This is a genomic window from Amycolatopsis sp. NPDC058278 (assembly GCF_042881395.1).
Classification (GTDB): domain Bacteria; phylum Actinomycetota; class Actinomycetes; order Mycobacteriales; family Pseudonocardiaceae; genus Amycolatopsis.
This window is the reverse complement of record NZ_JBHVXZ010000090.1, coordinates 1-41,344: the sequence shown is the minus strand read 5'-3', so window position 1 is coordinate 41,344 and position 41,344 is coordinate 1. Positions and strand designations below refer to the sequence as shown.

Below are 41,344 nucleotides of genomic sequence, written 5' to 3'. Positions count from 1 at the left end.
CCCGTGCCGGTGTGGATAGGTCCACTTCGCGGCTACCAGTCGACGGTGCCAGCGCAGGAGCGTGCCAGGGGTAACCAGCGGTGTGTCCGCAGCGTCTTGGGCAGCAGCCGGACCAGCCCGGCGAACACAGCCCGGTCGGCCCAGTCCAGACGAGGTTTTGGGTGGCGTAGCACCAGCAACTCGACGTCGTTGGACGCCGACGAGCGGCCAAGCAACACCAGCAGACTCACCAGCCGCAGGAAGATCAGATAGAGCAGACGCAACGCCATGGCTGCCGATCATGCCCTGCACGCCGAGCCTGCCATTGCCCCAGGTCAGAATACATGAGCCGATTTCTGGAACCCCACAACTCCGCGTGTACACGAAGGAGTGCGCCGAACGCGACGAACCAAACCTCAACGCCGTCAAGGTGAGCATCACCGACTTCTACGCGAAAGCCGTGACCATGGCGGACTGCCACCTCCTGCCCTGCCGAGACGGCCAGATCCGCCCCACACCGCCACTGTCAATGCCGCCCCACCTGTCCGGCTACCAGGACGCCATGGCCTGGCTGAGCCGAGAAAACGCGACCTTGCTGGCAGTCATCGACTTCGCCACCCGCAACAAGCTTGCCGACCATGTGCGCTGCCTCGCGCGGGCACTCGACATCTTCCTCGGCCGCAGCGGACAGCTCCACGAACGAGCCGCCGTGCACCGAAGGGCGCTGGAGGTGGCGACCGACGACCACGGACGCCTGGCCATTTTGCCGGCCCTTGCTCGGGCCCTTGCGCGTCTGGGCCGCATTGAAGAGTCCACGATCGTCCTCGACGAGGCCACCGAACTCCTGCCACAAGCGGGCGGTGGCTGCAGTTGTCCTGTCGCCGTCCACCACGGGTACGTCCTCGTGTACGAGCTGCAGCAGCGCTACAGCGACGCATTGCGGCACGCCCTCCGCGCCTGGGAACTCACCCGCGACCAGCCGAACCTGCAACGCCAGGCAGACGCACTCAACGCTGTTCCACGTCAACGCGCGTTACTCGGCTTCCCAGCCGAAGCACTGCCTCTCGTCGAACGAGCGCTCAGGCTGTACCGCGAACTGGGCCGCACAGAGGGCGAAGCCACGGCGCTGAGCACCCTCGGACACACCCACAAACAACTACGCAAATACGATAATTCAATCGCGGCTCATAAACAATCACTGGCCATCGACCGGAAACTCGGATCACGCTATTGGAAGCACACACGCTCGCCCAGATCGGCGACGTGTACGCCCTTCGCAGCGCCCGCGACAAGGCTCTGATAGCCTGGCGGCAGGCGCCTGCGATATTCGACGATCTGCACCACCCCGAGGGCGAATCTGTCCGGGAAAAGCTCGTTCTACTGACCTGACCGGTCGATCCTGAAGTAACCGGCACGGCCGCGCATAGCATGGTAGCCGGCCAGTCACAGGTCAAGCGGACGTCCTGTAATGCCGATGCGCGTGCGTTGACGAGCGGGAAATGCGACTGTCGTACGTGGGGGATTCCAGGTGCGGCGATAGTCAGACCGTGATGCCGGCAAGGGCGCTTCCGACAGTAGGTTCGCTAAAGGTGAAGGGAAGCGATCAGGCGGGTAGTCATGTTGAGGTGTAGTCGGACAGTTTGCAGTAGCTGGTCGATATGATCGACGCCGGCTGTGTCGTCAGCGGCGGCGTATGCGGCGCGTGCCCGTTTCCAGCACCGGATCGCCTTCCCGAGCTGCCCCAAGTCCAGCCGCGCTACGGCCAGGTTTTTCCATGTCCGCCCAGTGAAGACGCCGGCGTACTGGGTGAAGAAGAAGGCCGACCAGGTGGCCGTCGCCACCGAGCTCACCGCGGTGGCCGGCTGGGCCGTCGGACTTATGGAGTCCGTCGGCGGCTCCCGTGCGGCGCTCGTCGTCGGGCTCGACAACCTCTTCCCGCCGCTGCCGAGCGAGCTGGTGCTCCCGCTCGCCGGGTTCGCCGCCGGGCGCGGGCCGCAACCGGCAACGTGGCGCCCGACTCGATTGCCGGAATGTCCGGTTCGACTCGGCCGGGTAGCCCGTCACTGCCGGTCGGGAAGCCCGGCGCCGCCCTGGCGGCCTGGACCTCGCCTCGGCGGTGCGCCCGGACCACGCTGGAATCGACTGAGATGAGTCACTCCGGGTCGCCGACAGCGTCGTCGCCGCCGAGACGCGACTTCAGATCGGCCACGAGATCGTCGTCGCCCAACCGTACCGCCAAGTCCAGAGCCTTCAGCTTTTCGGAGCGCGCGGCAGCGAAGTCCTTCCGCTGTCCGTGGGTTTCGGCCAGCATCATCCGGGCGCGAAGTTCACCTTTGGCATGTCCGGCATCTGCACTGTGCGCGACCGCCTGCCGAAGATATTTCAAGGCCTTGTCCGGATTTCCTGCGAGAAGGTATGTTGTCCCCAGCTTGCACTCGGTAGACGCAAACCCCCGACCTTTCTGCTTTTCCGAAATGACGAGAGCGCCTTCCAGGGTTTCAATGGCGCCGGCAAACTTTCCCTCGGATTGCAGCTGTTCCCCCAATGCTGCCAAGATTACCGACTGCGTCTCTGTGTCCCCTGCCGCCGCGGCTTTAAACATGGCCTCCCCCCATACCGTCGCCGCTCTGCGCTTGTCCCCCGCCGCAGCGGCGGCGTAGCCCTCCCCGATCAGCACGTTCAACGCTGTCGTCGGATCCGAGACTGCCCGGGCGGATCGAGCGGCCTGCCTGCTGTACCGGGCAGCCTCCTCCGGCTTCCCCAGGTTGCTCAGCAGACCGGCGACTGCCGCTTCGACTGTCTGCAGGTTCTTGCGCTCGCCTGCCCGCTCACCCGCCGCCAGGCTTGTCTTCAACAATTCCAGGGACTCCTCGAGCCGCCCCTGGTGCTCGCAATAGGTCCCGAAGACAACACCCAAGAGGGTGACCACGCGATCGTGACTCTTGTCTTGCGCCCATTGGAGGGTCTCAGCCACTCCTGGTTGCTCGGCCTCGCACCAAGACAGGGCCTCCTGCACATTAGCGAACGAGCGACCTTCGTCCGGTAACCCGGTGATCAACGCCATGGCGGACCTGCCGGTGCGCTCGTGGAGGACCAGCAGCCTCTCCCGGGCGGCGTCACGAGCCTCTCCGTCGAGCTCATGAGAACGTTCTCTCGCGTAGAGATGCACCAGGTCGTGGAATTGGTACCATCCGGGTCGGTTCGCCGGTTCCAGAAGCGCGGCGCAACTCAGCCCGCGAAGAGTCCTTCTCGCCGCTCGCCGATCCACATCGGCCAGAACAGCAGCTTTTTCGACGTTCGCCAGCGGCCCGAAACCCAACGCGAGTACGCGAAACATGTGTCGCTGCTCTTCGGCCAACCTTCGATAGGACAGGTCGAACGCGCGCCGCACGGCTTCCACCTCGCCGCTGGCGCCGTCATCACAGGACAGTTCATCAAGGCGTGTTTCGGTGTCACTCAAGTCTTCAGCAATGTCAGCCATCGTTGTCCCTTCGCAGATCGCGAGCAACGCCGCGACGATGCGCAGAGCCAGAGGAAGGTGCCCGCAGAAGCCGATGACTCGCCGGGTCGCGACGGGATCGGACCGGACGACCTCGGCACCGGCCTGCGACACCAGCAGCTCCTCCGCTTCATCGCCGGTCATGACGCCAAGCTCCACGTGCACCGCGTTCAGGAGCCCCAGACGATGTCGACTGGTGACCAAGACCCGATGGGCGGGATCAGCCGGAAGAAGACCGCGGACGACTCCGGCTGATGACGCATTGTCCAGAACGACCAGGGTGGCGCCGTATTCTTCGGCCTGCCGCGCCAGCAAAGTCCGGTATACAGATGTCAGCTCTTCGAGATCGGTCGGAAGCCGGTCCCGTTGGTGTCCCAGCGCATGGATGAACCTGGTGAGAACCGCTTCGGGCTTCTGCGGAACGTCCCGATAGCCTCCCAGGTCAGCGAACAGGACTCCCCCAGGGAACCAGCCATGACCTGCCGCGATGTGCGACACGTGCACAGCCACCGCTGTCTTACCACCGCCGGCCAGTCCCGAGACGACCGCCGGTGTTTCCGTTGCCTGCGGGTCGAGGACGGCCATAATGCGGTCCACCACGGACTCACGACCGACGAAGGCCGGCACCCGAGGTGGCATTTGGAAGGGTCGCGGCGGTTTCCCCTCCTCAAGGTACACATCGCCGTTGTGGACCCCCACCTGGACAACGCGATCTGCGCTTCCACTGAAGACGTTTCGAACCTCGGTCAAGACAAAATCCCATCCAGCGCACGCCCGGCACACGCCGGCTCGGAAATCCCACCCCCGACGAGAATAGCCGCACCGCTCCGTTTGGCCGCCCGACTCGCCGGAACTGGCGGCGAAGGCGGCGCATCCGGCACTCGTCACCGAACAGGAGTTCGTCACCGCGCAGCAGATCCGAGCCGCGCGACCAACCACCGACGGCCGAGCTCGCCGATTCGCGCTCGCGGGCCTGATCCGCTGTGGCGTTTGCGACCGCCGGTTGGACTCACACTGGAACCACGGACGCCCGACCTACAGGTGCCGCCACGGCTACACCAGCACCCAACGCGCGGGGCAGCCGCGGCCGAAGACGCTGTACATCCGAGAGGACTACCTCGTCGACAAGATCAGCATCCGACTCGGGCATGAAGGCAACGACGGCCACGCCCACACCGGAGCTTGATCGGCCACGTCGCAGAAGTGTGGCAGCGGCGCTGCGTGACTCAGGAAAGATCATCGTCTATGACGGCGCCGAAGGGCGACTGCAGGAGATCGATTCGAGCTGAGCTACGATCGCCCCAGCTTCAACATCGCGTTCCGCGATCCGTGGGGTAATTGAGTGTCCGAGACCGAGTTGATCTATAACCCCACCCTGAAGTTCGCCGCCGACCTGCAGTTGCCGTGACCGTCGATCAAGTGAACCGGCCGACGGGATATGACTGGTATGGAACAGCCGTCCGGTCCACCGGTGCAGGCACGTGCGACATCGTTCACCTGGCGGGCGCCGGGCACATCACGTGAATGCGCGATCCTCGGAGCGGCCCGCGCCACGGTCGGCCGCCCGTGCTTCAGTTCCGCTGCTGCGGCGGCACGTATTCGAACGTCGGGCCGCGGTCGTCTTCCCGTCGCCGGCGGGCATCTTCATCAGCGCCAGCGCCTGCTTGCGCAGCGCGAACATCGTGCCGACCGCGTCCATCATCCCGCCAAGACCGTGCTCACCGACGTCGGTCCCATCCAGATCGACGTGCGAGCCGGCTCGCTCCAGATCCACCGCCATCGATCCCCGACGAGTGCCGCCGCGCGCTTGGCCCAGCTCGCGATGGCACAGCAACGCATGATCGCGTTGCAAGACGAACTCTCCCAGGCGAAACAGCACAGCAGGCTGGGGAAACGGGAGATGACCTCAGACTGACCCCCGAGCACTTGAGGACCTGGACCGGACTGACCGGGACGTCAACGACTGGCCGCCGAGCTTTCCTCGGCGCGCCACGAGATCCGGACTCTGAAGGGCAAGCTTGCCGCCGCGACCGCTCCCGCGCATCCCGCAAGTGATCCCGCATTGGATCTCGTCGAACGTGAGCTGCGCAAACTCGACCTCGACGGGACAAAATTCGGCATGATCCTACGCCAAGCGCTCGACGAGCCCACTGATCCCCTACTTGGACATCAGCGTCGCGGCGCTGGCAGTCATCCGTCCAAAGAAGACTGCGAGAAGACCGGCCTTCCCTCGAACCATGTCTGAACGATCTCCGTCTCAGCGAGCTCGACAGGCTTGACGGCGAACGGGTCCCGGTCGAGCACCACGAAGTCGGCCGACTTGCCTGCCAACAGGGTGCCGATCTCGTCCGCGAGGCCAAGGGCAGCGGCGCCGCTCGCCGTGTAGGCGTCCAGGGCTTCGCGCACCGTGATGGCCTGCTCGGGCCACAGCGTTCCGGGATGCGTGCCGTACGGGTTCGCCCGCGTCGCGAGCCCGGCGATCGCGGGCCACGGGTTCGGATCGGGGGCTACCGGCCAGTCCGAGCCGCACGCGAGGCGTGCCCCCGCATCGAGGAGCGAGCGGTTGGGATGAACCCGGGTGGACCAGGAGGCGGGCAGGATCGAGCGCATGACGTCGACGATGTCGCAGGGGAACCACAACGGCGGGGATATCTCCGCGACCACGTCGAGCGGGGCGAACCGGGGAATGTCTTCGTCGGCGACGTACTGACCGTGGGCGACGTGGACGATCGCCGACACACCGGAGGCCCGCACCGCCTCGACGGCGTCGAGCACCTGGCGAACCGCCGCCGAGCCGGTGCAGTGCACCTTGACGCCGAGCCCTTCGCTATCTGCACGGTGGAGCCAGTTCTCCAGTGTCTCGTGGTCCATCACCGTCGCGCCGCGGAAGCACTGGCCGTGGTCCGCACTCGGTGCGTACGGGTCGAGGAACGCCGCGGTGTAGGTCGGCGGGATACCGTCGAGGAACACCTTGGCGAAATCGGGCCGGTGGTGCCGGGTGCGAGTCTGCTCGCGCACGGCGAACAGCTCGGCTCCGAGCTTCTCCGCACCGATGACGAAGTCGTTGACCAGCATGGCCGAGACGGCCCACCCGTTCAGGCGGTGGTCTTCGTCCAGCCTGGCCAGTCCGCGCAGCACGCCCTCGGTGGCACCGGCGTCGAGGAACGCGGTGATGCCCCGCGAGTTCATGAGCTCGACGCCGCGTGCCGAGCACGCCGCCCAGAACTCCGGGTCGGCATCCGTCGCTTGCGCGAAGGCCTTCTGGACGAGCGCTCCCGCGGCCTCGACCAGCACGCCTGTCGGTTCGCCATCGGCCCGGCGGAGCACGGAGCCGCCTTCCGGATCCGGCGTGCCGATCCCGATTCCGCTCGCCGCCATCGCCGCGGTGTTCGCCCACTTGTTGTGGTGCGAGTCGTCGGTCAGCAGCACCTTCTTGCCGGCCGACACGGCGTCGAGCGCCTCGAGCGCCGCCGGGTCGTTGAGCGCATCGAGCAGCCCGACGCCCCAGGTGCCGCCGGTGACCCACTCCTGGTCCGGGTGCACGGCCACCCAGGCACGAACGGCTTCGACGATCTCCGCGACCGTGGCCGTGCTGGGGAACCGAACTTCGAAGAGTTCGGCCCGGCCCGCGAGCGCGTGGTGGTTGTGGGCGTCGACGAGCCCGGGGACGACCGGTGCCCCGTCGAGGTCGACGACCTGCGTCTCGGAGCCGATCAGCTTGCCGATGGTCTCGTCATCGCCGACCGCGACCAGCCGTCCACCGGAGACGGCGAAAGCTTCGGCCGGTGCGGCACCAGGAACCATCGTGTGCACGATCGCGTTCCGCACGACGAGTTCGGCAGGGACAGTCACGACAGGCCTCCGCTCAGTTCGACCTTGGCCCGCATCCTTGCGGGTGCCGTCTCCGGGAGCATGAGCAGGCAGACGAGCGAGACCGCGAGCACCGCGGCGAGGTAGTAGCCGACGTTCGACGCGTTGCCCGTACCGGCGACGATCCGGTTGGCGATCACGGGAGCGGTGCCGCCACCGAGGACCGCGCCCGTCTGGAACGCGATACCCATGCCCGTCTGTCGCTGCTCACGGGGGAACAACTCGGTGAGATAGGTGTACATGGGGCCGAACAGCAGGCCCGTCGCGAAGAATCCGAGGATGATCGCAGCGTCCATCGAAGCCACCGTGCCGTGCTCGGCGAGGGGGAAGATGACCAGCGCGGCGGCGATCGAGACGATCGTGCCCGCGATCATCACCGGACGCCGGCCGACCCGGTCGGACAAGTGCGCGCTCAGCACGTTCGCCACGCCGTGCAGCAGCAACCCGGCGATGCTACCGAAGATGATCGGCTGGCGTGGCAGCGCGAGACCGTCCGGTGCCGGGGCGGTGGCATACGAAAGCATGTAGATCGACAGGGTGAACGCGATGGCGTTGATTCCGATGCTGAGCCCGGCCGCGAGGAGCAACCGCCGCCAGTGGTCACGGAAGACCTGCACCACGGGTACTTGCCGCCGGACGACGGACTTCTCCTCCCGCATCATCTCCTGGAACACCGGGCTTTCCGCCACTCCCTTCCGCATCCACAGGCCGAGCAGCAGCACTACTCCGCCGAACAGGAACGGCACGCGCCAAGCCCAATCCCGGACGCTGTCCGGAGGCGCCAGCAGCACCAATGCGAAAGCCACGTTAGCCAGGATCGTGCCGGCCGGAGCCCCGAGTGCGGTGAAAACACCGTATCGTGCGCGTTTCTCCGGGGGTGCGTGCTCGATCGCCAGCACGGCGGCTCCCCCGCTCTCACCGCCACCGGTGAGTCCGTGGACGAGACGCAGCACCACGAGCGCTATCGGCGCCGCGACGCCGATCTGCGCGTACGTGGGCAGCAGCCCCATCACGACCGTGGCCGCCCCCATACCCATGAAGGTGAGGAGCAACGCGCGCCGCCGCCCGTAACGGTCACCGATCCACCCGAACAGCAGCGCACCGATCGGGCCCATGAGGAAGCCGATCCCGAAGGTGGCCAACCCCATGAAGGCCGCGAACCAGGCGTCGTCCGCCCGGAAGAAGGTGTCCGTGAACACCAGCGCGGTCGCTGTGCCGTAAATCGCGAAGTCGTAGAACTCGAGCGAAGTGCCTACGCCGCTGGCGAAGGCGATCCGCGCCAAACTGGATTTGCGCTCTGGAGCGACATTGCTCATAGTCAGGCAATGTAGGTAGCCGTCCGGACCGTCTCCAGTGGAGACTTCCCCGACGCGCCTGAAGGAATCCCGTACGGCCGGCCGTCAGCCGCGGTGGGCTTTCCCGGCCGCGGCGTAGGTTTCGAGCAGCTTGCGCAGGACCTTCACAGCGTGCTCGGTCCGCGTGGTGTCGGCGAAAGCGGTCTGCTGGAAGACCAGGCCGTCCAGAGCGGCGCAGACCAGGTCGGTCAGGTCCGGGTCGTCGAGGCCGTGGCGGGCGAGCTCCTGGTGGGTGGCGACGCGGTAGGACTCGTTGACGCGGCGGACGGTGTCCCGCAGTTCCGGTCGGCGGCGGGCCTCCAGCATCAGCTCGTACTGGAACGCCTGCGCGTCGGGATCGGCCACGACCAGGGACACGAGCCCGCGGGCGAAGCCGTCGAAGCCGGGCAGGTCCGACGTCAGCTCCGTGCCCTCGATGCTGCGCTCGACGCAGTACACCAGCGCCTCTTCGATGAGCGTCGCGCGGTCGCCGAAGTGGTACCGGACGGAGCCGTGCGTGACCCCCGCCTCGGCCGCCACCGCACGGTAGGTCAGTCCCCGCAGTCCCTGGGTCGCGACGATCCGGATCGTCGCCTCCAAGAGGGCCTGCCGGCCGCTCCCGTACGCCACTCCGCTCATCGTGCCCTTCCCGACGCTCGTCCAGGACAAGCGTAACGGCGGGCCGCCGGGAGGTGCCGGTCAGTACAGTTCGATCTTCAGCCGTTCACCGACCGCGCGGGAGACGCACAGCGCCATCCGGTCGCCGGCCGCCTTCTCCGCCGCGGAGAGGCACTGGTCGCGGTGGTCGGGGACGCCGTCCAGGACCCCGGAGACGCAGGAGCCGCAGATCCCCTCTTCGCAGGACTTGAACACGTCGATGCCGTTCTCGGTCAGCACCGCGAGGATGGACTTGCCGGCGGGGACATCGAAGACCTCACCGGTGTCGAGCTCGACGGTCAGGGGCCGATCCTGGCCGGTGTCGGCTTCGGTGGCCACGAAGTGCTCGATGTGGACCTGTCCCTCCCCCACGACGGGGGCGAACACGGCCGAGACCTGCGCCATGAACCCGTCCGGCCCGCACGTGTAGACGTGACTCGCCGAGGTGAGCCGGGACGCGGCCGCTTCGAGCAGCGTGGGCTGCTCGACCCGGGGCACCCCGAAGTGCGGCCGCACCCGGTTCCGGAACGCGACGCGGTGTTCCAGCAGATCGGCGAACGCCGCTTCGTCACGCTTTCGGGCGAAGTAGTGCAGCTCGAACTCCTGGTCACGCCGATGCAGCTCGTGAGCCATGCTCAAGAGCGGCGTAATCCCGATCCCGCCGGCGACGAGGACGTGGCGATCCGCCTCCTCGGCCAGGCGCAGCAGGTTCCGCGGTGCGCCGATCTCCAGCGTGTCGCCCGGTTCGACGGTGTGCAGGGCCGCCGAGCCCCCTCGCGAGGCAGACTCGAGCTTGACCGCGATGAGCAGCGACGTGAGGTCCTCGGGCGGGCTGCACACCGAGTACTGCCGGAGCACGCCGGTCGGCCCCTTGACGTCGATGTGCGCCCCGGCCTCGTACCGGTCGAACGGCTTGCCGTCGTCGCGGACCAGGCGCAGGCCGCGGACACCTGCGGCTTCCTCGGTGACCTCCGCGACGCGGACCTTGAGGACCGTCATCGCAGGTACAGCCCGCCGTTGGCGTCCCAGCAGGCGCCGGTGACCGACGCGGCTTCCGGAGACACGAGCAGGGCGACCATCCGGGCGATGAACGCCGGGTCGCCGAGCCGGCCCACCGGGACGTTCTTCACGTAGCCCTCGAGGTTGTCCTCGCCGATGAGCGAACGCACCACCGGGCTGTCCTGCGGGCCGGGCGAGACGGCGTTCACCGTCACTCCCCGCGACGCCAGTTCCCGAGCGAACACCTTGGTCGCGGTCAGGATCGCCCCTTTTGACGACGCGTAGTGCCCGCCGGTCGCGGTCCCGCCGTTCTGCCCGGCCAGGGACGCCATGTTGACGATGCGCCCGTAGCCGCGCTCGGCGAGGTGGGCGCCGAAGACCTGGCAGGCGGTGAACGTCCCGCCGAAGTTGGTCTTCATGACGGCTTCGAGTTCGTCGGGCGTGATGTCGAAAACCGGCCTGGCCTGGGTGCGGGCGGCGTTGTTGACGAGGATGTGCACGGCGCCGAAATCGGCCAGCACCGCCGCCAGCAGGCGCTCCAGGGCGGCGCGGTCGCCCACGTCGGCCGCATACCCCCTCCCGCGGTGGCCGAGTTCCTTGGCCAGGGCGTCGGCCGCGGAGCCGTCGAGGTCGGCGATGGCGATCCGGTAGCCGTCGGCGTGCAGGCGGCGCACGATCGCCTCGCCGAGCCCGTTCGCCCCGCCCGTGACCACCGCGACCTGCCCGGCGCTCACAGCAGGAACCCCGCGGCCGGGACGACCTCGTCGCAGTCGACGAGCCGGATCACCTTCTGCACGATCCGGTCCCCCTCGCCCGACAACCGGATCCGGTGGACGAGGTCGCCCGCCCAGATGTCGTGGTGGCCGCGCTTGTACGCGACGAGGACCTGCGCGGAGCGGACGACGACGTCGGTGTCCGAAACGGACTCGGCGACGAACCGGGAAACGGTCCGGACGGTCCGGGCCGCGTCGACCGCCGCGATGGCGTAGCCCTCGGTCATGCGCGTGACGCGCATCCGGCGCATCCGGGCGTCGTCGTAGACCATGTTCAGGGTGCCCGCGAAGTCTTCGGTGTCCGGGTCGACGGGGATGACGTAAAACCCGTCTTCGGTGTAGAGCCCGTTCCAGGCCTCGTATTCCTTGCGGTCGAGCAGCTCGGCTTCGCGCCAGATCAGCTCGATCGCCCGCTGCACCCGGGGGTCGGCGGAAACCGGGGTCACGGCGGTTGCCTCAGTCATCGTGCATCATCCGCTTCCACTGCTGGTAGGCCGCGCGCATGCCGGTCTCGTCGGTGACGTGCGAGGTCGGCCAGCCTTCGGGACTCGTCTTTTCCCGCGCCAGGCCGCGGTTGACCAGGATCGGCATCTCGGGAACGGCCCGGGCGCCGCGCTGAACGCGGTCCCAGCCCTCGGCGTCGTCGGGGGTACCGAAGCCGAAGGGGCCCTGGAAGTGCTCGTGGATGCGCAGCCGCTCCCGATTCACCGGGTCGACGATCCCGGCGGGCCCGTCCGGGCCGAGTGCGATGTGTTCGATCTCCGTCTCGTCGACCGAGATCGGGCGCAGCACCCGGAGGAACGAGATCGACATCGACACGTTCGGGAACAGGTTGAGGTTGGAGCCGGTCCCGTGCATGGCCCGGACCAGCTTGCGGATCGCGGCCTCGTCCAGGCCTTGCTGCTTCAGCTCCGCGACGAGCCCGTCGAACCGCGGTTGCAGCGGCTCGGTGCCGTCGTCGGCGTCCAGGTCGGCGTGGTCGGGCACCATGACGCTCACGCTGTGGCCGTTGCCCAGGTGGTGGGTGATGGCCGCGGGGTCGGTCATGAACGACATCATGTCCGCGGTTTCGGCGTCGACGGACGCCATCCAGGAGCGGTGCACGATCGGGAAGTGGTAGCCGTCGGTGGTGTTCTCCAGCTGGATCTTCCAGTTGCCGCGGAACCTGAACCGGTGCCGGCCGAGCACCTTGACCGGGTAACCGCCGCCCTGCTTGAAGAACCGCTCGATCCACAGCCGGGCGTCCCCCAAGAACTCCTCGAGGGGTTCGATGTCCTCGGCGAACGTCGCGAAGATCATGCCGTGGAAGCTTTCGGTGCGCAGCTTCCGCAGGGAAAGCTCCCTCTTGTCCAGCACCCCTTCGTAGCCGTCGGGGTAGGGGACGCCGCGCAGCGTGCCGTCGAGGCCGTAGGACCAGGCGTGGTACGGACAGGTGAACCCGTTCGCCTGCCCGTACGGCTTCTCGCAGAGGCTCGCGCCGCGGTGTCGGCAGCGGTTGACCATCGTGTGGACGTTCCCCCTGCGGTCTCGGGTCACCACCACCGGCTGCCGGCCGACGAACGTCGACTTGAACGTCCCGGGCCGGGGCAGCTCACTGTCGTGGGCGACCCACACCCAGGTCCGTTCGAAGATCTTCGTCAGCTCCTGCTCGAAGATCTCCGGATCGGTGTACAGGCGGCCGGCGACGCGGTCTTCGCGGACGAGGTCCGCGGGCGCGCTCGCCACGATGTTGTCGGTCATGATCCTCCGTCCGGAGTCAGTCGGGCAGCTCGACGTCTTCGCGCACGGTGAGCGCGCGGCCCATGCGGGCTTCGACCTTGGCGAACCGCCACAGCTTGGCTTCACCGTCACCCACCGGGGTGGTGCGGAAGAGGTTGCAGGCGGCCTTGACGGTCTCCTGGCTGTCGACGTCGGCCAGGAGGTAGCAGGTCCACGGCCAGCCGTCCGACGGTCCGACCAGGTGGGCGTCGTCGTCGAAGTCGGCAATGAAGTCCACACCTGGCAACGCCTTGAGACTGTCCATCATGGACACAGTCGCCTTCCACATGTGCCCGATCGTGATGCCGCCGAACGGCAGGTCGAAGAAGTTCTGGTTGATGCCGATGCAGAAGAGCACGCGCATCCGGTCTCCTTGGGTCGGGTGGTGGTCAGCGGAAGCCGGGGGTCGTGGGCGGCAGTCCCATCAGGACGGCACCGGCCGCGTCGAAGACCGACGGGCCCAGGAACGCGTGCTGCTTGGGCACGAGCGCGTCGCCGGCCAGGTCCTGCAGCGGGTGTCCGATGTGGATCGGCGCGGTCCCCGAGATCTCGACCAGCCTGCCGACGACGTCGGAGCACACCTTGGCGAGGTGGGCCGAGGCGAGCCGCAGTTCGGCGTTGTGCGCGTCGGTGGCGGGACGTCCGGCCAGGACCTCCTGCCACACCTCGTCGCTCAGGTCGTAGAACCACGCTCGCGCCGACCGGAACTCCGCTTCGGCCCGGGCGACCTCGATGCGGTAGTACGGCCGCTCGGCGAGCTTCGGCGCGCCGGTCACCCCGGCGTACCCCCCGCCGACATCCTTCGCGTAGTCGAGCGCGGCGCGGGCAACACCGGCACTGACCACCGAGAGCACCTGCGAGGCGTAGGCGAGCGCCGGATAGTGGTAGAGCGGTTCGTCCACTGTGGGCTCGCCGCCTCGGATGAACGTCCATTCGCGAGGGACCTCGACGCCACGCACGACGACGTCGAACGAACCGGTGCCGCGCATGCCGACGACGTCCCAGTCCTGGACGATCTCGCACTGGTCGGGGCGCAGCAGCGCCGTGCGGGGCTTGCCGGCGGTGTCGGCGTCGCCGGCGAGCCCGACGCCGAGCACGTCGGCGCCCATGCACCCGCTCGCGAACTTCCAGCGTCCGTCGACCAGGTAACCGCGTTCGGTGGGCGCGGCGGTCTGCATGGGGAACAGCCCACCGGCGAAAGCGACGTCCGGCCCGTCGCGGTACAGCTCGGCCTGCGTTTCCAGGGGCAGCGCGGCCAGGTAGATCAGCGAAGAGCCGAAGCTGGCGACCCAGCCGGTCGAACCGTCGACCGCCGAGATCCGCTCGATGCGGTCCAGGAACTCGGCGGGCGGCAGCGGCTCTCCGCCGAACTTCGCCGGGGTCGCGGCGCGGTAGAGGCCGAGTTGCTTGAGCCGGGCGATGAAGTCCTTCGGCACGTACCGCTGCTCGCGGAACTCGAGCCTCCGCTCGGCGAGTTCGGCGAGCATGCCCGCGAACTCGTTCGTGTGCGCCATCGCGCCTCCTCGTCGTCGCAGCTTGCTCTTCGAAAGTAGGAGCCGGGCGGGGCGGGCGAAATTGGTAGTGCCCACGCCCGGCGTAGGGGATTTCTTCAGCGCGCGGCGGCGCCGGCGGGCTTACGCTGGGCCGATGCAGGTGGATCCCCGTGCCCCCGAGCTGGTCGCCGGCGACTTCGTCGCGATGATGCACGCCAGCCGCATGTGCGTGCTCGTGCACGACGCGGGCACCAAGCGGATCCTGTGGGCCAACCCGGCCGCGAGCGAGCTGCTGGGCTGGAGCGTCAGCGAGCTGCGGCCGCTCAAGGCCAACGACATGAGCAGCTCGGCACAGCAGTACGACCGCGTCATCGGCCGGGCGTTGCTGCAGGAAGCCGTCGAGAAGGGCACCTGCCGGTACGAGTGGCACTACCGCAGCCGGTCGGGCCGGGTGATCCCCACGGACGTCCACGCGGTCCGCGTCGAGCTGGCCCAGGGCCCGGCGGTGATGGTGCAGTTCCGCGACATCGAACGCGAACAGGAGATCGAGCAGCGGTTGCGGCTGACCACGTCCTACGTCGACGCGCTCGCGCACCACACCTCCACGGTCGCGCTGATGCTCGATCGGACCGGTCTCGTGCGGTTCGCCACCGACACCGCACTCGCCCTCCTGGGCGCGGACCCGGCCGGCGAACTCGGCCCGCTGGAACGCCACGGGACGCTGCGGCTCGGTGGCCGTCCGTCCACTTGGGACGAGGTCCGCGACCGCGCCGTCCCGGTCACCGCGGTGCAGCTGGCGGTCCGGGGCGACGCCGATCCGGTGTGGCTGGAGGGCAGCCTCGAACGGCTCAGAGACGTCGACGACGCGTGGCTGATGCTCCTGCACGACGTGTCCGGGCGCGTGCACGAGGAGGTACGGCGGGAGCGTGAGCTGCAGCGGGAGAACTACCTCGCGCGCTACACGGCGATGGGCGACATGGCGATGGCGATCGCGCACGAGCTCGGCCAGCCCCTCGCCGCGGCCGGGAACTTCCTCGGCGGCGCCACCCGGCACGCCGAGGCCCTGACCGCCGCGGGCGAGCTGTCCCCGACCGCGGCCGAGCCGCTCACCTTCGGGATCGGGAGCGCCGTGCGGCAGATCGACCGCGCCAGCACGATCGTGAGCGCGGTGCGCGCCTTCGTCGGGCACCTCGAGCACGTCCGGCAGGTCGCGGACCTGGGCGGGATCCTCGCCGAGTGCCTGTACTTCGTCCGCCTGCGTGCCGACGCGGCCGGGGTGGAGATCGTCGTGCGGGAGCATCCGGAGCCCGTGCCGGTGCGGTGCGAGCGCGTGCTCACCGGGCAGGTGCTGCTGAACCTGTGCTTCAACGCCATCGACGAGCTGGCCGCGCGCCCGCCGGAAGACCGGCGGATGGTGCTGACGACCACCATCGAGGGCGACGAGGGCGTGCTCACCGTGGACGACCAGGGGCGCGGCCTGCCGCACGACCCGTTCGCCCAGTCGTTCACGGCCAAGGAGCGCGGCAGCGGGATCGGGCTGGCCCTGTCCTACCGGATCATCACGCGCCAGCACGGCCGCATCTGGGCGCAACGGCGGCCGGAAGGCGGTTCGCGGTTCGGCTTCGCGCTGCCGCTCGCTAGGGGAAACCCTTAGCCGGAGCGGGAGAACTCTCAATACCGGCCCGGTTCGACGTGCGGTTACGGTCGAACCCTGTCCAGCAACGGGAGGAAGCGTGACCGAACTGACCCGGACGCAGCGGGACTTCCGCGCCGCGATGGCCAACCTGTCCGCCGCGGTCAACGTGATCACCACCGACGGCCCGTACGGCAAGGCCGGGATGACCGTCAGCGCCGCGTGCTCGGTGACGGACTCGCCGCCGACGATGCTCGTCTGCGTCAACCGGTCGAGCCGCTCGCACGCCGTGCTCGTCGGGAACGGCCGGATCGCGGTCAACGTCCTCGGCGCGGGCCACGAGGAGCTTGCCCGGCACTTCGCCGGCGCGACTCGGGTGCCCACCGAGGAGCGGTTCGCCGACGGCCCGTGGGACACCGACACCCACGGCGTCCCGCTGCTGGCCGGCGCCCCCGCGTCGGTGGTCGGCCGGATCGTCGCCGATCAGGAGCTCGGGTCCCACTCGGTGCTGTTCGTCGAGGTCGAGGCGGTGGCCAGCAGCTCCGAGCACGGCGCGCTCGTGTACTTCCAGCGCCGGTTCCACAGCCTGAGCACGCCGGCCGCCTGAGCGGGGAGGGAACGCCGTGCACCGCATGACGCTGACCTGCTACAACGACACCCACGGCTACGGCTGGCGGCACGTGGACCTGTTCGTCCACGACGACGGAGGCCGGGAGCTGAACTGGGTCCACTGGCAGGTGCCCGGCGACGGGCCGGACGCTGCGGACGCGGTCACCGCCCGGGTCGAGCCGCTGCTCAAACGGACGTCGGAGTGGCGGCACGGCGTGAGCGAGAGCGGGATGGACTACTGGGTCGCCGACGCCGCGTGGGAGGAATCTTGACCGGCCTGCGTGCGCCTTGGTCCCTGCGGGAACCGACCCCGTTGGCCCGGTCGCGGGCGCGGATCGCCGAGACCGAACCACGGTTGCAGGCCTGGGTCGAGCTGAACTTTCCTGCGGACGGCCCGGTTCCCTTGGGCGTCAAGGACATCATCGACGTCGCCGGGTTCCCGACCCGCTGCGGCTCGCCGTTGCGCGCGGACGCGCAGCCCGCCGAGTCCGACGCAGCGATCGTGACAGCCTGGCGCGCGGCCGGGGCCGTCCCGGTCGGCAAGACCGTCACCACCGAGTTCGCCTACTTCTCCCCCGGTCCCACGGACAACCCCAGCGCACCCGGCCACACGCCCGGCGGCTCGTCGAGCGGCTCGGCCGCCGCGGTTGCCGCGGGCCAGGTGCCCTTGGCGCTCGGCTCCCAGACCGCGGGCTCGGTCACGCGGCCCGCGTCATTCTGCGGGGTGGCGTCCCTGGTCATGAGCCACGGCCGGTTCCCCATGGACGGTGTCACCGGGCTCAGCCCGAGTCTCGACAGCCACGGGGTCTTCGCCGCCGGTGTCACCGACCTGGCGCTGGCCTTTTCCGCCCTCACCGGCGAGCCCGAAGCTGGGCTACCGACCCGTCCACGGCTTTTGCTGTGGCGCCCATCCGTCGAGCCGGAGATGCGCGCGGCCGTCGACCTCGCGGCCGACCGGTTGGCCGCGGCCGGCGCGGTGCTCGACGAATTCCCGGCTTCGGTGGCCGCGTTGACGGCCGCACACCCAGTGGTGATGGCGTACGAGGCGGCGCGGGAGCGGGCGGCGGAGCTTGCGCAGGTTTCGCGGCTGAGCGTTCCCCTCGCCACCCTGCTGCGGGCCGGGTTCGAAACGACCGAGGCGGACTACGCGGCGGCGCAGCAGGTCATCCGGGACGCTCGGGCCCGGATCGTCCCGCTGCTGGAGTCGTACGACGCGATCCTCGGTCCGGCAGCTCTTGGCCCGGCACCGGCCGGCCTCCACGCGACCGGCGACCCGGTGCTCAGCCGCCCGTGGCAGGCACTCGGCCTGCCCGCGATCGCGGTGCCCGGCCTGTCCGCATCGGACGGGCGGCCGCTGGGTGTGCAGCTCGTGGGCGGCAGTGGCGCGGAAACCGCACTGCTCGCCGTCGGCTGCCGAGTGGAGACCGCACTGAGGGCCTAGACCTCGACGCGGTGCGCCAAGATGTCGCGCACCAGCGAGCCCAGGCTTTCGGCCTCCGTCTTGGCCTTGATCCGCGCCCGGTGCACGTCGATGGTCTTCACGCTGGTGCCCAGCCGGTGGGCGACCGCCTGGCTCGGCACCCCGTCGATGACGAACCGCAGCACCTCGCGCTCCCGCTGCGTGAGCCCGCCGAGCCGCCGCACGACCTCCTGCCGTGCGGCGTGCGAAGCGAACCGGCGACCGGCCTCCGTCTGCTGCTGTTGCACGACTTCGAGGATCTTCTGCGGCTCGTACGGCTTCTCCAGGAAGTTCACCGCACCGCGGGTGAGGGCCCGCACCGACATCGGGATGTCGCCGTGTGCGGAGCAGAAGACGACCGGCGCGGGGTACCCGCGGCCGGTCAGCTCCTCCTGCAGCCCGAACCCGCTCAGGCCCGGCATCCGCACGTCCACGACGACGACCGCGGGCTCGGCCGGGTCGAACTCCGCGAGGAAGGCGTGGGCGTCCGGGTAGGTCAGCGCCTGGATACCCACGCTCCCCAGCAGGAACGCCAGCGACTGCCGCAGGTCCTCGTCATCGTCGACGATGTGGACGACCACCTCGCCGGTCATGGCCTGAGCAGCACCGACGCCGCCGGGTAGTCGCTGGCGAAGTGGTCCGGCAGCGGGGCGACGAAGACGTTCTCCGTCCGGGTGCGGGTGATCTTCCAGCGGCCGTCCGGTTCCTTGCGGAAGGCGTTGTTCAGCCGGCTGGAGCGCAGCAGCGACTTGCCGTCGGAGAACAGCCACGGCTGCATGTGGATCCACTGCCCGGTCGCGGTGCCGCCGTCGACGTGGATCTGCTCGGACGTCAGGTAGTGCGCGTTGAGCAGCAGCGCCGGATCCTGCTTCTCGCCCCAGAACCGCTGGAAGTGCTCCCGGATCGCCTGCTTTCCCTCCACCCGGCCGAACTGGTTGTCGTAGTACTCCCCGACGCCCTCCCAGACCGCGTCCTCGGTGTAGAGCTCGAGGATCAGCTCGATCCGCTTCGCGTCGTCGGGCACGCCGTACTCGGGGTTCGGCGTGTCGCACAGGAACATGTACCGCGCCTGGACCCGGCGGATCTCGGCTTCAGCCTCCAGCACCTCGACGCGACGGGTCAGTTCTTCGAGTGTCATTGCGCTCCTCACAGCACGATCGTGACGGTCTTGGCCTCGGTGTCGGCGAGGATCCCTTCGTAGCCGAGCTCGCGGCCGATGCCGCTGGCCTTGAGCCCGCCCCACGGCAGCTGCGGCGCGAGCGGCGACCAGCCGTTCACGCCCACCGCACCGGCCTGCAGCGCCGCGGAAACGCCGTGCGCCCGGCCGACGTCGCGGGTCCACACGGTGGCCGCCAGCCCGTAGTCGTTGTCATTGGCCAGCGCGATCGCCTCGGCGTCGTCGTCGAACGGGATCACCGTGGCGACCGGGCCGAAGATCTCCTCCCGCGCGATGGTGAAGTCGTTGGTGCCGGCGAAGACGGTCGGCCGCACGAAGAAGCCCGGCCCGTCCGGCTTTCCGCCGCCGACGACGAGCTTGGCACCCTCCTCCTGTCCTTTGTGGATGTAGCCGAGGACGCGTTCGCGCTGGTTCGCGTTGATGAGCGGCCCCATGGTGGTGGCGGGGTCGAACGGGTCGCCCAGCACCTGCGCGACGGCGGCCTCTTCGAGCCCGCCGAGCACGTCGTCCAGCACCGTGCGCTGGACGAAGATCCGGCTGCCCGCGGCGCAGACCTGTCCCTGATTGGTGAAGATGCCGGTGGCCACGCCCTGGACCGCCGCGGCGACGTCCGCGTCGGCGAAGACGATCTGCGGGGACTTCCCGCCCAGTTCGAGGGTCGTGCGCTTGAAGCTGCCGGCGGAGTTGCGCAGGATCCGCCGTCCGGTCTCGGGGGAGCCGGTGAAGCTGACCTTGTGCACGCCGGGGTGGACGGACAGGGCTTCCCCGGTCACGCTCCCGATGCCCGGGAGCACCTGCACGACGCCGGGCGGGAACCCGGCTTCGGCGACCAGCTTCGCCAGGTGCAGGATCGCCAGCGAGGCGTCCTCGGCGGGCTTGACGATGACCGTGTTCCCGGCGGCCAGCGCCGGGGCCAGCTTCCAGCCGAGGATCATCAGCGGCGAGTTCCACGGGATGATCGCGGCGATCACGCCGACGGGCTCGCGGCGGGTGTAGGAGTGCGTCGCCCGGCCGAAGTAGCCGTCGGTGCTCAGCTGGTCGCCGTTGATCTTGTCCGCCCAGCCCGCGTAGTACCGCAGTGACGCGATCAGGTTGGGCATGAACAGGCCCTGCGCGATCCCGGCCGGTGCGCCCATTTCGAGGGACTCCAGCCACGCCAGCCGGTCGGCGTCCCGCTCGGCGAGGTCGGCGAGCCGGTGGAGCAGGGCGCCCTTCCGCGACGGCGGGGTCGCCGCCCAGTCGCCGCGCAGGGCGCGCGTGGCCGCCGCGACTGCCCGGTCGACGTCGGCCCGCCCGGCCGAAGCGACCTCGGCGAGGGGCTCTCCCGTGGCGGGGTTGAGCGTGGTGAAGGTCCCCGCTCCCCCGCGCACCCAGGCCCCGTCGAGGTACAGGTCGGTGGTGAAGGCGGTCATGACTGCTCCAGTTCTCGGGAACGGTGCCGCAGCGCGTACCAGACGCCCGCCGCGACCAGGGATTCGACAACGGTGAGCACGGCGAGCGAGCCGTGGCCGCCGTGGGCCGGCGCCATGAGCGCGAGGTGGACGAGGACCATCGCCGCGGCGGTGACGCCCATCAGGAACAACGCCCGGGTGCTGTCGTGCCGCCAAACGTGCACCGCACACGGCACGCACGCCGCCGCCATCACCGCGAACACCGCGGCGAGCCCGGGGCCGGAATCGATCAGCCCGGCACCGGCGTGCGCGACGGCGCCCAGCAGCGCCAGCGTCGCGAGCCAAGCCCGAAGGGAGCGGTCATCCATCGCACTCGCACCCGGTGTGCCGCTTGCTCAGGTCGGGCACGTCGAGGGTCGGGTTGCGGTCGAAGAAGCCGTCCGGCTTGAGCTTGAAGCCGGCGTGGTCGACCGGCATGATCGGCCAGTCTTCCGGCCGCACGTAGTGCGTCAGCCCGAGCGTGTGCCACAGCACGATGTCCTCGCCGTCGACCGGACGGTTGCCCGCCACGTAGGCCGGCAGGCCGTCGCCGCCCGGGTTCTGGTTGACCGTGTAGCCCGACGGCCACAGCTCGTCGCGGTCGTACCGCGTCACCCACAGGTGCTTGCGGGCGAACGTGGCACGGTGGGCGATCGACGAACCCTCGTCCGCGAGGAGGGTCGGCTGCCCTTGCGGGTGCAGGACGTACGACGTGGGCCGGCCCAGCCGGTTGGTGCGGTCGGTGCTCGACACGGCCCAGACCCGGCCGAGGTGGTTCGCCGCGACCCGCTGAGCGTCGGCTTCGGTGTGCAACCGCGTGCGCTTGCGGCCGATCGCGTTGCCCCAGGGGTTGCCCTCGCCCATCGGGACCGGCGCCACCTCGAGTTCGTCGACGTGGTTGCGCACGCCGTCCACGGTGAGGTCGAGCCGGACGGAGAACAGGTGCTGGTGCACCGGCGCGCCGAGCCCGGGTGCGAGCTCGGCGAAGTACGGGTCTTCGCCGTCGTAGCCGGACGGGAAGGGGATCCCGGTGGCCTTGACCTCCAGCTCGATCGTCCCGTCGAGGGTGAAGTACCAGTAGAAGCCGTAGTCGTAGTTGCCGATGGTGCCGAAGAACGACACGACCAGGCGGCGCTGGCGCCGGGTCTGCGAAGTGCCGGTGAAGTAGTCGTTGTGCTTCCACAGCACGCCGAAGTCCTCTTCGTGGATGCAGACCGCGTTGCGGATGGTCTTCGGTTCGCAGTGGTCGTCGACCACCACCGCGTCGGCGTAGGTGATCTCGCCGAGGCAGTCGCAGCCCAGCTCCAGGGAGTTCGCCAGCCGGCCGAACTGGTACTCGCCGAGGTCGAAGTAGTTCTGCCAGCCGTGCGTCGGTCCGGGATCGCCGTAGTTGACCACCATCTCGGCCACCGACGCCCGGTAGACGATCGGCCGGTCGCCGTAGGAGATCTGGTGCAGGGTCAGGCCTTCGCGGCCGTTGAAACCGAGCCGGATCCGCCAGTTCTGCCAGCTGAGCACCCCGTCTTCGAAGGTGAAGGACACGCCTTCGGGCTGGGTGATCTCGATCGGCTTCAGGTCGGTGCGCTCCGGGCCGCGGACGGCGTCGTCCAGGTAATCGCCGGACTCCTGGGGCACGTGCTCGACGTGGGTCTCGACCACGCGCAGCACCTTCCGGTTGCCGACGTCGACGTGGGCGATGACGCCGCCCACCGGATGCGCCCACGGCGGCTCGCCCGGGTGCTCCTGGTGGAACGACAGAACGCGGTACACGCGGGCGCCCACCTCGTCCTCATAGCCGAAGACGCCGGCCGACAGCGGCACGGCCCGGACCTTCCCGGCGTCGGTGATGCCGCGCTTGGCGAGCGCGTCCAGCCACCGCTGGTCGGCCCGCACGATCTCCTCGACCAGGTCGTAGTCCTCGTCCAGGCAGGGTCCGAAGCCGGCCGCGGCCGGGTCGAGCTCGGTCCGCGAAACGACCTCCCCCGAGCCGAGCTCCACGACGGCGCTGCTCAGCGACAGCGGATCGAGTTGGGTCAGCAGTACGGAGACCTCACGCGGCAGCGCGCTCGTGCCGTCCCAGGCGAGGACGTCCTCCTTGTGCGGTTCCCTGAGCATGACGTAGGAGAACCGGGTGTGTTCGCCGGTGAGGCCGGCCTCGTCGAGGATCTTCCTCGTGGCCCGGATCTCGTCGGACGTCAGCGCGGACAGGGGGTGCTGCATGGTTTCTCCCTCGGGGGTGTTCACGCGATTTCGGCGACTTCGACGGCGGCGACGGCCGGTTTCGCCCGCCGGGCGCCGGTCCATCCGAGCACGAAGACGACGGGCACGGAGGCGAGCAGGAGCCAGACAGTGAGCGCGCTGCCGCCCGTGAGGACCCCGAAGTTGCCCACCACGAAGACCAGCACGCCGAGCATGAGCACCGTGGCCAGCGCCGGCGCGACGAGCCCGGTCCAGACGTTCGCACCGGCCGGGTTCCGGCCGAAGTACGCCACCACCGCGATCGAAGTCAGGGTGTAGAGGACGACGAGAGCGCCGACTGCGAGCCCGCTGAACCAGCTGAACAGGGTGGCGATCGGGTTGACGCCCAGTGCCGCGAACGGCGCGACGGCCACGGCGGCGAGCAGCGACTGCGTCAGCGAGGCGGCTGCGGGAGCCTGGTGCCGGTTCGTCCGTTCGAGACGGGCGGGGAAGATCCCGCCGCCGGCCATGGCGTGGAAGTACCGCGTGACCATGTTGTGGAACGCGAGGATGCCGGCGAACAGCGACGTGCACAGGAGGGCGTCCGCGGCCGTCCCCGCCCAGGTGCCGAGCACGTCGTTGAGCGGGGTGAGGGCGAAGACCGCGGGATCGCTGCTTAGCGCGGTCAAGGCGGCGTCCTGGGCGTGCGCGGCGCCGTAGTAGGTGATGAGCATCCACGTCACGAGGGCGAGGAACGCCGCGATGAGCACGACGGCGACGTAGGTGGCCCGCGGCACGGTCCGCCGGGCGTCCTTGACCTCGGCCGAGTAGATCGCGGTGGACTCGAAGCCGAACATCGACGCGATCCCGAACATGATCGCGATGCCGGGCGCACCGGCCAGCACGGCGGCCGGGCTGAAGCTGGCCGGGACGTCGAGTGCCGACAGACCGCGCGTCGCCAGGACCGCGACGGCGAAGACGACCAGGAGGAGCACCTCGCACGCGACCAGCACGGCGAGCACCCGGGCGCCGAGCTCGATCTTGCGGGAGCCGAGGAACCAGACCAGCACGATGGCCAGGCCGACCCACAGCCACCACGGTGTGCTCACCCCGAGCTGCCGCGAGACCAGTCCGGAGAGGCTCACGCCGAAGAGCCCGTACATCGCGCACTGGACCGTGTTGTAGGACAGCAGCGCGAGCAGCGAGCCACCGGACCCGGCCCGCCGGCCGAGGCCGGCGCGGATGATCGCGAAGAACCCGCCGCGGGTGTCGACGTGGCGCGCGATGGTCGTGAAGCCGATGGCGAACACGACGATGATCAGGCCGACCACCAGGTAGGCGCCGGGCACGCCGGCGCCGTCGCCGAGCGCGATGGCGAGGCCGGCGGCGCCGACGACGCCGGTCAACGGCGCTTGGGCCGAGAGGACGAAGAACAACAGGCTGGGAATGCCGAGGGCGTCCTTCTTCAAACTGGTCCGGGGTGTGTCCGGCATGGGGGTCTCCGGTGGTGGTCGGGAGTGGGTCAAGGGCCGAGGAGGCGGCGTGCGGTGGTGAGCCCGGTTTCGATGGCTCCGTCGATGAACCCGGCCCAGCCGGTGGCGTGGTCGGAGCCGGCGAGGTGGACCCGGCCGTGGGGCCGCCGGAGCGCCCGCAGCTGCCGGAGCTGGCCCGGGCGCAGCATCGGCCACGTCTCCCCGGAGAAGCGGTCGGCGACCCAGTCGTGGCCGACGACGTCCACGACGTCAAGGTCCGGGCGCCAGATCCCGAGGGCCTTGGCCACGCCGTCGACGTCGTCAGGACGCAGCCGGGCGGCTTCGGGCCCGAAGGCGACCAGGACGGAGTCACCGTCGACGGCGTACTCCTTGTGCGCGTAGGTGAGCGGGAGGTCCTTGCCGCCGAAGGCGAGGAACGGTTCGACGTCGCCGCGCACCCTGATCCAGGTCTTCAGGCCCTGGGACGCCTGGCTCGTGATCCCGGCGAAGGCGTCGGGCTCGAACCGGATGTTCCCGAGGACGTTGAGCGGGAGGGTCACCACGACGTCGGCGGCCTCGAAGGTTTCGCCCGGTTCGGTCGTGACGGTCACGCCTGCCGGGTGCTGGGTCACCGCGGCCACGACCTCGCCGAACCGGATTTCCGCCGCGCTGTCGGCGGCCATCGCTTCGGCCAGGCTTCGAGTGCCGTGCTTGAACTTGACCGTCGAGCAGGCCTCGAAGAGCAGCTGCCAGCTCCCCGACGCCGCGGCGCACCAGCGCAGCGCCTGGGTCAGCCCCGCGGTGTCCGGCGGGGCGTTGAAGTTGAGGGCCCACATGCCTTCGAGCAGTTCCCGCTCCTCGTCGGCCAGGTTCAGGGTGGCGATGCGGTCGAGCACGGATTCGCCGTCGAGGGCGTCGAAGTCCGCACGCAGGAACGGCTCGTAAGGACGGTCGAACCACTCCCGGCTGTCGGCGAGCATGGCAGTCATGCCCGGGTCGAACAGCGCGAGCAGTTCGTCCGGGGTGCCTTCGTGCGAGCGTCCTGCGGCGTGCCAATACGCGCGTTCCGGGAGCGGGCTCCGCGTGACTTCGAGGCCGTAACGGGTGATTTCGGCCCAGACGTGCGGTTGGGTCCAATGCACCCACGTGCCGCCCAGTTCCAGGGGTAGCCCGAACCGGGTGTCGGTCCACGTTCGGCCGCCGATCCGGTCCCGCGCTTCCAGGACCAGCACGGACCGGCCTTGCCGGCTCAGTTCCCTGGCTGCGGTCAGCCCGGCGAAGCCGGCGCCGATGACGATCACGTCGTTGCGATGGTTCATGGTTTGCCTTCGTGGTGGCGAAGCGGGATGCGCCTCGAGGAGGCGTCCGGCTGAGGCGCACTGCGCCGGCGAGGGTTTCGCGGCGCCTGCCTGGCGAGCGGTGTTCACGAGACTGAAGGCTCCCGGCAAACTTGTCAAGTGGATAGTTTGCCGCGTAGCTTCCCGGTCACCACGAGGAGCCGGGAGCAACCCATGCGTTTCGTCCACGACACACTGCCGCAACGAATCCGGTTCGCCTCCGGCGAAGCGGCGGCCCAGCTGGCCGCGGAAACCACCGAACGCGGGTATGCGCGGATCATGGTGATCGCGGCCGAGTCCGAAAAGGACCTCGCGCGACGCGTCGCCGGAGCCCTGCCGGTCGCGGTGTGGCACCACGAGGTCGCCCAGCACGTCCCGGCGCCGGTCGCCAACCGGGCTCGCGAAACGGCGGCCGGCCACGACGTCGACGCCCTCGTCTCCGTGGGCGGCGGCTCGACCACCGGGCTCGCGAAGGCCGTCGCCCTCACCACCGGCCTGCCGATCATCGCGGTCCCCACCACCTACGCCGGTTCCGAGGCGACCGACGTCTGGGGCCTGACCGACGCGAACCGCAAGACCACCGGGACGGACGCCCGCGTGCTGCCCCGGACGGTGGTCTACGACGCGTCACTGACGCTCACCCTGCCAGTGGGCCTGTCCATGACTTCGGGGCTGAACGCGCTGGCGCACTGCGTCGACGCGCTGTGGGCTCCCCGGGCGAATCCGGTCAACGCGGCACTGGCCGGCGAAGGAATCCGCGCGCTCGGCGCGGGACTCCGGCGCGTGGCCGGCGATCCCGCCGGACTGCCCGGCCGCGAACAAGCCCTTTACGGGGCCTACCTGTCCGCGGTGGCCTTCGCCTCGGCGGGCTCCGGGCTGCACCACAAGATCTGCCACGTCCTCGGCGGCATGTTCGGCCTACCCCACGCGGAGACGCACGCGGTGGTCCTCCCCCACGTCCTCGCGCTGAACGCGCCCGCCGCCCCCGACGCGGAGCACCGCATCTCCGCCGCATTGAACGCGCCATCGGCGATCGCCGGGCTCGCGAAGCTGCGCGCGGAACTCGCGGCCCCGATCGCCCTGCGGGACTACGGCATGCCCGAAGCCGGCATCGGCCGCGCCGCCGAGGCGGTGCTTTCCGTTGTCCCGCCGGGGAATCCCGCCCCACTCGATGCCGGCACCCTCACCACGCTGCTGCGGGCCGCCTGGGCCGGGACTGAAGAAATCCCGTACGCGCACGGGTGACAGTACCGATTTCCTCGCACCGGCTCCCCTTCTACCGTCGCTACCGCCAGTGTGACGAGGTCAAGGAGGACCAGTGCCGGCCACCCGCACCGCCCAGCACGCCCGCGAAGAGGAACTGCTCGACCGCGTGGTGCGCTCGTTTGGCACCTGCCCCGATCCCCGGTTGCGGGAACTGCTGACCGGGCTCGTCCGGCACCTGCACGCGTTCATCCGCGAGGTCCGGCTCACCGAAGAAGAATGGGCCGCGGCCATCGAATTCCTCACCGGCTGCGGCCGAATCACCGACGACGAACGCCAGGAATTCATCCTGCTTTCCGACGTGCTCGGCGCGTCCATGCAGACGATCACCGTCGCCAACCCGGCCCGCGGGGAAGCCACCGAAGCCACCGTGTTCGGCCCGTTCTTCGTGGACGGCGCACCGCGGATTCCCCTCGGCGGCGACATCGCCGGCCCGGCCGCCGGCGAGCCGTGCTGGGTCGAAGGCACCGTCACCGGCACCGACGGAACGCCGCTGGCCGGCGCCCGGATCGAAGTGTGGGAGGCCGACGCCGACGGACGGTACGACGTGCAGTACGACGACGGGAGGACCGCCGGCCGCGCGCACCTGTACACCGACGAGCACGGCCGCTACCGCTTCTGGGCCGTCACGCCGACTCCCTACCCGATCCCGCACGACGGCCCGGTCGGCCGGTTGCTCGAAGCGGCGGGCCGGTCCCCGATGCGCGCGTCCCACTTGCATTTCATGGTCAGTCACCCTGGCCACCGCACCCTGGTCACGCACATCTTCGTCCGCGGCGACGAACTCCTCGATCACGACAGTGTTTTCGGCGTCCGGCCGTCCCTGATCCGCGACTTCGAGAAGCAGGAGCCCAGGACTCCCACGCCCGACGGGAGGCAGGTCGAGAGCACCTGGTCGCGCGTGCGGTTCGACATCGTGCTCGCTCCCGGGGAAACCGGAAGATCGCCGCGGTGACGGCCGATCCGCGACGTCCGCTGACTCAGTACACCAGTTCCCGGAACATCGCCGACCTCGTCCTGACGGCGACCTACACACGGGACATGTTCCGGTCCTCGGTCCACGACCCGGGCCGGCTCGCACTGGTCCTGGGCTGCGCGCTCCTGGCCGAACTCGTGGCGACAGACCGGATCCGGATCGTCGGCGACGGGCTCGTCCACCACCGCGGTGCCGTCCCCGGCCCCGATCTCGCGATGGATGCGATCCTGGCGGACCTGCAGCGCGAGCCGATCCCTCACCCGACCGGCAAATGGCTTGACTACCTGGCCCTCGAGCACCGCGCGACCACGCTCGTCTGGCGGCGCCTGGTCGAAGCCGGCGCCGCCCGGTGCGAGCCGGCCCGCTGGCCGCGGCGGACGCCGGCGTTCGCCCTGACCGGGCTGCAGCCGACCACCTGGGCCCGCCACTTCCTCGGCTCGGCGGCCACCGGCCCGGCGCTGCCGCCGGCCGCAGTCATCCTGTGGCGGGCACTCGCCGCGCTCCTGCCGGACCGGGACCTCGACCTGCCGGCCCCCGCCGTCGAGCGACTCGCCGCCGCGCCGCTTCCGGCCACCATGACGACGCTGTTCGCCGCGCTCGACGAGTCCCTCACGCGGCTTTCCCTCCACTTCTGACTGTGCCCGGAGCAGCCATGCCCACAACTTCGCGCGTCCCGGTGTCCCGGCTGAGCTCCGCGCTGGCCGCCTCGAAGCTCTCCGACGGCGCCGTCACCGCTCGGGTCATCGCCGCGGTCACCCCGCTCGCCGTGGTCGCCGGGGTCATCCCCGGCGGCATCGCCGCCACCGGGAAGAACAGCTTCCCCGTCGTCACCGTGCTGATCGGCGTCGTGTTCGCGGTGTTCTCGGTGAGCCACCTCTCGGCGGCGCGGCGCCTCTCCCCGGCGGACGCCGGTGGGTTCGCCGGCATCATCGGCCGCGGCCTGGGCGGGCCCGCCGGCGTCGGGGCCGGCTGGGTCGCGACCCTCTCCTACGCGATCCTGCCCATCGGGCTCTACGGCATGATCGGCGGCACCGTCACCCCGCTGCTGAGCAGGCTCTTCGCCGTCCACGTCCCGTGGCAGCTCGTCGCCGTCCCGGTCGTGCTGCTCGTCGGCGGGCTCGGGCTGGCCCACATCGCGACCAGCACGCGCGTGTTGGTCGTCCTCGTCGTCGGCGAGCTCCTGATGATCGCCGTCGTGACCGCCGGCAACTGGCTCCGGCCGGTGCCGGGCGGACCCCAGCCGGCCGCGCTCGATCCGCAGCTGTTCTCCGATGGCTTCCCGGTCGCCGTCGCCCAGCTCACCCTGGGCGTTCTCGGCTACATCGGGACCGAGCTGACCATCCTGTACACCCGCGAGGCACGCCACGGCCACCGCAGCATCGCCCGCGCCACCATCGCCGTCATCACGACGCTGACCCTGTTGTACTTCTTCTGCTCCGCCGGCCTCACCGTCGCCCTCGGCCCCGGCGGACTCCTCGCGACGGCCCAAGCGGATCCGGGCGCCGTGCTCGCCACCACGACGCGGGCCAACATCGGTAACACCGCGGCGATCGTCCTCAGTGTCCTCACCGCAACCAGCCTCGTCGCCGGCGCCATCGCCTTCCACGGCGCCACCGCGCGCTACGCCTACTTCCTCGGCCGCCACCACGCCGCTCCCGCGGCGTTCGGCCGGCCCAGCCGCAGCTACGGCACTCCGATCCTCGCCTCGGTGTCCCAGACGGCGCTGGCGCTGGCCGCCATCGTCGTCGTCTCGGTGTCCGGAGCCGACCCGGCCCGGACGTTGTTCTACATCGGCGGAAGCGCGGCCTCCGTCGGCATCCTCATCCTGCTCGCCCTCACCGCACTCGCCACCACGGTGCTGTTCGCGCGGGCCCGCGACCGTTGGTGGCTCACCACCTCGGCAGCCGTCTCCGCCCTGGTCCTCTTCGGACTGGCGGGCGCCGCCGCCGCGGGCCTGGACTCCCTCCTCGGCGTCCCGGCCGACTCGGAGGTGCCTGCAGCGTTGCGCATCGCCTACGCAGTGGTGTTCGCGGGCGGCGCGGCTCGCGCGTGGTGGCTGCGACGCCGAAAGACCGCGAGCTACGCGGCCGTCACCATTCCTGCGGAGTGCCGCGAGCTCGCCGTGCGGCCGGTGCCACCGGCGACCAGTACGCCCCCGGCTTCGTAGGTCAGCGTGATGGCCATCGATCACTCCTTCCGCGCTCCTTGCGCTGGACCGTACAGCAAACTATCGTCTGGACACATGTCCAGTCTGGTTGCCCGCTGGCGGGACGAGCCCGCGAAATTGCTCATCGACGGCGCGCTCCGTTCCGGTCGGGATGGGGAGTTCGCCACCGTGAACCCGGCGACCGAGGAGGTGCTCGGGAGCGCGGCGAACGCCGACGGCACCGATCTCGACGAAGCGATCGGGGCCGCGCGGCGAGCGTTCGACGAGACGGGCTGGGCCCGGGACACGGCCCGGCGGACGCGGTGCCTGCGTCAGCTCGGCGAAGCCCTGCGTGCGCACAGGGACGAGCTGCGCGAGCTGACCGTGGCCGAGGCGGGCGTCCCGGTCGCCCTCACCCACGGCCCGCAGCTCGACATCCCGATCGAGCACCTCACGTGGTTCGCCGACCTGGCCGACGGGTACGCCTGGCGCCGCGACCTGGGCGTCGCCGCGCCCATGGGGATCCAAAGCCGGCGGACGCTCTTCGCCGAGCCCGCCGGTGTCGTCGCCGCGATCACGCCGTGGAACTTCCCGCACCAGATCACGTTCGCCAAGCTCGGCCCGGCGCTCGCCGCGGGCAACACCGTGGTGCTCAAGCCCGCGCCCGACACTCCCTGGTGCGCCGCCGCCGTCGGCGCGCTCATCGCCGAAGAGACCGACATCCCGCCCGGCGTGGTCAATGTCGTCACCTCCGCTGACCACGGCATCGGCGCCCGGCTCGTCGAAGACGCCCGGATCGACCTCGTCTCGTTCACCGGCTCGACCGCGACCGGGCGGTCGGTGATGGCCGCGGCCGCCGGGACGTTGAAGAAGGTTTTCCTGGAACTGGGCGGGAAGTCCGCCTGTGTCGTGCTCGACGACGCCGATCTCGCGGCCGCGTGCGGGATGGCCGCGTTCATGGTGTGCACACACGCCGGCCAGGGCTGCGCGCTCACCAGCCGCCTGCTGGTGCCGCGCGCCCGGTACGACGAAGCGGTGGAGGCCGCCGCCGCGGCGATGAGCCGGATCCGCTGCGGCGATCCGGCCGACCGCCGGACGATCTGCGGGCCGCTGATCTCGGCCCGCCAGCGCGACCGAGTGGAGGCCTATCTCGCGACCGCGGCGGACGAGGGCGGCAAGATCGTCTGCGGTGGCGGCCGCCCGCAAACGAAGGGTTTCTACGTCGAACCGACCCTCATCGCGGGCCTGACGAACGAGGCACGGGTGGCGCGGGAAGAGATCTTCGGCCCGGTGCTGGTCGTCCTGCCGCACGATGGCGACAACGACGCGGTCCGGATCGCCAACGACTCGCCCTACGGCCTCTCCGGCGCCGTCCACGGGGCCGACCCGGACCGGGCAAGGGCCGTGGCCGCCCGCATCCGGACCGGCACGCTCAGCGTCAACGGCGCGGTCTGGTACTCCGCCGACGTGCCCTTCGGCGGCTACAAGCAGTCCGGGATCGGCCGCGAAATGGGCGTGGCCGGTTTCGAGGAATACCTGGAAACCAAGGTCGTCGCCGAGCCCGCGTAGAGGAGAACCCATGGGACGTTTCGACGGAAAGACCGCCATCGTCACCGGTGCCGCGCAGGGCATCGGCGAGGCCTACGCCCGCGCGCTCGCCGGTGAAGGCGCGAACGTGGTCGTGGCGGACCTGAACGCCGGCCTCGGCGAGCAGGTGGCCGCGCAGATCGGCGGCACGGCGGTGTGCGTCAAGGTCGACGTCTCGGAACCGGATTCGGTGCAGGCGATGGCCGATTCCACAGTGGACCGGTTCGGGGGCATCGACTTCCTGGTCAACAACGCCGCCATCTACGGCGGGATGAAGCTCAACCTCCTCCTGGCCGTCGACTGGGACTACTACCGGAAGTTCATGGCGGTGAACTTCGACGGCGCGCTGCTGTGCACCCGCGCCGTCGTGCCGCACATGCGCAAGCGCGGCGGCGGCGCGATCGTCAACCAGTCCTCCACCGCGGCCTGGACCTACTCGTCGTTCTACGGCGTGGCCAAGGCCGGGGTCAACAGCCTCACCCAGCAGCTCGCGACCGAACTCGGCGGCTCCGGGATCCGCGTCAACGCCATCGCACCCGGCCCGACCGACACCGAGGCCACGCGCACCGTCACCCCCGCCGCGATCGTCGCGCAGATGGTGGAGCGACTGCCGATCAAGCGCATGGGCACCCCGGACGACCTCGTCGGCATGTGCCTGTTCCTGCTGTCCGGGGAAGCCGGGTGGATCACGGGCCAGATCTTCAACGTCGACGGCGGGCAGGTCATGCGATGAACGACAAGCGCAAGCGCGGCCTCGAGATGATGCGCGAGGTCTACGGCTGGGAAATGCCGGACATGCCCGGCGAGTTCTTCGCAGTGACCGTGGACCACCTCTTCGCCGAGATCTGGACGCGGCCGGGGCTCTCCCTCCGGGACCGGCGGCTGCTCCTGCTGGGGGTGATCGCCGCGCTCGGTCTCGAGGACATCGCCGCGATCCAGGTGAAGGCGGCTCTGCAGAACGAGGAACTCGACGCGGCGCAGCTGCGCGAAGCGGCGGTGTTCCTCACCCACTACGTCGGCTGGCCTCTGGGCACCAGGCTGTCCACGACGGTCGACAAGGTCGTCGCGAAGCACGAAAAGGCGGCCGGCTCAGCGGAGGGTCAGCCGGACGGGCAGCATGGCGAAGCCCCGGACGTTCGTTGAGTGCACGCGCTCGGCAGCGGCCTCGTCGACTTCGCAGCCCGAGATCCGGGTGACGATCTCCGTGAGCGCGACCCGCGCCTCCAGCCGCGCGAGCGAGGCTCCGAGACAGAAGTGGGCGCCCGCGCCGAAACTGGCGACCCGGTTCTCCGGTTCGCGGCCGATGCGGAAGGAATCCCCGTCGGGGAAAGCGTCCTCGTCCCGGTTGGCCGAGCCGATCAGCAGCAGCACGCGGGCGCCGGCGGGGACCGTTCCCCCGTGGTAGTCCAGGTCGGTGGCCGCGGTGCGGACGATGATCTGGCTCGACGTGTCGTACCGGAGGGTCTCTTCGATCCACGACGGGACCAAGGACGGGTCGTCGAGCACCCGGCGGAGCTCGCCGGGGTTGCGCCACGCCCAGTACAGCGCGTTCCCGAGCAGCTTGGTGGTGGTCTCGTTACCCGCGACGACCATCAGGAACAGGAAGCCGATGACGTCCTCGGCCGTGAGCCGCTCCCCGTCGATCTCCGCGTCCAGCAACGCCGAAACCAGGTCATCCTCGGGCCGCTCCCGCCGCAAGGCGACCATCTCCGCGTAGTACTTCGCCAGTTCCAGGGACGCCTCGACGGCCGAAGGGGGTACGTCCAGCACGCCTTCCGCGCGGTGCATCACGGTGTCGGCCAGTGCGCGCAGCCGGTCCCGGTCAGCCGCGGGCACCCCGAGCAGCTCGGAGATCACGTCCATCGGCAACTTGCCCGCGTACTCGCCGACGAAGTCGAACTCCCCCTTGTCCAGTACCGCGTCGAGGTGCTGCCGCGTCAGCTCCTCGACCCGCCCTTCCAGCTGCTGCACCCGGCGTGGTGTGAAACCCCGCGACACCAGGGAACGCATTCGCAGGTGCCGCGGCTCGTCCATGGCCAGGAAGGACATCACGCGGTGCGCGTGCGGCCCGTACGCCAGGGGATCCAGTGACACCCCGTTCGCACTGGACAGCCTCACGCTGTCCCGAAATCCCGCGACGACGTCGGAATACCGGGACAGCGCCCAGAAATCCAGCTTCTCGTTGCGGTAGAGCGGCGCATGCTCGCGCAGCCAAGCGTAGGTGGGGTACGGGTCCTCGTGGAAGCCGTAGTCGTACGGGTCGAAGTCACTGGACACGTGTCCAGACACTACTCTTTCGGTGCAGCCGGAGCAACCACGGTCGTTGACCGCCCGCACCGGGTGAACTAGAGTCCGGACAGCTGTCCATCAGAGGTGAGGGAGCTGCCGCGATGAAGCCCGTGGGATTCGTCGGCCTCGGCCGGATGGGCGCGCCGATGGCACGGCGGCTGCTGGACTGGCCAGGGGGCTTGATCGTCCACGACGTACGGCCGGAAGCACTCGAGCCGTTCCGTGAGGCCGGCGCCCGGACGGCGGACAGTCCCCGCGAGGTGGCCGCGTCCGCCGGGGTGATTTCGCTGATGGTCCGCGACGACGCCCAGGTCGAGGAGGTCCTTTCGGGACCGGCAGGCATCCTGGAGACCGCCACGCCCGGCACCGTCGTCGCCATCCATTCCACGATTGCCGCCGCCACCGCCACCCGGCTCGCCGAAACGTACCGGCCGCGCGGCATCGAAATCGTGGACGCGCCGGTCTCCGGCGGTGCGCCCGGCGCGGCGAAGGGCGACCTCGCGGTCATGGTCGGCGCCGGCGAGAAGGCGTTCGAGCGCTGCCGCGACGTGTTCGCGCACTGGGCGGGCCACACCATGCACGCGGGCCCACCCGGCGCCGGGACCCGCGCGAAGCTGGCGCGCAACCTGCTGCACTTCGTGTCTTTCGCCGCGGCGGCGGAGGCCCAGCGCCTGGCCGAGGCGGCCGGGCTCGACCTGGTGGAGCTGGGCAAGGTGGTGCGGCACTCCGACGCCGTCACCGGCGGCCCGGGCGCGATCATGGTGCGTGGCACCACCGCCCGGATCACCCCGGACGAAGGCTGGTACCCGATCTTTTCGCACGTGCGGGACCTGGGCCACAAGGACCTCGCCTTGGCGATCGAACTCGGAGCCGAGCTCGACGTGGACACACCGCTCGCACGGCTGGCGCTGGACCGGCTCGCCGCCGGCCTGGGTGTCGCACCCGAGGGTGCCGCTTGACGCCTGTCCGGACGGTTATCATGGCGGGATGATCGAGAGCAGGACAGCGTGATGGAGCCGGTACGCCGCATCGTCGACGGGCGCCGGGCCGACACGGTCCAGCGGTTGATCGCGGCCTCGCTGGAGGAAGTCCGCGCCGTCCCGTACGGCGACGTCACGGTCCGGTCGGTGGCCAAGCGCGCCGACGTCTCCCCGGCGACGGCCTACACGTACTTCTCGTCCAAGGAGCACCTGGTCTGCGCGATCCTCTGGCAGCAGGTCCAGGACCTCCCGGTGCCCCCGGACCGGCCGCGCCGGTCCCCCTCGGCTTCGCTCGCCGAGGCAGTGCGGGGTATCACCGAGCTGTTCACCAAGGAGCCCGCACTCAGCCGCGCGTGCACCACGGCCCTGCTCACCGACGATCCGGAGGTCCGCCGGCTGCGCGACCAGATCGGCAGCGAGCTGCTGCGCCGCGTCGGCGACGCGGTCGGCCCGATGTCCGCAGCGGCCCGCGAGACGCTGTCGATGGCGTTCGTCGGAGCGCTGGTGCTGGCGGGCACGGGCTACATGACGTTCGAGGACCTCCCCCGCCGCCTCGGCAAGATGACGGAACTCCTGCTCGCCGACACCCGCCCCCGCACGAAAGACCCGAAACGCCGTAGCGGCTAGCTGCCCGTGTGTCCTGACGGTCGCACGGGGGTGATCGGGATCGACCGGCGTGGCCGGAACTCGAACGACGCCCCGGTGCTGATCCTCGTCACAGCGACCTCGTCGAACTCCTTCGCCGGCTCGTCGCGCCACACCAGCCGCGCGGTCCACTCGACCGCGGTGCCTTCGACCTCGACATCCAGGTGAGGATCCACCGCACGCACGATCGCCCGCAACGGCCCGGTCTCGTGCGGTCCGCACAGCGAAATCCACGCGCCGTCGTCGTGCGCGGGCGAAGCCGCCACGGTCACGGTGTCCCCGACCGTCGCCCGCACGTAGACCGCCGGATTGAGCAGCGGGTGCAGTTCGAGCAGCCGCAGTGCACCCTCGACCCCGCCGGGCAGCCCGAGTGACCGGTGCAGGCGCCCGGCCGAGAGCCCGGCGATGCCGATCAGCTGCCTGCGGCAGATCGCGTGCGCCTGCTCGGGGTCGGCGCGGTCGTGGACGGCGTGGACGAAACCGAGGTTGAGCAGGTGCATCTGCAGGCAGACCTCGTCGGCCAGCCGCACGAGCGCCGACTTCGAGAACGCGGCGAAGTCGATGTCGCTGCGCAACGGGCCCGCGTAGTCCGCCGCGCCGTCGTCGCCCGGGTCGATCGGATCCAACTCGAGCGCGGCCGCCCGGGTCTTCCGGAGCCGCCGGCACCCTGCCGATTCGGTGACCGCCGGGTGCGCGTCGTCGATGACGACGGTCCACGCGCAGCACGGGTGCCGATCGGCGGGCCGCCGGGGCGGCCGGTGGATCGGCCGGACGCGCGCTTTCGCGTTGGTCGCGACCGCCGTCGCGTCGAACGTCGGGTCCTCGATGTCGTGGCACATCGCCCTCACGTAGTCATCCCCGAGCGGCTCGACGTCCATCAGCGCACCGCAGTGGTCGAGCCGGAACTCGCCGTGCCACCGGTCGTGCACGGTGAAGCGGAAGTCCATGAACTGCGGCGGCGCGCCGATGTCGAGCTGCAGCCCCTTGAAGATCGTGACGACGTCGGTGCCCTCGTACCGCAGGGCACGCTGCATCCGGCGGGTGTAGACCGGGCTCGCGGCCATCCACTCCTCGATCGCGATCCGCGTCATCCCCTCGCGGCCGAACGCACCGATGCACCAGGCCATCGCCGACCGGTCGATCAGCTGACCCGCCAGCAGGAGCTCGGGCAGAAGGGCGGCGAGTTCTCCCCGGCGCAGCGTCACGAACCTGCTCGGCACTTGTCATGCCCTCCTGCCCGTACTACCGTCTGGACACATGTCTAGCACAGGAACGGGCCGGCGTCATGCCACGATTCGCCCTTAATCCGGAGAAGCGGCCGTCGATCGTCACCGGCGCGTCCTCCGGCATCGGCGCCGCCACGGCCGTCGCGCTCGCCGAGGCAGGACACCCGGTCGCGCTGGGCGCCCGCCGGGTCGAGAAGTCCGAGGAGATCGCCGAACAGATCCGCGCCGCGGGCGGCGCGGCCGTCGCGCTGGAACTGGACGTCGGCGACGGCGAATCGGTCCGCAAGTTCGCGGCCGCGGCGACCGAGGCGATCGGGCCGATCGAGATCCTCGTGTCCGCGGCCGGCGGCCTCGAGCCCTCGCCGATCCACGAGCAGGACAGCGAAACCTTCGCCGAACAGGTCGGCGTCAACCTGATCGGAGCGCACCGGCTGGTGTCGGCCGTCGTGCCGGACATGGTCGCCCGCCGCCGCGGCGACGTCGTGTTCATCGGCTCGGACGTCGTTCCCGCGCCGCGTCCTGGCATGGGCGCCTACGTCCCGGCCAAGGCCGGGCTGGAGGCGATGGCCCACGCGATGCGCATGGAACTCGAAGGCACCGGTGTGCGAGCCTCGATCGTCCGCCCCGGCCCGACCGTGTCCAGCCTGGCCGAAGGCTGGGACCAGCAGGCGACCCTCACCATGCTCGAAGAGTGGAAGCAGTGGGGTTTCGCGCGCCACGCGTACTTCCTGCGCGCCTCGGACATCGCCGCCGCGGTGACGACGGTCGTGTCCGCACCCCGCGGCGTCCATCTGACCCTGGTCGAAGCACAGCCCGAGGCACCGCTGCGGGAGCCGTGATGGCGCTCGACCCAAGGCTGGTGTCCGGCGGCGACGCCGAACATGGGCACCTCGAGGAACTGCGAGCCGACCCCATCGGGCTCATGCGGCGGGTCCGCGAGGAGTGCGGCGACGTCGGGGCGTTCGATCTGGCCGGCCGTCGGGTGGTGCTGCTGTCCGGCGCCGAAGCCAACGAGTTCTTCTTCCGCGCCGGCGACGACGAGCTGAACCAGGGCGAGGCCTACCCGTTCATGAAGCCGATCTTCGGCGACGGCGTGGTGTTCGACGTCTCCCCCGAGCGGCGCCGGGAGATGCTGCACAACCAGGCGTTGCGCGGCGAGCACATGAAGCTCCACGCCGCGACCATCTCGCGCGAAATCGACCGCATGGTCGCCGATTGGGGCGAGGCGGGCGAGATCGACCTGCTCGAGTTCTTCGCCGAGCTGACCATCTACACCTCCTCCGCCTGCCTGATCGGCACGAAGTTCCGCAACCAGCTCGACGGCCGGTTCGCCCGGCTCTACCACGAGCTGGAACGCGGCACGGACGCGCTCGCGTACGTCGACCCGTACGCCCCCATCGAGAGTTTCCGGCGCCGCGACAAGGCCCGCGCGGGGCTGGTCGACCTGGTGCAAAGCATCATGACCGGACGAGCCGAAGGCCCGCCGCCCACCCGCGACGAGCGCGACCTGCTCGATGTGCTGATGTCGGTCCGGGACGACGAGGGAAACCTGCGGTTCTCCGCCGACGAAATCACCGGGATGTTCATTTCGATGATGTTCGCCGGGCACCACACCAGCTCCGGCACCGCCGCCTGGACACTCATCGAGCTGCTGCGTCACCCGGACGCGCTGGCCGGCGTGCTCGCCGAGCTGGACCGGCTCCACGACGGCGGATCACCGGTCGATTTCCAGGCCCTGCGGGAAATCCCCCGGCTGGAGGCGGCGATCAAGGAGGCCCTGCGCCTGCATCCGCCGCTGATCCTCCTGCTGCGCCTGGCGAGCACCGGTTTCACGGTATGCGGCCACTCGATCCGGCCGGGCGATTACGTCGGCGCGACGCCCGCGATCTCCAACCGCATCCCGGAGGACTTCCCCGACCCCGACGCCTTCCGCCCGGCACGCTACGCCGAGCCGCGTCAGGAGGACCTGCTCAACCGGTGGACGTGGATCCCCTTCGGCGCGGGCCGGCACCGCTGCGTCGGCGCGGCGTTCGCCATGATGCAGCTCAAAGCCATCTTCTCGGTGCTGTTGCGCGACTTCGCCTTCGAACCGGCGCAGCCGCCGGACACCTACCGCAACGACCACTCCAAGATGGTCGTCCAGCTCGCCCAGCCCTGCCGGGTCCGCTACCGCAGGCGCACGTCATGAGGATCAAAGCCGAGCTCGACCTGTGTCAGGGACACGCCATGTGCCAGCTGGAGGCACCCGAGGTGTTCGAGGTGCCCAAGCGGGGCACGGTGATCATCCTCGACGAGTCGCCGCCGGCCGCACTGCGCGTCAAGGTCGAGAACGCCGTGCGGAGCTGCCCGACCCAAGCGCTGATCCTGGAGGAGCCGTCGTGACCGCTTTCCCGCGTGAAGAGCTGGACGAAATGGTCCGCCGCTGGCTCGAATCCAACGAACGCTGCGAGAAGACCGGCGACTGGCGACCGCTCGCCGCGATGTACACAGTGGACGCGACCTACGGCTGGCACCACGGCCCCGAAGAGGTGTTCATCGCCGTTGGCCGGGAGGAAATCCGCGACCACGCCCTGGGCACCGAGATGTCCGGCTTGGACGGCTGGACGTACCCGTACCAGAAGGTGCTCGTCGACGACCGGGCCGGCGAGGTCGTCGGTTTCTGGAAGCAGACGGCCGACGCGCGGCGCCCCGACGGCTCCCGGTACGAGGTCGCCGGCATCGGCGGAAGCTGGTTCCGCTACGCCGGTGAGTGGCAGTGGTCCTGGCAACGCGACTTCTTCGACCTCGGCAACGCGGCGGCCCTGTTCATGGAGATGCTCGAAGCGGGCAAGCTGTCCGACGGCTTGAAGGCACGCATGGCGCGGGCGGCCCAGCCCCAACCCGGGCACTACCGCCGCGGCGAATCCCCGATCGGGATCTGGTGACGCGGGCGGGCACCGATTTCGCTGCGTGGCAACCGTGTGCGTGCCGAAAAATCACGTCCGCGCAGGTCAAACGGCATGTCTGTACTCATGGAGGACTCCGCCGAGTCGGTCCTGCCGCGTATCACGAGGCGTTCGATCCCCTCGGGTTCAAGGGCCGGGGGCCGGGCTCGCAGGGGGCGCCGCGGCGGCCAGCGACCGGTGGGTTCGATGCTGGTTGTAGTGCCGCTCGTACTCACCAAGCGCATGCCGGAGGTGAGTCTCGTTCCAGATCAACGTGCGGTCCAGCAATTCGGCCCGCAGCGTCTTCACCCGGCGTTCCATGATCGCGTTCATCCGTGGCATCCGGACACCGGTGCGCACAGTGGTGATCTTGGAGTCGCGGAGGATCTCATCGATCAACGCGGGGTACTTGGCATCGCGGTCGCGGATGAGGAACCTCACCTGCGCAACGTCGCCGGAAATCCCACAGCCCGGCGGGCAACTGCCGCGGTGGCTGCCGGTCACATCACGCAGCCTCGTCAGCACCAGGTGCAACATTGACGAGTCAGAGCTCGTACTGCGCTCCAGGGTGAACACAGCTGTCCGGTCGGCGCTCCGTCAGGAACGAGCAGTCGACCGATCGGCTCGCCGAGCCCACCGAAAGAGTTGGCCAGCGCGATCAGTGAGGTCACCAGCCCACTCCCGCTCGTGGCCAGGACACCGGCCGACTTGAGCAGGGAGACGAGGCGGCCAGCCGCGGACTGCTTGCAGAGCGCGGCATACCAAGTTCGGTGTCGACAGCTTCGATTTCGGCGTTCATTCGGTTCAGGAGCGGCGGCGGCAGCCGCAGAGCGCCGATGAGCTTTCCCCGTTCGCCGGACACGGCGGGTGTGGGGTCAGGGTGCCGGGTCTGGTGGCGCTGGTCGAGGGCCTCAAACGTGGGGGCTGCGCATCCCGATCTTTGAGCGTCTCCGTTTCGGGTTGTAACAGCGCTCTATCCATTCGAATATTTCATTGGCAAGTTCGTCTCGGGTTTTCCAGGTTCTCGAGTCGAGAAGTTCAAGATGGAGGGTTCCCCAGAACGATTCCATCATGGCATTGTCGTAACAGTCGCCGACTGTGCCCATGGACGCGAGCAGTCCGGCATTGCGGAGGAGTTGCCCGAATGCCCACGAGGTATATTGCGAGCCGTGGTCGTAATGTAGAATGGTGGTGTCATTTTCTGGCTGGCGACGCAGGATGGCCACGCCAAGGGCGTCGGTGACCAATTCGGTGCACATATGGTCGGCGATGGACCTGTGGGGTTCCAGAAGCCAGTCCGCGCAGCTGACCTGCGGCGACAAGCGTATTAGACGGGCAGGGCAAGATCGCCAGCCATGGCGCTGCGTCTGCTCTATCTGATCTTCCTCCGGCTAGTGGGCCTGCTGGTGTTGTTCGGCCGCTCGTCGGCGTCCAAGGACGTCGAGTTGCTGGTGCTACGCCACGAGGTCGCCGTGCTGCGCAGAAGCAACCCGAAACCTCGCCTGGACTGGGCCGACCGGGCTGTGTTCGCCGGGCTGGTCCGGCTGCTGCCCAAGGGACTGCGGACACACCGCTGGTTACCCCTGGCACGCTCCTGCGCTGGCACCGTCGACTGGTAGCCGCGAAGTGGACCTATCCACATCGGGTCGGC

Annotated in this window: 44 protein-coding genes and 1 pseudogene; 21 read left to right on the top strand and 24 right to left on the bottom strand. The window is 69.7% G+C overall.

Annotated elements, in window-relative coordinates; translation table 11 throughout:
- Positions 1–32: 32 nt before the first annotated feature.
- Positions 33–269 (bottom strand): hypothetical protein, encoded by a 237-nt coding sequence (locus ACFVYA_RS35200; protein WP_387051193.1) that lies wholly within the window; start codon positions 267–269, stop codon positions 33–35.
- Positions 270–355: 86 nt separating this feature from the next.
- On the opposite strand from ACFVYA_RS35200, the gene ACFVYA_RS35195 reads away from it, so the two are divergent.
- Positions 356–1,279 carry a tetratricopeptide repeat protein gene (locus ACFVYA_RS35195; protein ID WP_387051191.1) on the top strand — a complete coding sequence of 308 codons (924 nt, stop codon included), beginning with the start codon at positions 356–358 and terminating at the stop codon, positions 1,277–1,279.
- A gap of 283 nt (positions 1,280–1,562) precedes the next feature.
- Here the strand turns inward: ACFVYA_RS35195 and ACFVYA_RS35190 are convergent, their stop codons facing one another.
- Complete coding sequence (locus ACFVYA_RS35190) at positions 1,563–1,820, bottom strand: hypothetical protein (RefSeq protein ID WP_387051197.1); 258 nt, start codon at positions 1,818–1,820, stop codon at positions 1,563–1,565.
- Here ACFVYA_RS35190 and ACFVYA_RS35185 point away from each other — a divergent pair.
- Positions 1,807–1,971: pseudogene (locus ACFVYA_RS35185) on the top strand (DedA family protein); the annotation flags it as partial. The gene ACFVYA_RS35190 and the pseudogene ACFVYA_RS35185 overlap by 14 nt on opposite strands.
- A 160-nt stretch (positions 1,972–2,131) precedes the next feature.
- Here the strand turns inward: ACFVYA_RS35185 and ACFVYA_RS35180 are convergent.
- Positions 2,132–4,105, bottom strand: a complete 1,974-nt coding sequence (locus ACFVYA_RS35180; RefSeq protein ID WP_387051189.1) for a tetratricopeptide repeat protein — start codon at positions 4,103–4,105, stop codon at positions 2,132–2,134.
- A 376-nt stretch (positions 4,106–4,481) separates the two neighbouring features.
- Here ACFVYA_RS35180 and ACFVYA_RS35175 point away from each other — a divergent pair, with 376 nt between their 5' ends.
- Complete coding sequence (locus ACFVYA_RS35175; RefSeq protein ID WP_387051188.1) at positions 4,482–4,664, top strand: hypothetical protein; 183 nt, start codon at positions 4,482–4,484, stop codon at positions 4,662–4,664.
- Between the two features lie 330 nt (positions 4,665–4,994).
- Here the strand turns inward: ACFVYA_RS35175 and ACFVYA_RS35170 are convergent, their stop codons facing one another.
- From ACFVYA_RS35170 to ACFVYA_RS35125, 10 genes are all read right to left on the bottom strand, one after another.
- Positions 4,995–5,357 (bottom strand): hypothetical protein, encoded by a 363-nt coding sequence (locus ACFVYA_RS35170; protein ID WP_387051187.1) that lies wholly within the window; start codon positions 5,355–5,357, stop codon positions 4,995–4,997.
- Positions 5,358–5,668: 311 nt separating this feature from the next.
- A complete protein-coding gene (locus ACFVYA_RS35165) occupies positions 5,669–7,330 on the bottom strand; it encodes an amidohydrolase (RefSeq protein ID WP_387051186.1) in 1,662 nt (553 codons plus the stop codon).
- Positions 7,327–8,664, bottom strand: a complete 1,338-nt coding sequence (locus ACFVYA_RS35160; protein WP_387051184.1) for an MFS transporter — start codon at positions 8,662–8,664, stop codon at positions 7,327–7,329. The genes ACFVYA_RS35165 and ACFVYA_RS35160 overlap by 4 nt, the downstream gene beginning before the upstream one ends.
- A gap of 84 nt (positions 8,665–8,748) precedes the next feature.
- Positions 8,749–9,321: a TetR family transcriptional regulator gene (locus ACFVYA_RS35155; RefSeq protein ID WP_360166900.1), complete on the bottom strand. Its 573-nt coding sequence runs from the start codon at positions 9,319–9,321 to the stop codon at positions 8,749–8,751.
- Positions 9,322–9,381: 60 nt separating this feature from the next.
- Positions 9,382–10,338, bottom strand: coding sequence for a PDR/VanB family oxidoreductase (locus ACFVYA_RS35150; protein WP_387051181.1), 957 nt, complete (start codon positions 10,336–10,338; stop codon positions 9,382–9,384).
- Positions 10,335–11,072: an SDR family NAD(P)-dependent oxidoreductase gene (locus ACFVYA_RS35145; RefSeq protein WP_387051179.1), complete on the bottom strand. Its 738-nt coding sequence runs from the start codon at positions 11,070–11,072 to the stop codon at positions 10,335–10,337. Before ACFVYA_RS35145 ends, ACFVYA_RS35150 begins: the two co-directional genes overlap by 4 nt.
- Positions 11,069–11,575 (bottom strand): aromatic-ring-hydroxylating dioxygenase subunit beta, encoded by a 507-nt coding sequence (locus ACFVYA_RS35140; RefSeq protein WP_387051177.1) that lies wholly within the window; start codon positions 11,573–11,575, stop codon positions 11,069–11,071. Before ACFVYA_RS35140 ends, ACFVYA_RS35145 begins: the two co-directional genes overlap by 4 nt.
- Entirely contained in the window at positions 11,568–12,851 is a 1,284-nt protein-coding gene (locus ACFVYA_RS35135; protein ID WP_387051173.1) for a Rieske 2Fe-2S domain-containing protein, read from the bottom strand. Before ACFVYA_RS35135 ends, ACFVYA_RS35140 begins: the two co-directional genes overlap by 8 nt.
- A 16-nt stretch (positions 12,852–12,867) precedes the next feature.
- Positions 12,868–13,233 carry a hypothetical protein gene (locus ACFVYA_RS35130; protein WP_387051171.1) on the bottom strand — a complete coding sequence of 122 codons (366 nt, stop codon included), beginning with the start codon at positions 13,231–13,233 and terminating at the stop codon, positions 12,868–12,870.
- A gap of 25 nt (positions 13,234–13,258) precedes the next feature.
- Positions 13,259–14,383 (bottom strand): acyl-CoA dehydrogenase family protein, encoded by a 1,125-nt coding sequence (locus ACFVYA_RS35125; RefSeq protein WP_387051169.1) that lies wholly within the window; start codon positions 14,381–14,383, stop codon positions 13,259–13,261.
- Between the two features lie 133 nt (positions 14,384–14,516).
- Here ACFVYA_RS35125 and ACFVYA_RS35120 point away from each other — a divergent pair, with 133 nt between their 5' ends.
- From ACFVYA_RS35120 to ACFVYA_RS35105, 4 genes are all read left to right on the top strand, one after another.
- Positions 14,517–16,016, top strand: a complete 1,500-nt coding sequence (locus ACFVYA_RS35120; RefSeq protein ID WP_387051167.1) for an ATP-binding protein — start codon at positions 14,517–14,519, stop codon at positions 16,014–16,016.
- 79 nt (positions 16,017–16,095) lie between these two features.
- Positions 16,096–16,602, top strand: a complete 507-nt coding sequence (locus ACFVYA_RS35115; protein ID WP_360166877.1) for a flavin reductase — start codon at positions 16,096–16,098, stop codon at positions 16,600–16,602.
- A gap of 25 nt (positions 16,603–16,627) precedes the next feature.
- Positions 16,628–16,876 (top strand): hypothetical protein, encoded by a 249-nt coding sequence (locus ACFVYA_RS35110; protein ID WP_387051195.1) that lies wholly within the window; start codon positions 16,628–16,630, stop codon positions 16,874–16,876.
- On the top strand, positions 16,873–18,045 hold the full coding sequence (locus ACFVYA_RS35105) for an amidase (protein ID WP_387051165.1): 1,173 nt from the start codon (positions 16,873–16,875) through the stop codon (positions 18,043–18,045). The genes ACFVYA_RS35110 and ACFVYA_RS35105 overlap by 4 nt, the downstream gene beginning before the upstream one ends.
- On the opposite strand, the gene ACFVYA_RS35100 is transcribed toward ACFVYA_RS35105, so the two are convergent.
- The 7 genes from ACFVYA_RS35100 to ACFVYA_RS35070 are packed head-to-tail and all read right to left on the bottom strand — an operon-like array spanning position 18,042 to position 25,639.
- Positions 18,042–18,656, bottom strand: a complete 615-nt coding sequence (locus ACFVYA_RS35100; RefSeq protein ID WP_387051164.1) for a response regulator transcription factor — start codon at positions 18,654–18,656, stop codon at positions 18,042–18,044. The two genes, ACFVYA_RS35105 and ACFVYA_RS35100, sit on opposite strands and share 4 nt — an antisense overlap.
- On the bottom strand, positions 18,653–19,201 hold the full coding sequence (locus tag ACFVYA_RS35095; RefSeq protein WP_360166868.1) for a nuclear transport factor 2 family protein: 549 nt from the start codon (positions 19,199–19,201) through the stop codon (positions 18,653–18,655). The genes ACFVYA_RS35100 and ACFVYA_RS35095 overlap by 4 nt, the downstream gene beginning before the upstream one ends.
- An 8-nt stretch (positions 19,202–19,209) precedes the next feature.
- Positions 19,210–20,652 carry an aldehyde dehydrogenase family protein gene (locus tag ACFVYA_RS35090; RefSeq protein ID WP_387051162.1) on the bottom strand — a complete coding sequence of 481 codons (1,443 nt, stop codon included), beginning with the start codon at positions 20,650–20,652 and terminating at the stop codon, positions 19,210–19,212.
- Positions 20,649–20,999, bottom strand: coding sequence for a hypothetical protein (locus tag ACFVYA_RS35085; RefSeq protein ID WP_387051161.1), 351 nt, complete (start codon positions 20,997–20,999; stop codon positions 20,649–20,651). Before ACFVYA_RS35085 ends, ACFVYA_RS35090 begins: the two co-directional genes overlap by 4 nt.
- The gene (locus tag ACFVYA_RS35080; protein ID WP_387051159.1) at positions 20,992–22,890 is read right to left on the bottom strand and encodes a primary-amine oxidase; all 1,899 of its coding nucleotides are present in this window, start codon (positions 22,888–22,890) and stop codon (positions 20,992–20,994) included. The genes ACFVYA_RS35085 and ACFVYA_RS35080 overlap by 8 nt, the downstream gene beginning before the upstream one ends.
- A gap of 20 nt (positions 22,891–22,910) precedes the next feature.
- The gene (locus ACFVYA_RS35075) at positions 22,911–24,341 is read right to left on the bottom strand and encodes an APC family permease (RefSeq protein WP_387051157.1); all 1,431 of its coding nucleotides are present in this window, start codon (positions 24,339–24,341) and stop codon (positions 22,911–22,913) included.
- Between the two features lie 29 nt (positions 24,342–24,370).
- Positions 24,371–25,639 carry a flavin monoamine oxidase family protein gene (locus tag ACFVYA_RS35070; protein WP_387051155.1) on the bottom strand — a complete coding sequence of 423 codons (1,269 nt, stop codon included), beginning with the start codon at positions 25,637–25,639 and terminating at the stop codon, positions 24,371–24,373.
- A 192-nt stretch (positions 25,640–25,831) separates the two neighbouring features.
- Here ACFVYA_RS35070 and ACFVYA_RS35065 point away from each other — a divergent pair, with 192 nt between their 5' ends.
- The 7 genes from ACFVYA_RS35065 (at position 25,832) to ACFVYA_RS35035 (ending at position 32,772) form a co-directional block, all read left to right on the top strand.
- Positions 25,832–26,902: a maleylacetate reductase gene (locus tag ACFVYA_RS35065; protein ID WP_387051153.1), complete on the top strand. Its 1,071-nt coding sequence runs from the start codon at positions 25,832–25,834 to the stop codon at positions 26,900–26,902.
- A gap of 73 nt (positions 26,903–26,975) precedes the next feature.
- The gene (locus tag ACFVYA_RS35060; protein WP_387051151.1) at positions 26,976–27,875 is read left to right on the top strand and encodes an intradiol ring-cleavage dioxygenase; all 900 of its coding nucleotides are present in this window, start codon (positions 26,976–26,978) and stop codon (positions 27,873–27,875) included.
- Positions 27,872–28,531 carry a GPP34 family phosphoprotein gene (locus ACFVYA_RS35055; protein WP_387051149.1) on the top strand — a complete coding sequence of 220 codons (660 nt, stop codon included), beginning with the start codon at positions 27,872–27,874 and terminating at the stop codon, positions 28,529–28,531. The genes ACFVYA_RS35060 and ACFVYA_RS35055 overlap by 4 nt, the downstream gene beginning before the upstream one ends.
- Before the next feature lie 17 nt (positions 28,532–28,548).
- The gene (locus ACFVYA_RS35050) at positions 28,549–30,063 is read left to right on the top strand and encodes an APC family permease (RefSeq protein WP_387051148.1); all 1,515 of its coding nucleotides are present in this window, start codon (positions 28,549–28,551) and stop codon (positions 30,061–30,063) included.
- 75 nt (positions 30,064–30,138) lie between these two features.
- Complete coding sequence (locus tag ACFVYA_RS35045) at positions 30,139–31,611, top strand: aldehyde dehydrogenase (protein ID WP_387051147.1); 1,473 nt, start codon at positions 30,139–30,141, stop codon at positions 31,609–31,611.
- Between the two features lie 10 nt (positions 31,612–31,621).
- Entirely contained in the window at positions 31,622–32,362 is a 741-nt protein-coding gene (locus ACFVYA_RS35040) for an SDR family oxidoreductase (RefSeq protein WP_387051146.1), read from the top strand.
- Positions 32,359–32,772: a carboxymuconolactone decarboxylase family protein gene (locus tag ACFVYA_RS35035; protein WP_387051144.1), complete on the top strand. Its 414-nt coding sequence runs from the start codon at positions 32,359–32,361 to the stop codon at positions 32,770–32,772. Before ACFVYA_RS35040 ends, ACFVYA_RS35035 begins: the two co-directional genes overlap by 4 nt.
- Here ACFVYA_RS35035 and ACFVYA_RS35030 read toward each other — a convergent pair.
- Positions 32,719–33,906 (bottom strand): cytochrome P450, encoded by a 1,188-nt coding sequence (locus tag ACFVYA_RS35030; protein WP_387051143.1) that lies wholly within the window; start codon positions 33,904–33,906, stop codon positions 32,719–32,721. The genes ACFVYA_RS35035 and ACFVYA_RS35030 overlap by 54 nt on opposite strands.
- A 113-nt stretch (positions 33,907–34,019) precedes the next feature.
- On the opposite strand from ACFVYA_RS35030, the gene ACFVYA_RS35025 reads away from it, so the two are divergent.
- Positions 34,020–34,877, top strand: coding sequence for an NAD(P)-dependent oxidoreductase (locus ACFVYA_RS35025; RefSeq protein WP_387051142.1), 858 nt, complete (start codon positions 34,020–34,022; stop codon positions 34,875–34,877).
- A gap of 51 nt (positions 34,878–34,928) precedes the next feature.
- Positions 34,929–35,525, top strand: a complete 597-nt coding sequence (locus ACFVYA_RS35020) for a TetR/AcrR family transcriptional regulator (RefSeq protein ID WP_387051140.1) — start codon at positions 34,929–34,931, stop codon at positions 35,523–35,525.
- Here ACFVYA_RS35020 and ACFVYA_RS35015 read toward each other — a convergent pair.
- Positions 35,522–36,763 (bottom strand): hypothetical protein, encoded by a 1,242-nt coding sequence (locus ACFVYA_RS35015; RefSeq protein WP_387051139.1) that lies wholly within the window; start codon positions 36,761–36,763, stop codon positions 35,522–35,524. The genes ACFVYA_RS35020 and ACFVYA_RS35015 overlap by 4 nt on opposite strands.
- Positions 36,764–36,828: 65 nt before the next feature.
- Between ACFVYA_RS35015 and ACFVYA_RS35010 the strand changes: the two genes are divergently transcribed.
- From ACFVYA_RS35010 to ACFVYA_RS34995, 4 genes are read left to right on the top strand one after another with little or no spacing between them, the layout of a single operon-like run.
- Positions 36,829–37,608 (top strand): SDR family oxidoreductase, encoded by a 780-nt coding sequence (locus ACFVYA_RS35010; protein ID WP_285992950.1) that lies wholly within the window; start codon positions 36,829–36,831, stop codon positions 37,606–37,608.
- Complete coding sequence (locus ACFVYA_RS35005; RefSeq protein ID WP_387051138.1) at positions 37,608–38,957, top strand: cytochrome P450; 1,350 nt, start codon at positions 37,608–37,610, stop codon at positions 38,955–38,957. Before ACFVYA_RS35010 ends, ACFVYA_RS35005 begins: the two co-directional genes overlap by 1 nt.
- The gene (locus ACFVYA_RS35000) at positions 38,954–39,151 is read left to right on the top strand and encodes a ferredoxin (protein ID WP_285992952.1); all 198 of its coding nucleotides are present in this window, start codon (positions 38,954–38,956) and stop codon (positions 39,149–39,151) included. Before ACFVYA_RS35005 ends, ACFVYA_RS35000 begins: the two co-directional genes overlap by 4 nt.
- Positions 39,148–39,693: a nuclear transport factor 2 family protein gene (locus tag ACFVYA_RS34995; protein ID WP_387051136.1), complete on the top strand. Its 546-nt coding sequence runs from the start codon at positions 39,148–39,150 to the stop codon at positions 39,691–39,693. The genes ACFVYA_RS35000 and ACFVYA_RS34995 overlap by 4 nt, the downstream gene beginning before the upstream one ends.
- A gap of 147 nt (positions 39,694–39,840) precedes the next feature.
- On the opposite strand, the gene ACFVYA_RS34990 is transcribed toward ACFVYA_RS34995, so the two are convergent.
- Together ACFVYA_RS34990 and ACFVYA_RS34985 are read right to left on the bottom strand one after the other, a co-directional pair.
- A complete protein-coding gene (locus tag ACFVYA_RS34990) occupies positions 39,841–40,218 on the bottom strand; it encodes an integrase core domain-containing protein (protein WP_387051134.1) in 378 nt (125 codons plus the stop codon).
- A gap of 386 nt (positions 40,219–40,604) precedes the next feature.
- Positions 40,605–41,015 (bottom strand): transposase, encoded by a 411-nt coding sequence (locus ACFVYA_RS34985; protein WP_387051133.1) that lies wholly within the window; start codon positions 41,013–41,015, stop codon positions 40,605–40,607.
- A 33-nt stretch (positions 41,016–41,048) separates the two neighbouring features.
- Here ACFVYA_RS34985 and ACFVYA_RS34980 point away from each other — a divergent pair, with 33 nt between their 5' ends.
- Positions 41,049–41,312 (top strand): hypothetical protein, encoded by a 264-nt coding sequence (locus tag ACFVYA_RS34980; protein ID WP_387051131.1) that lies wholly within the window; start codon positions 41,049–41,051, stop codon positions 41,310–41,312.
- Positions 41,313–41,344 lie beyond the last annotated feature (32 nt).

What these genes read in the sequence shown, in the direction of transcription:
- ACFVYA_RS35200 (WP_387051193.1), bottom strand. Translation starts at nt 269, where the DNA reads ATGGCGTTGCGTCTGCTCTATCTGATCTTCCTGCGGCTGGTGAGTCTG.
- ACFVYA_RS35160 (WP_387051184.1), bottom strand. Translation starts at nt 8,664, where the DNA reads ATGAGCAATGTCGCTCCAGAGCGCAAATCCAGTTTGGCGCGGATCGCC.
- ACFVYA_RS35155 (WP_360166900.1), bottom strand. Translation starts at nt 9,321, where the DNA reads ATGAGCGGAGTGGCGTACGGGAGCGGCCGGCAGGCCCTCTTGGAGGCG.
- ACFVYA_RS35150 (WP_387051181.1), bottom strand. Translation starts at nt 10,338, where the DNA reads ATGACGGTCCTCAAGGTCCGCGTCGCGGAGGTCACCGAGGAAGCCGCA.
- ACFVYA_RS35140 (WP_387051177.1), bottom strand. Translation starts at nt 11,575, where the DNA reads ATGACTGAGGCAACCGCCGTGACCCCGGTTTCCGCCGACCCCCGGGTG.
- ACFVYA_RS35135 (WP_387051173.1), bottom strand. Translation starts at nt 12,851, where the DNA reads ATGACCGACAACATCGTGGCGAGCGCGCCCGCGGACCTCGTCCGCGAA.
- ACFVYA_RS35130 (WP_387051171.1), bottom strand. Translation starts at nt 13,233, where the DNA reads ATGCGCGTGCTCTTCTGCATCGGCATCAACCAGAACTTCTTCGACCTG.
- ACFVYA_RS35125 (WP_387051169.1), bottom strand. Translation starts at nt 14,383, where the DNA reads ATGGCGCACACGAACGAGTTCGCGGGCATGCTCGCCGAACTCGCCGAG.
- ACFVYA_RS35120 (WP_387051167.1), top strand. Translation starts at nt 14,517, where the DNA reads ATGCAGGTGGATCCCCGTGCCCCCGAGCTGGTCGCCGGCGACTTCGTC.
- ACFVYA_RS35110 (WP_387051195.1), top strand. Translation starts at nt 16,628, where the DNA reads ATGACGCTGACCTGCTACAACGACACCCACGGCTACGGCTGGCGGCAC.
- ACFVYA_RS35100 (WP_387051164.1), bottom strand. Translation starts at nt 18,656, where the DNA reads ATGACCGGCGAGGTGGTCGTCCACATCGTCGACGATGACGAGGACCTG.
- ACFVYA_RS35095 (WP_360166868.1), bottom strand. Translation starts at nt 19,201, where the DNA reads ATGACACTCGAAGAACTGACCCGTCGCGTCGAGGTGCTGGAGGCTGAA.
- ACFVYA_RS35090 (WP_387051162.1), bottom strand. Translation starts at nt 20,652, where the DNA reads ATGACCGCCTTCACCACCGACCTGTACCTCGACGGGGCCTGGGTGCGC.
- ACFVYA_RS35085 (WP_387051161.1), bottom strand. Translation starts at nt 20,999, where the DNA reads ATGGATGACCGCTCCCTTCGGGCTTGGCTCGCGACGCTGGCGCTGCTG.
- ACFVYA_RS35080 (WP_387051159.1), bottom strand. Translation starts at nt 22,890, where the DNA reads ATGCAGCACCCCCTGTCCGCGCTGACGTCCGACGAGATCCGGGCCACG.
- ACFVYA_RS35075 (WP_387051157.1), bottom strand. Translation starts at nt 24,341, where the DNA reads ATGCCGGACACACCCCGGACCAGTTTGAAGAAGGACGCCCTCGGCATT.
- ACFVYA_RS35070 (WP_387051155.1), bottom strand. Translation starts at nt 25,639, where the DNA reads ATGAACCATCGCAACGACGTGATCGTCATCGGCGCCGGCTTCGCCGGG.
- ACFVYA_RS35065 (WP_387051153.1), top strand. Translation starts at nt 25,832, where the DNA reads ATGCGTTTCGTCCACGACACACTGCCGCAACGAATCCGGTTCGCCTCC.
- ACFVYA_RS35050 (WP_387051148.1), top strand. Translation starts at nt 28,549, where the DNA reads ATGCCCACAACTTCGCGCGTCCCGGTGTCCCGGCTGAGCTCCGCGCTG.
- ACFVYA_RS35045 (WP_387051147.1), top strand. Translation starts at nt 30,139, where the DNA reads ATGTCCAGTCTGGTTGCCCGCTGGCGGGACGAGCCCGCGAAATTGCTC.
- ACFVYA_RS35040 (WP_387051146.1), top strand. Translation starts at nt 31,622, where the DNA reads ATGGGACGTTTCGACGGAAAGACCGCCATCGTCACCGGTGCCGCGCAG.
- ACFVYA_RS35035 (WP_387051144.1), top strand. Translation starts at nt 32,359, where the DNA reads ATGAACGACAAGCGCAAGCGCGGCCTCGAGATGATGCGCGAGGTCTAC.
- ACFVYA_RS35025 (WP_387051142.1), top strand. Translation starts at nt 34,020, where the DNA reads ATGAAGCCCGTGGGATTCGTCGGCCTCGGCCGGATGGGCGCGCCGATG.
- ACFVYA_RS35020 (WP_387051140.1), top strand. Translation starts at nt 34,929, where the DNA reads ATGGAGCCGGTACGCCGCATCGTCGACGGGCGCCGGGCCGACACGGTC.
- ACFVYA_RS35010 (WP_285992950.1), top strand. Translation starts at nt 36,829, where the DNA reads ATGCCACGATTCGCCCTTAATCCGGAGAAGCGGCCGTCGATCGTCACC.
- ACFVYA_RS35005 (WP_387051138.1), top strand. Translation starts at nt 37,608, where the DNA reads ATGGCGCTCGACCCAAGGCTGGTGTCCGGCGGCGACGCCGAACATGGG.
- ACFVYA_RS35000 (WP_285992952.1), top strand. Translation starts at nt 38,954, where the DNA reads ATGAGGATCAAAGCCGAGCTCGACCTGTGTCAGGGACACGCCATGTGC.
- ACFVYA_RS34980 (WP_387051131.1), top strand. Translation starts at nt 41,049, where the DNA reads ATGGCGCTGCGTCTGCTCTATCTGATCTTCCTCCGGCTAGTGGGCCTG.